Raw genomic sequence first — 55,272 nt, forward strand, 5'->3', positions numbered from 1 at the left:
GCGAGATCGTCGTGGTGCTGGTCCAGCAGTTCCTTGAACTTGAACAGGATGCGCGCGCGGCGCAGCGGCGGGGTGTCGGCCCACGCCGGGAAGGCAGCCTTGGCGGCGGCGACGGCATCGGCCACGTCCTGCGCGGTGCCCAGCGCGACGCGCGCCGAGACTTCGCCGGTGGCGGGATTGAACACATCCGCCTGGCGCTGGCCGCCGGCGCGGCGCACGGTGCCGCCGATGAAATGATGGACTTCGGCCAGTTGCCGGTTTTCTGCGATGCTCACTTGGGGTTTCCTTCGATGGCCGCGGCGCGCAACACGGCGCGCCCCGGTGTGCAATCAGGGAGGCCGGGCCCGCGGGCCCGGCGGCAATGGGATGCGGCGCGGGCCGCTTGCTCGATGTCCCTTACTTGATGTCCTGCAGCGCCTTCTTCACCGTATCGAACAGCTCGCCGATCTGCGCTTCCGAGATGATCAGCGGCGGCGAGAACGCCAGGATGTCGCCGGTGTAGCGCACCAGCACGCCCAGCTCCAGGCACTTGAGGAAGGCCTCGTAGGCGCGCGCGCCCGGCTGGCCCGGACGCGATTCCAGCTCGATGCCGGCCACCAGCCCGTAATTGCGGATGTCCTTCACGTGCGGCGCGCCGCGCACGCCGTGCGCCGCGGCTTCAAATACCGGCGCCAGTTCGGCGGCGCGGCCGAAGAGGTTCTCGCGCTGGTACAGGTCGAGCGTGGCGATCGTCGCCGCCGCGGCAACCGGATGGCCCGAGTAGGTATAGCCGTGCAGCAGCTCGATCGTGCCCGGCGCGGCCGAATTGACCACGGCGTCATGCACTTCGCGGCGCACGGCGACGGCGCCCATCGGCACCGCGGCGTTGTTGATCGCCTTGGCCATGGTGATCAGGTCCGGCGTCACGTTGAAACGCTCGGCCGCGGTGGCCGCGCCAAGGCGGCCGAAGGCGGTGATGACCTCGTCGAAGATCAGCAGGATGCCGTGGCGGCTGGTGATCTCGCGCAGCTTTTCCAGGTAGCCGACCGGCGGCACCAGCACGCCGGCTGAGCCCGCCAGCGGCTCGACGATCACCGCGGCGACGTTGGCCGGGTCATGCAGCGCCAGGATGCGCTCGAGCTCGTCGGCCAGGTGCGCGCCCCATTGCGGCTGGCCCTTGGAGAAAGCGGCCTCGGCGAGGTTGAACGTGGCCGGCAGGTGGTCGGTGCCCGGCATCAGGTTGGCCGAGAAGGCCTTGCGGTTCGGGCCGATGCCGCCCACCGCCATGCCGCCGAAGCCGACGCCGTGGTAGCCGCGCTCGCGGCCGATAAAGCGCGTGCGCTGGCCTTCGCCGCGCGCGCGGTGGTAGGCCAGCGCGATCTTCAGCGCGGTGTCGACCGACTCCGAGCCCGAGTTGGTGAAGAAGATGCGGTCCAGCCCCTGCGGCATGATCGCCGCCACCTTGGTGGCGGCCTCGAACGACAACGGATGGCCCATCTGGAACGGCGGCGCATAGTCCAGCGTGGCCGCCTGGCGCGCCACCGCCTCGGCGATTTCCTTGCGGCAGTGGCCGGCCGCCACGCACCACAGGCCGGCGCAACCGTCCAGGATCTGGCGGCCATCGTGGGTGGTGTAGTACATGCCGCTGGCCGACGCCAGCAGGCGCGGCGCCGCCTTGTACTGGCGGTTGGCGGTGAAGGGCATCCACAGCGCATCGAGATCGGGAATCACGGTCTTGGCGGCGTCCATACGTTCTCCTGGGGGAATCGGGTCGGTGGGCGGCGCCGCGCTGGGGGCAGCGGCGGCGATGAAGGCCACTCTACCGGCGGCGGCTGGCCGACAAAATATACAGTCCGGACAACCGCGCCTTACCGTACAGTTTGACCACACCAAACCGTACAGGCAAGCGGCCCGTTGGTGTTGCTCCGGGGCGCTTGGCCGCGCCCCGCCCCCTGCCGCCGCAGGGCATGCCACGCTGCACTGCGGCAATTTTCGCGGGACGGGACGCCATCGGCCGCGAGCGTGCCGCCAGCCGCTAAACTGTACAGGTCCACGCCCGTCCGAGTGCCCGATGCTGACCCTGAACCTGACCCGCAGCCGCCGCGACGGCGACACCCTGACCGAGCAGATCGTCGCCGGCATCGCCGCGCTGGTGGAGCAGCGCGCGCTGCGCGCCGGGGCGGCGCTGCCGTCGGTGCGGCGCTTCGCCCAGCACCACCATGTCAGCACCTTCACCGTGGCCGAGGCCTACGGGCGGCTGACCGCGCTCGGCTACCTGGCCGCGCGGCCCGGCTCGGGCTACACCGTGGCGCACCGCCACGCCCCGGCCGGCAATGCGCGCGCGCCGCAATGGGAGGCGCCGGGACTGAACGCGGCCTGGCTGCTGCAGGACGTCTTTGCCGACCATTCGGTGCCGATCAAGGCCGGCGCCGGCTGGCTGCCGGGCGACTGGCTCAACGAGGAAGGCCTGCACCAGGCCATGCGCGCCTCGGCCCGCGTGCCGGCGGCGCAGCTGTCGGGCTACGGCCATCCGTACGGTTTTGCGCCGCTGCGCGAGCACATTGCCGCGGGCCTGGGCCAGTACGGCATCCCGCTGCAGGCGCAGCAGGTGGTGCTGACCCAGGGCGCGACGCAGGCGCTCGACCTGGTGGTGCGCACGCTGCTGCGCGCCGGCGATACCGTGCTGGTGGAATCGCCCTGCTACTGCAACCTGCTGCAGATCCTGCGGCTGGCCGGGCTGCGCGTGGTCGGCGTGCCGCGCACGGCGGCGGGGCTGGACACCGACGCGCTCGAGGATGCGCTGCGTGCCCACGCCCCGCGCGCGCTGTTCATCAACACGGTGCTGCAGAACCCGACCGGCGCCAGCCTGACCAGCATGAACGCCTTCCGCGTGCTGCAGCTGGCCGAGCAGCACCGGCTGCTGGTGGTCGAGGACGATATCTACCGCGAGCTGGCCCCGGCCGGCTCGCCGATGCTGGCGGCCATGGACGGGCTGTCGCAGGTGGTCTATGTCAACGGCTTTTCCAAGACCATCACGCCGTCGCTGCGGGTCGGCTACCTGGCCGCCAGCCCGGACCTGGCCAAGGCCTTCGCGCGCACCAAGATGGCGGTCGGCCTGACCTCATCGGAGGTGACGGAGCGGCTGGTCTATTCGGTGCTGACCAGCGGCCACTACGGCCGCCATGTGGCGGCATTGTCCGAGCGGCTGCGCGCGCAGCAGGACCGCGTCACGGAAAAGATGGAAGCGCACGGGCTCGAGGTGCTGCTGCGCCCGGAAGGAGGGATGTTCGCATGGGCGCGCCTGAACGAGGCGGTGCAGGCGCGCTGGCTGGCCAGCCGGCGCGGCGGCCCGCTGCTCGGCAACCGGCTTGCCACGATGGCGCTGGAGCATGGCATCTGGCTGGCGCCCGGATCGTATTTCGAGCCGGACGAAACCGACTCGCCCTGGATCCGCTTCAACGTGGCCACCGGCGATGCGCCGCAGTTGTGGCAGTTCTTTGACAGCCTGGCGCAGGCGCGGCAGGCGGCTTGAGGCAGAGGGAGGCGGCCTGGCCGGCGCTCAGCTCCAGAGACGCTCGACCAGCCAGCCCGCGGTGGCGCAAACGCCTACCCAGGCGGCAAGACAGGTGGCAATAAAGCGATAGCTCATCTCGGTACGGTCAACAAAGATATGACGGGGACGTGAATTTTTCGCTGCATCATACATCCATTCACGAATGTATGTAAGCGAAAGAAAAGATTCCTTACGACTCTCGCGGCAATCTTGTTGTGTATAAGGCACACACTCGCAATACCTGCGCGCCCGTTCCTGACCGCACCCAAACCCGCCCCTGATGGCGTCGGGGATGCCGCGGCACGCGCACGGGTCTCTGCTACCCTTGGGCCTGCCCGGCTCCGTGCCCGACGATTCACCAAGTCTTCAAGCGCAACGCACGTATTTCCCATGCACACCCAAGACCTTTCCGCCTGGACCCACAGCCACGCCTTCGACGCCGGCAACCGCGCCGCCGAGCGCGGCACGCGCCTGGTCATGGTGATCACCGCCATCACCATGGTGGCCGAGATCGCCGCCGGGCTCTGGTTCAACTCGATGGCACTGCTGGCCGATGGCTGGCACATGAGCTCGCACGCGCTGGCGATCGGCCTGTCCGCCTTCGCCTATGCCGCCGCGCGGCGCTACGCCGGCGACTGGCGCTTTGCCTTCGGCACCTGGAAGATCGAAGTGCTGGCGGGCTTTGCCAGCGCGGTGTTCCTGCTGGGCATTGCCGCGCTGATGGCGGCGGGATCGGTCGAGCGGCTGTTCACGCCGCAGGCCATCCACTATCGCGAGGCGATGGGCGTGACCGCGCTGGGGCTGCTGGTCAACCTCGGCTGCGCGCTGATCCTGGGCGGCCATGCGCATGGCCACGACCACGGCCATGACCATGGTCACCATCACGGCCACGACCACGGCCACCACCACCATGACCTCAACCTGCGCGCCGCCTATGTGCACGTGCTGGCCGATGCCGCCACCTCAGTGCTGGCGATCGTCGCGCTCGCCGGTGGCTGGTGGCTGGGCTGGAACTGGCTGGACCCGGTAATGGGACTGGTGGGCGCGGTGCTGGTCGGCCGCTGGGCCATCGGCCTGCTGCGCCAGAGCGGTACGGTGCTGCTGGACCGCGAGATGGACCATCCGGTGGTCGACGAGGTGCGCGAGGTGCTGGCCGGGCTGGATCACGGCGACGAAAGCACCCGCGTGTCCGACCTGCATGTGTGGCGCGTGGGCCGGCAGCACTTTGCCTGCATCGTCTGCCTGGTTACGCATGATGCCGCACTGACGCCGCAGCGCGTGCGCGAGGCGCTGTCGGTGCACGAGGAACTGGTGCACGTGACGGTGGAGATCAGCCGCTGCGACGGCGATCACTGAGACGACCACTGGGACGACCACCGAGGCGAGCGCAGCGGCCCGCCATCGGCTTGCGCGCGATCAGCTCAGCTCGCACCACATGCATAGCGGCGGCGTCTCCGCGGCGCGGTGGAATTCGCTCGATGCCATGACCTCGGGCGGCAGCTTCGCCGCCGGCACCAGCGTAAAGCCATAGCGCGCGAAGTAGCTGGGACAGCTGGAGGCCAGCAGCACCGCCCGTTGCGCGCCGTTGGCGCGGGCACGCATCAGCGCGGCACGCACCACGTGGGTGGCTACGCCCTGGTCGCGGTGTTCGGGCAGCACGGCCACGGAACGGATCACCACGGTGTCGCCGCAGCGCTCGCCGGCGGCGCAGCCGATGATCTGCGCGCCCAGGATGGCAACGTGGAAATGCTCGAGCAGGCGCGGCACGCCGTCCACCGACAGCCCGCACCGTTCCAGCACCTCTCCCACGGCGGGAGCGTCCGTCGGCACGGCCACGCGGATGCGCAGGTCTTTCATCATCTGGAGCCTCTGATTGTCACACTGCCTCGCGAAGGGAAACGCCATGGAAGCCCGTACATGGCGGTGCCGCCAACTGGCGGCACGGGTTGCATGCAGGCCGGCGGGCCTGTCGGGCAACATTACCTGATTCGCTGCTGTTGATCCATTGGGGATAAACGGGTGTCCGGAACCGATGCGGCATACCGGTCAGGGCGCGCGCGGCACAGCACGCCGCAGTCATGGCGCACGTCGATGACAGGCGCGTAACAAAAGGAAAGCGGAGAGCTCGCGCGCGAAGGCGCAGGCGCGCCGGGCGCAATGCGCCCGAGCAGGAAGATGGAGGCGGGGATCCGGAATCGAACCGTCGTACACGGCTTTGCAGGCCGTTGCATAACCACTCTGCCACCCCGCCGCTGACATCGCGCCGGAACGGCGCGACGTGCTGCGGGCCGCAGTGTAGCGGGAAATGGAAATCTTTGCAGGAGACCGCGCGGTGCGCCGGCTCAGCCCTCGATCTCGCCCATGGCGGACTGGATGTAGTTCTGCAAGCCGACCTTGCGCACCAGCTCCAGCTGCGCTTCGAGCCAGTCGATATGTTCCTCGGTGTCCTCGAGGATATCGACCACCAGCTGGCGCGAGACATAATCGCCGACCGACTCGAAATACTTGATCGCGTCCTTGCAGCTGGCCTGCGACACCTGCTCCAGCTTCAGGTCGCAGCCGAGCATCTCTTCGGTGTTCTCGCCGACCAGCAGCTTGTCGAGGTCCTGCAGGTTGGGCAAGCCGTCGAGCAGCAGGATGCGCTCGATCAGCTTGTCGGCGTGCTTCATTTCCTCGATCGATTCCTCGTACTCATGCTTGCCCAGCGCGCGCAGCCCCCAGTGCCGGTACATGCGGGCATGCAGGAAGTACTGGTTGATGGCGGTCAGCTCATGCCGCAGCTGTGCGTTCAGCAACTGGATTACCTTCTTGTCGGTCTTCATGGCATTCCCCCAATGCCCCCTGCAACGGGGACACACGATGTCGCGATGGCACGACCACAGCAACGCCACGGCGAATCAGCCGCCGTGACTTCATGGTAGTCCCGCACAAGCGGACATCAAGCAATGCGGGCCCGCGCAGCGGCGTTCTTGCCGCACGGATTCTTTATTTTCCCGCCTGCTTGCGGATGCGAATGCCAATGGTTTTTATTCGGTTTTCATAAGCGCCCTGCACGACATCGTCACAAAAAAAAGCGGGCGCCGCGGTGTTTGCCGCGGCGCCCGCCATGGGCGTTGCCATCGTTGAATTTCAGTCCAGCTTCGCGCCCGAATCCGCCACCAGCGTCTTCAGCACCGGCCAGTCGCGCGCATAGAGCGCCTGCGCCTCGGCCGGCGAGCTGCCGACGGTGCGCAGCCCCAGCGTGACCATGCGCTCCTGCATCTCGGGAGTCTGCAGGATGGCGCGCACCTCGCTCTCGAGCCGGGCCAGGATCGGTGCCGGCACGCCTACCGGCGCCACCAGGCCGATCCAGCCGACGGTCTTGAAGGCGCTGTCCTGCATGCCGGCCTCGGCGAAGGTGGGCATGTCGGGTAGCGCGCTGCTGCGCTGCGTGCCGGTCACCGCCAGCGCCTTGAGCTTGCCGCTCTGGATGTAGGGCTTGGCGGTGAGGATGCTGGCGAAGCCAAACTGCACCTGCCCGCCGAGCAGGTCCTGCAGCATCGGCGCCTCGCCCTTGTAGGGCACGTGCGTGGCCTCGCCGTGCACCAGCTTGCTGTAGTAGGCGCCGCTCAGGTGCGACAGCGAGCCCACGCCCCACGAGGCATAGCTCAGCTTGCCCGGCCGGCTGCGCGCGTATTCGCCCAGCTCGCGCACGGTGCGCGCCGGCACCGAGGGGTGGGTCACCAGCACCAGTTGCGCATCGGCCAGCACGCTGATCATGCTCAGGTCCTTGCGCGGATCGTAGGGCAGTTTCTGGAACAGGAACTGGTTGGTCAGCACTGACTGCGTCAGCGTCATCAGCAGCGTGTAGCCATCGGGCGTGGCCTTGGCCACGGCGTCGGTGCCGATGATGCCGGAAGCGCCGGCCTTGTTGTCGACGACCACCGGCTGCCCCAGCCGCTTGCTCAGCTTTTCGCCCATGGCGCGGGCAATGGTGTCGGTACCGCCGCCGGCCACATAGGGCACGACGATGCGGATCGGCTTGGCGGGATAGGCCTGGGCCGCGGCCGGCAGGGCCACGCCGAGCGAAAGCCCGGCGACCAGGCCGCCAGTGGCCAGCGTCAGCCATGCGCGTCGGTTCATGTTGTCTCCAGATCGGTTTTGATTTTGGAGAACAACCTTAGTGGGCTTGAGAACTTACGTCCAATGCAATATTTTTCAGTTTTTGATGCGTTAATGGTTAATTCATGGGCTTGAGGCAGCTGCATCACTTCGTCACCCTGGTCGAGCAAGGCAGCTTCGCGCGCGCCGCCGCCGCGCTGCATCTGTCGCAGCCGGCGCTGACGCGCAGCATCCAGGCGCTCGAATCTGATCTGGGCACGCTGATCGACCGCAGCTACGGCAAGGTGCGGCCCACCGCCGCGGGCATGCTGGCGCTGGCGCGCGCGCGCCGCATGCTGCGCGAGCAGCGCGAACTGCGGCGCGACCTGCAACTGCTCGAGGACGTGGAAGTCGGCTCAATCCGCGCCGGCTTCGGGCCGTTTGCGGCCTCGTTCCTGCTGGACCCGGTGCTGGAGGCGCTGGTGCGCCGCTATCCGCGGCTGCGCATCGACCTCGAGACCGCCGACACGCCCGCGATGCGGCGCTCGCTCGAAGCCGAGCAGCTCGATGTCTTTGTCGGCGAAAGCCGCAGCCTGGCGGAACTGGCACACCTGCAGATCGACCGGCTGCCGGCACTGGAAACGGCATTCTTCGTGCGCAGCGGCCATCCGCTGACCCGGCAGCGCCAGGTCACCCTGGCCGATCTGCGCGCCTATCCAGTGGCCGGTACCCGGTTGCCGCCGCATATCGTGCGCTATTTCCGCCAGGCCTTGCACGAGGCCAGCGGCGCCAGCGGCCCGCTGCCGGAGGATGAGCCCGGGCTGATGAGCGTCACCTGCAACGACATGCATGCGTTGCGCGCGCTACTGCTGGCGGTCGATGCCGTGGCGCTGGTGCCGGTGGCGATGATGGCCGAGGCGTGCGCGCAGCGCCTGGCCGTGGCCCTGCCGATGCACCCGCCCACCGCGTTGAAGGCGCAGTACGGCATCGTCACGCTGGCCGGGCGCACCCCGTCGCCGGCCATGCGCGTGTTCGCGGCGCTGGTGCATGAAGCGGTGGCGCAGACCGGCGCCTAGATCGGGCCGGTGCGGGCCGGTGCGGGCCGGTGCGGGCCGGAGAGGCCGGCGCCATAGGCCCGGCGTGATGCGGCTCAGCCCGCAGCCACCGCGGGCAGGCGCGCGGTCAGGCGCTGGCGCGAGCTTTGCCTGGTGTGGTGGCCTGTTACAGGCGGGGGCCAGCGGAGACGGCCCTTCAGATGCCGATCATTCCGCTTGCGCCAGGGCTGCCGCGACAGCGTGCTTCAAGTACGCAAGCAAACGCGGATGGAGCCAGGTACCGACACGCAGTTCCGCTTCGTAATCTTCCGCCTGCCGCATTGCCGCCATCGCGGCATCGCTCCCCGCCAGTTCCCTTCGCATCGACAGCCAGGCTTGCGCCAGGCCTTGTACCGCACTGTGCCCGGGCGCATTGCCGGCGGCGAGATGCGACTCGAGTTCGCCGAGCAGCGCCGGCCAGCGTCGCATGACCCGCGCATAGCGGCGACGCAGGTGCCGATAGTCACTGGGTGCCAGGTACTTCCGGTAGATCGACAACCGGTATTCGGAAAACGCCTGCAGGATGTACTCGCCCAGCGCCGGCGTGACGCCGGTGTGGGGCAATGCAGGGCCTTGTTCCGCAAACAGGTGGTCCAGGCGCACGAACATCGCAGCGCGCGAGCGCGTGTCCTTTTCCACCTGCGCGAACCAGTGGCGCGCCGCGGTGCGAGCCCTGGCGCCATGCGCGGGCTGGTTCTGCTCGAACAGCGCGCGCATGGTATCGATACGAAGCTGCCAGCTTGCGGCCAGCTTGCCGCCGCTGCCCAGCAAAGGCAGCGCCCGCGCTTCGTCGCCCAGGTATCTCCGATAGACCGAGATGGCTTCGAGCGTGCGCAGGCATGCGGCTTCGGACGGCTCGCCGTCCAGAGCCAGCGCCTCCTGGATCCGCAACAGCTCGCCGCGCAGCTGCATCTGCCGGCTGATCTCCGCGTCCACGCGGGTCAGTTGCGCGGCAAGCAGGGAAGCCGTGGTCAATGTTCCCGCATCCAGAACCTGTCGGATTTCCTCGAGCGGGATATCGAGTTGCCTGAGCGACAGGATCTGCTGCAGGCGATGGAGGTCGTTCTGGCCGTAAAGCCGGTATCCCGATTCCGAGCGAACCGAAGGCTTGAGCAAGCCAAGCCGGTCGTAGTGGTGCAAGGTGCGTACGGTGAGCCCCGCACGCTTTGCGAGTTCGCCAACTTTTAGCCGCACAACGGTCTGTCCTGAAGAAATCAATCGATGCGGGGCATCATCCTACCGTAGCGCGGTACAGGCGCAACCCGCCGCCCACGGTCTGCAAGCCGTCGCGCCGGCGCGCAAAGTAGCGGACATTGAGTGCGTCGGCGGACAGGCATTCCACTTCGCTAAACCCGCGCTCGCTCAGCGTCGTCCGCAGCGTGTCGGGATCGAAATCGCTCAGCCATGGTTCTCCGGAAGCGGCGAACGACTGCGCTGCGATCTCGTCCATCCACCGTTCGACCGGCGACAGCGAAGCGCGCGGCACGCGCGCATCGAACACGATTTCACTGCCCGACGCATGCGCTGCGACCGCTTCGATGACGCGCATGGCCGCGGCTGCGTCCAGATAAGGCAACACCCCCAGGCAGCTGAAGAAGGTCGCTGCGTCGGGGCGGATGCCGTGGCATGCCAGCAACTCGGGCAGGCGGGTGGCGGCCAGGTCGGCCGCGACGAACGCGACATGGGACGGCAGCGCAATGCCGCTTTCGCGGAGGCGGTCCAGCTTCCAGCGCTGGGCTTCGCCGCGGTCGATTTCCACGCATTGCGTGTCAGTCGGAATCCGCAGCGACAAGGTGTCCAGCCCCGCGCCAAGGATCACCACTTGGCGCACCCCTGCGCTCAGGCCAGCCCTCAGGCGATCCTCCGCAAAGCGGCTGCGGGCGACAACCGCTGCGCGCAGCGTGCGCATCATGGGCGCGTTGCAGGGAAAGGGGTCGGCAATGGTCTGGCGGGCCAAGCTACTGCCAAGCACATCGAAGACGAACGGGTCTTCCAGCAAGGTTGGCGTATCGAGCAGCTGGTGTGCCGCACGGGCCAGGGCCATGGTCAGCGCGGACCGGCTGGGCGGCGTGCCGCCGGGGGCGGGATGGTCGAGCATGTTGGCTTCCGGTTGTGGAGAAAGCATTGATGCTCGACCCTGCCGCTACGTCAGGGTCAAACGATTTTTGCCAGCGGCACGGACGGGTTCCTGAGGGAGCCGACGGGCAAAAGAAAAGCGCCTGAATGGCGCTTTCCCTGTTGTTCCGGCATGGCAATGTCCGGCGCGGAACACCGTCCGCAGCCAGTCCCTTGCCCAGCGTCGGCTGCCTTACTCCACCGTCACGGACTTTGCCAGGTTGCGCGGCTTGTCCACGTCAGTGCCGCGCGCGCAGGCGGTGTGGTACGCCAGCAGCTGCAGCGGCACCACATGCAGGATCGGGGAGAGGTCGCCATAGTGCTCCGGCATGCGGATCACCTGGATGCCGTCGGACGACTGGATCTGCGTGTCGCTGTCGGCAAACACGTACAGGCGGCCGCCGCGCGCGCGCACTTCCTGGATGTTGGACTTGAGCTTTTCCAGCAGCGCGTCGTTGGGGGCGACGGTGACCACCGGCATGGCTTCGGTGACCAGCGCCAGCGGGCCGTGCTTGAGCTCGCCGGCCGGGTAGGCCTCGGCGTGGATATACGAGATTTCCTTGAGCTTGAGCGCACCCTCCAGCGCGATCGGGTAATGCAGTCCGCGGCCGAGGAACAGCGCGTTCTCGCGGCGGGCGAAATCCTCGGACCAGGCGATGATCTGGGGCTCCAGCGCCAGCACGCCGTGCAGCGCGGCCGGCAGGTGGCGCAGGTTGGTCAGCGCCCTGGCTTCGGCCTCCTCGGTCAGCAGGCCGCGGGTCTTGGCCAGCGACAGCGTCAGCATGTAGAGCGCGGCCAGTTGCGTGGTGAAGGCCTTGGTCGAGGCCACGCCGATCTCGGTGCCGGCGCGGGTCAGGAAGCGCAGCTCGGTCTCGCGCACCATCGCGCTGGTGGCGACGTTGCAGACCGCCAGCGTATGGACGTGGCCGAGCGCGCGCGCATGGCGCAGCGCGGCCATGGTGTCGGCGGTTTCGCCCGATTGCGAGATCACCACCACCAGCGCGCGCGGATTGGGCACGGTGTCGCGGTAGCGGTATTCGCTGGCGACCTCGACCTGGGTCGGGATCTTGGCGATGCTCTCGAGCCAGTACTTCGCGGTGCAGCCGGAATAGTAGCTCGTGCCGCAGGCCAGGATCAGCACGCTGTCGATGCCGGCGAAGACCTCGGCGGCCTTGTCGCCGAACAGGTCCGGCGACAGGCCTTCGACGCCCTCGAGGGTGTCGCCCAGCGCGCGCGGCTGCTCGAAGATTTCCTTCTGCATGAAGTGGCGGTACGGGCCCAGGTCTACCGAGGCGGCGTGGGCTTCGACCAGGCGCGCTTCGCGCTCGACCGGGTGGTCGCTGGCGTCGTGGATGGTCACGCCGTCCAGCGTGATCTCGACCACATCGCCCTCTTCCAGGTAGATGATGCGGTTGGCGGTTCCGGCCACCGCCAGCGCGTCGGACGCCAGGAAGGATTCGTTCTCGCCCAGCGCCACCACCAGCGGCGAGCCGGCGCGGGCGCCGACCACGCGGCCGGGCTGGTCCTTGGCGAATACCGCGATGGCGTAGGCGCCGTGCAGGCGCTTGGTGACCGCGCGCACCGAGGCGAACAGGTCGCCGCGGGTGGCGCTGCTGGGATAGCTGTAGGCCTGGTGGATCAGGTGGGCGACCACCTCGGTATCGGTCTGCGACTCGAAGCCGTAGCCGACCGCGCGCAGCTCTTCGCGCAGCGGCTCGTAGTTCTCGATGATGCCGTTGTGCACCAGCGCGATGGTCTCGCCCGACAGGTGCGGGTGGGCGTTGACGGTGTCGGGCTTGCCGTGCGTGGCCCAGCGCGTATGCGCCACGCCGGTGAAGCCGGACAGGCCGGACGCCTGCGTCTGCGCGTCGAGGTCGGCGACGCGCGACACGGTGCGCGCGCGCTCGACCGCATCGTCGCGCACGACGGCGACGCCGCACGAGTCATAGCCGCGATACTCCAGGCGGCGCAGCCCTTCGATCAGGACCGGAACGATGTTGCGCGTGGAAACCGCGCCGACGATGCCACACATGCTGAACCCCCGTTTGCTGGCGCCTGCCCTCTGGCCACTGGCGCCGGTATGAATCCTGTGGCGCCGCCTGGTGCAAGCGGCCCCTGGTGCTTACTGCTTCGGCTGCTTGACCGGACGCTGCCAGGCGTCGATGGTCAGCTGCTTGGCCCGCGACAGCGTCAGCTTGTCGGCCGGGGCCTCCTTGGTGAGCGTGGTGCCGGCGCCCAGCGTGGCGCCGCGGCGCACCGTCACCGGCGCCACCAGCTGCGTGTCGGAGCCGATGAAGACATCGTCCTCGATCACGGTGCGGTGCTTGTTCACCCCGTCATAGTTGCAGGTGATGGTACCCGCGCCAATATTGACGCGCGACCCCACCGTGGCGTCGCCCACATAGGCCAGGTGGTTGGCCTTGCTGTGTGCAGCCACCTGTGCATTCTTGACCTCGACGAAGTTGCCGATATGCACGTCCTCGCCCAGCTCGGTGCCGGGACGCAGGCGCGCGTACGGCCCGATGCGGCCCGCGGGCCCGACCTTGGCCTCGTCGACATGGCAGAACGGGTGCAGCTGCGCGCCGGCGCCGACGGTGCTGTTGCGGACCACGCAATGCGCGCCGATGCGCACGCCGTCCTCGAGGTGCACGCGGCCCTCGAACACGCAGCCGACGTCGATGGTGACATCGCGCCCGCAGGTGAGCTCGCCGCGCACGTCGATGCGGGCCGGGTCCAGCAGCGTCACGCCGGCTTCGAGCAGGCGCCGGGCCAGGTTGCCCTGGTGGATGCGCTCGACCTCGGCCAGTTGCAGCTTGCTGTTGACGCCCAGCGTCTCCCAGACCGCGGCAGGCTGTGCCGAAACGGTTTCGACGCCGTCGGCGACGGCGCGCTCGACGGTGTCGGTCAGGTAGTACTCGCCCTGGGCATTGTCGTTGCGCAGCGTCGACAGCCACTTGCGCAGGTGGCCGGTCGGGCACACGATGATGCCGGTGTTGATTTCGCGGATGGCCTTCTCGGCTTCGGTCGCGTCCTTTTGCTCGACAATGCGGACGATGCTGCCCGCCGCGTCGCGCACGATGCGGCCGTAGCCGGTCGGGTCGGGCATTTCCACGGTGAGCACGCCAAAGCGCTGCGCGCCGGCCTCGGCCACCAGTGCCTGCAGCGTCGCCGCGCTGGTGAGCGGCACGTCACCGTAGAGAACCAACGTAGGCTGGTTGTCGTCCAACAAGGGAAGTGCCTGCATCACCGCATGGCCCGTGCCCAGTTGCTGGGACTGCTCGGCGAAGGCGACATCGTCAGCGGCCACCGCCTCGCGCACGCGCGCGGCGCCGTGGCCGACCACGACCACCAGCCGCGACGGCGACAGCGCACGGGCCGTATCCAGGACATGCGCGAGCATGGGCCGCCCGGCTACCGGGTGCAGCACCTTGGGCAAATCGGAATACATCCGCTTGCCCATGCCCGCGGCGAGAATGACGATATTCACAAGGAGACCCCTAAGTGAGTGTGTCCGAAAATATTCTGGAAAACGCCGGCCGGATATTGGGCCCGGTGTTTGGCAAGGGGCGCCGCCGGGGCTGGCAAAAGCTTGCCGCCAGGCCTGCGCCTCTTCCCGCAAACCCTTGCCAGGACTCGGCTGGCGGGCAGCGAGCGAGCCCGGTTCCAATGCGCGGCGATTTTAACATGGCGCTTTCTGCCCAACCGGCCGAGGTTTCGGAATTTCACAATTGCTGGGCCCGGCGCATTTTGGTGATTCTGGGCGCCGCGGCCCTGTGCGCGTGCAGCGCCATGAAGCTCGGTTACCAACAGGGCGACCGCCTGGCGTACTGGTGGATCGACAATTATGTCGACGTCACCGCGGCCCAGGAGCCGCTGACGCGCGAGGCGATCGCGCGCTTCTTTGCCTGGCACCGCAAGGCGCAGCTACCGGAAATCGCCAACCTGCTGCAGGAGGCCAAGGCCGACGTGCGCCAGCCGGTCACGCCGGCGATGGTCGCGCACTTCCAGGACGCCTCGCAGGAACTGGCGCGCCGCTCCTTCGAGCAGGCCATGCCCGACATGGCCGACCTGCTGCTGACGCTGACGCCCGACCAGATCGCGCGCATGGAAAAGAAGTTTGCCGAGGGCAACGCCAAGTACCGCAAGAAATTCCTCAACGCGGACCCGGCCGAGCGCGAGGAAGCGCGCTTCGACAAGGTGATGGAGTACGCCCGCCTGGTCTACGGCGGCTTCTCTCCCGAGCAGGAGAAGGCGATCCGCGTCAAGGTCGGTCCGGTGGTGCAGAATGCCGAGGCACGCTATGCCGAGCGCGTCGCGCGCCAGCAGGAATGGATCAAGATGGTGCGCTTCGTGCAGGCCACGCAGCCGCCCAAGGCGCAGGTGATCGACCTGCTGCGCCGCTTCCGCGAATACTGGCAGAACCCGCCCGCCCGGCACGCCGCCAGCCACGAAGCCGGCAACAACGCCGGCATCGCGCTCACGGTGGCGATCGCCAACCTGACCACGCCGCAACAGAAGGCACACGCGCAGGATCGCTTCCAGAAGTGGATCGACGATACCCATGCGCTGATGCGCGAGAAGGCAAGTCCGCCGGTGCAGTCGGCGGCAACGAACTGACGCCGCCCCGTCCCGGCGCAAAAAAACGCCCGCGCAAGCGGGCGTTTTGCCGTCCGGGTGCCGCGGGACTTACTGCGTGCCGGCCGGCTCCGCCGCGGGCGCGCGCTCGAAGCGCACGAACTCCATGCGGTTTTCGTCCAGGCTGCCGGCAAACGTCAGCGGCTGCTGCTGGAACGTGGTTTCACCGAACAGCGAGGCCTCGTCGACCTTGGCCAGGCCGGTCGCCAGGCCGGTGAACGGGAACAGCTCGGTATCCGCCAGGTGCGACGGCACCACGTTGCGCAGCGCCGCGAAGATATTGTCGATGCGGCCCGGGTTCTGCCGCTCCCACTCCTGCAGCATCTCGCTGACCTTCTTGCGCTGCAGGTTTTCCTGCGAGCCGCACAGGTTGCACGGGATGATCGGGAATTCCATCGCGCGCGCGTACGACGCGATGTCCTTCTCCGAGCAGTACGCCAGCGGGCGGATCACGATGTGCGCGCCGTCGTCGGTGGCCAGCTTGGGCGGCATCGCCTTCATCTTGCCGCCGAAGAACATGTTCAGGAAGAAGGTGTTGACGATGTCGTCGCGGTGGTGGCCCAGCGCGATCTTGTTGGCGCCCAGCTCCTTGGCGGTGCGGTAGATCACCCCGCGGCGCAGGCGCGAGCACAGCGAGCAGGTGGTCTTGCCCTCGGGCACCTTCTCCTTGACGATCGAGTAGGTGTCAGCCTCGACGATCACATATTCGACGCCGACCGACTTCAGGTACTCGGGCAGGATGTGTTCCGGGAAGCCGGGCTGCTTCTGGTCCAGGTTCATCGCAATCAGCTTGAACCGGATCGGCGCGCGCTTCTGCAGCGCCATCAGGACCGACAGCATGGTGTACGAGTCCTTGCCGCCACTCATGCAGACCAGCACGGTATCGCCGTCCTCGATCATGCCGAAGTCGCCGATGGCCTTGCCGGTTTGCGATTGCAGCCTCGTCTCGAGGCGATAGAAGTTGTTTGAGTGGCTCATGGAGCATCCTGTTGCGTGGCGCCCGCCGGATGGAATGGCCGGCGCGGCGCGAAGGGGCAACATTTTACTTTAGGCGCCCGCGCGCTGCAGCGGGCGCCGGCAGGACCGCTCAGGCCTGCTTGATATGGAAGACCTCGACCCCGACCGAATCGCAATCCGGGTACACATCGGGCTTCTCGGTCGATACGCGCACCGCGCGCACCTTGGGATGCTTCAGCATGGCGCGCGCGACGTCGTCGCACAGCGTTTCCTGCAGGTGCACGTGGCCCTGCGCCATGCGCGCCGCGACGGTGTTGCGCATGAAGTCGTAGTCGACCACTTCGTCGAGCTTGTCGGCCTGCGGCGTGCATTCCTCCAGCGGCACGAACAGGTCGATATTGATCAGCACGCGCTGCTCGCCCTTCTTCTCGAATTCGTGCACGCCGATATTGATCTGCACTTCGTAATTGCGCAGGAACATGCGTCGGCAGTCCTGCAGGCTGGGGTGGGAAAGGGCGGCGAGCATGGTCATGGGCGGAAAACGAAAGGGGCAGTGTAAGACAGGGTTGCCGCGCCGGTCAGGCGCGGCCGATGATGCAGGTCATTCGGTCAGGAACATCACGTCGCGCGCCAGCGGCATCAGGTGCTGGCCGCCGTCGACGTACAGCGTGGTGCCGGTCACGGCGCGCGCGCGCGCCAGGTAGGCCACCGCCTGGGCGATGTCCTCGGGCGTGGAAGACTGGCCCAGCGGCGTCACGCGATGCGCGCGGCGGAAGCTCTGCTCCGACTGCTCGCCCGACACCAGCGTGATGCCGGGGGCCACGCCCACCACGCGCAGGCGCGGCGCCAGCGCCTGCGCCAGCTGCACCGTGGCGGTCTGCAGCGCAGCCTTGGAGAGCGTGTACGACAGGAAATCCGGGTTCAGGTTGTCGAGCTTCTGGTCGAGCAGGTTGATCACCACGCCGCGCGGCTCGGCGGCCTTGTTCGCGCCCTCCGCGCCCGCGGCCGCGGCCAGCGCCTTGTGCAGTTCCCGCGCCAGCAGCAGCGGCGCGGCCACGTTGGTGCGCATATGCGTATCCAGCGACGCATACGAGAAGCTGGTCGCCACGTCGTACTGGAACAGCGAGGCATTGTTGACCAGGCAGGTCGGCACGCCCAGCGCGGCGGTGCAGTCGGCCACCAGCCGGCTGGTGGCGGCCTCGTCGGCCAGGTCGGCGCGCAGCACCGCGGCGCGGCGGCCGAGCGCGCGGAGCTGCGTGGCGAGGGCTTCGGCCTCGTCGACCGAGCGATGGCAGTGCACGGCCACGTCCCAGCCCTGCGCCGCGAGTTCCAGCGCGATGGCGCGGCCCAGGCGGCGCGCGCCGCCGGTCACGAGGGCCACGCCGCGGGCCACGGCAGGCTGGGCACCGGTCTCGCCGGCGGGGATCTTGGATGCGGGCATTGCTACAATCGCAGGATGCAGAAAGCCGCTAGTTTACCCCTTCCCCCCGCCGACGCGCAGGCCGCTTCCGATACCCTTACGGCCCGTATTGGCGAATCGATCGATGCCGCCGGCGGCTGGATCGGCTTCGACCGCTACATGGCGCTGGCGCTGTACGCGCCCGGCCTGGGCTATTACAGCGGCGGCTCGGCCAAGTTCGGGCGCGATGCCCGCGACGGCAGCGACTTCATCACCGCCCCCGAGCTCAGCCCGTTCTTCGCCCGCACGCTGGCGCGCCAGTTCGCGCCGTTGCTGGCGCAGGGAATGCCGCGCCTGCTGGAATTCGGCGCCGGCACCGGCCGGCTGGCGGCGGACCTGCTGCTGGGGCTGGAACAGGAAGGCCAGTTGCCCGACACCTACGCCATCGTCGAACTGTCGGGCGAGCTGCGCGCGCGCCAGCAGGACACGCTGGCCCGGCGCGCGCCGCACCTGGCGGAGCGCGTCACCTGGCTCGATACGCTGCCGGCCGCCTTCGACGGCGTGATCGTCGGCAATGAAGTGCTGGATGCGATGCCGGTGCAGCTGTATGCGCGCCGCGACGGCGGCTGGCACGAGCGCGGCGTGGCGCGGGCCGCGCCGCAGGCCGATGGCGGCGCGCACGCGTTCCGCTTCGAGGACCGCCCGCTGGCCGATGCCGACGTGCCCGCGGCGCTGCGCACCATCCCCGGCGACCACGACCTCGTCACCGAAACCCATGCCGAGGCCGAGGGCTTCACGCGCGCGGTCGGCGCCATGCTGGCGCGCGGCGCGGCCTTCTTCATCGACTACGGCTTCCCCGGCAGCGAGTACTACCACCCGCAGCGCGCCGGCGGCACGCTGATGTGCCACTACCGCCATCATGCGCACCCGGACCCGTTCCTGTATCCCGGGCTGCAGGACATCACCGCGCATGTGAACTTCAGCGGCATCGCGCACGCCGCGGCCGATTCGGGGCTGACCGTGGCGGGCTTTGCCTCGCAGGCGCGCTTCCTGATGAACGCCGGCATCACCGACCTGCTGATGGCGCTGGACCCGTCCGACGCGCGCGCCTTCCTGCCGCAGGCCAACGCGGTGCAGAAGCTGCTGTCCGAGGCCGAGATGGGCGAACTGTTCAAGGTGATCGCGCTCACGCGCGGGCTCGACGACACCGAGCCGCTGGCCGGTTTTGCCCGCGGCGACCGCTGCCACGCCTTGTAACGGCACCGGAGCCGCCATGCTGCGCTGGACCCTGACCATCTTCCTGAGCGTGATCATCCTGTCCGCTGCACTGCCGTGGCTGCAGAAGGTCGGGCTGGGCCGGCTGCCCGGCGACGTGCGCTTCCGCGTGTTCGGGCGCGAGTTCGTGCTGCCGTTCGCGTCGACGATCCTGATCTCGCTGATTGCGCTGGTGATCGGCAAGCTGCTGTAGGACCTTCGGCCGCCTGCCAGGACCGGCTCACTCGCCCGGCTGCGCCCCGAGCCGCTGCGCCACCGCGGCGACCCGCGCGGCATGGACCCGGTCCTTGATCTGCGCCACGTCATCCGCGCAGGCGCGCGCGATCGCCCCCGCATCGACCGACGCCGCGGCCTCGCGCGCCGCCAGCAGGCGCGCGGCCTGCGGGTAGGCGTTGTGCTCCAAACCCTTGCGCCCGCGCTTGTCGGCCTCGCAGGCCTGCAGCGCCTGGGCGAAGCGCGCGGGCTTGCGCAGCGCGTCGCAGCGCTCCAGCAGCCGCACTACGGCGGCGGCGCTGAACTCCAGCGAGCGGTGGATGTTGCCGTGCTCGCGCGCCACCACTACCGCCAGGTCGCGGCACTCGTTGGGCACGCGCAAGCGCGCGCAGACCTCTTCCAGCAGCCTGACGCTGCGCAGCTCGTGGCCAATATGGCGCGGCAGCACGTCCGCGGGCGTGGTGCCCTTGCCCAGGTCATGCACCAGCGCGGCAAAGCGCACCGGCAGCGGCGCGTCCAGCGCGGCGGCGCAGTCGATCACCATCATCACGTGCACGCCGGTATCGACCTCGGGGTGGAAGTCGGCGCGCTGCGGCACGCCCCACAGCCGCTCCAGCTCGGGCAGCAGCCGCGCCAGCGCACCGCATTCGCGCAGCACCTCGAACATGCGCGACGGCCGTGCCTCCATCAGCCCGCGCGCCAGCTCCTGCCACACGCGCTCGGGCACCAGCGCGTCGACCTCGCCCGCGGCGACCATCTCGCGCATCAGGCGCATGGTTTCGGCGGCGACGTTGAAGTCGTGGAAGCGCGCGGCGAAGCGCGCCAGCCGCAGGATGCGCACCGGGTCTTCGGCAAAGGCGTCGGAGACATGGCGGAACAGGCGCGCGGCCAGGTCGCGCTGGCCGCCGTGCGGATCGATCACGGGCCCGGTCAGGTTGCCGTCGGCATCCACCGCGCGCGCCATCGCGTTGATGGTCAGGTCGCGCCGGACCAGGTCGTCTTCCAGCGTGACGTCGGGCTCGCAGTAGAAGGCAAAGCCCTTGTAGCCCATCGCGGTCTTGCGCTCGGTACGCGCCAGCGCGTACTCCTCCTGCGTGCGCGGATGCAGGAACACCGGGAAATCCTTGCCGACCGGGCGGTAGCCGGCGGCTTCCATCTCGGCCGGGGTCGCGCCGACGACCACGTAGTCGCGGTCCTGGCTGGGCTTGCCCAGCAGTTCGTCGCGGATCGCGCCGCCCACGGCATACACCTGCATGGTTATGGCCTTTTCATGCGCCGGCACGGGGCAGCCGCCCGGTGCCGGCGTTCTGGCTAGTGGTTGACGATGATCGCATCGGCCCGGTCCGGGGCCAGGCGGTACGGCTCGTCGTCGGCCAGGAAGTCGCGTTCCTCGCGCGCGCCGGCAATCCATTGCTGCATCGCCGGCAGCCCCAGCACGAAATCGGCATAGGCCTTGGCGTCTTCGCGGTCGTCCGGCAGGTGGATGCCGTAGGTGGCGAAGCGGCTTACCACCGGCGCAAAGAACGCGTCGGCGACGGTGAAGGTGCCGAACAGGAACGGCCCGCGCGCCGCATGTTGCTTGCGCAGCCCGTCCCAGATCGCGGCGATGCGCTCGACCTCGCGCTGCACCGCGACGTTCCAGCCGCGCCCGGGCAGCACCGCGGTCACGTTCATCGGCAACTGGCTGCGGACGTTGCCGAAGCCCGAGTGCATCTCGGCGCAGACCGCGCGCGCAACCGCGCGCTCGGCGGGGTCGGCCGGCCACAGCTGCTTGTCGGGGAAGCGCTCGGCCACGTATTCGGAGATCGCCAGCGAATCCCACACGGTGACATCGCCGTCGACCAGCACCGGCACCTTGCCCGCGGGCGAGTAGCGGGCGATCTCGGCGGCGAAGCTGCCGGTGAACAGGCGCACCTGCACTTCCTCGAAATCAATGCCGGCCTGGCGCAGCAGCAGCCAGGGGCGCAGCGACCAGGAGGAATAGTTCTTGTTGCCGATGACGAGCTTCATCGTGAGGTCCTTGGGGGAGGAAACGGAGGGAGAGACGGCACGGACGCGGGCCGCGATCCATGCGCCGCGGCCCGCGGCACGGCGAGGCCGCAGAGCGCCGGACCAGTCATTTTGCCAGCCTGGCCGCCCGCGTCAAAGTGAATTGCGCTCGCAACCGATATGAAATCCGGTCACATAGGCCGCGCCGCCCGGTGGCGCCTCAGCGGTGCACGCTGGCGCGCATGTGGGTCAGCGCGGCATCGCGGTTGCGTCCCGACAGCGCGTCGGTCATGACGGCCTCCAGGTGCACGGGATGCAGGTTCAGCTCCGGCGCCAGCGGGCGCTCCAGCACATTGTCGAGCTGCATCGAATCCAGGTTGTCGCGCGACAGCAGCGGTTCGCCCGGCATATGCTCCATGACCGCGGCCTGCACCCGCGCCAGCGCATCGGGCAGCGCGATCACCGGGCGCGGATGGCCCGAGGCGCGCCCGGCAAAGCGCACCAGTTCCTCCAGCGTATAGACCTGCGGCCCGCCCAGCTCATAGCCGTGGCCGATGGTGGCCGGGTTCACCATGGCGTTCAGGTAGGCCTGCACCACGTCCTGCACGAATACCGGCTGGAAGCGCGCATGCGCGCACGCCAGCGGCACCACCGGCGCCAGCTGTTGCATATGGGCGAACAGGTTGAGGAAATGGTCATCGGGGCCGAACACCACCGAAGGCCGGAAGATGGTCCAGTCGAGCCCGCTGGCGCGCACGATGCGCTCGCCGTCGCCCTTGCTGCGCAGGTACATCGACGGCCCCTTGCTGTCGGCGCCGAGCGCGCTCATATGCAACAGCCGGCGCACGCCGGTGGACAGGCATGACGCCACGATCTGCCGCACCAGCTCCACATGCGCGCTGGCAAAGGCTTCGCCGTAGGGCTCGGCACGCTCGCCGTGCAGTACACCTACCAGGTTGACGACGATGCCGTCGACGCCCAGCGAGCCGATCGCGTCGTCGAGCGCGGCATTGTCGGCCAGGCCCAGTTCCACCACCTCGACGCGCGGCAGCAGCAGCAGGTGCTGCGCATGCTCGACATTGCGCGTGCCGACCACGATGCGCTCAGGGGCGATGGGGGAATCGGGATTGGCGCCGGGTTCCAGCGGCGCGCCCGAGGCCGAGGCGGCGCCGGCCAGGCGCGAGACGAGATGGCTGCCGATAAAGCCGGCGCCACCGATGACGAGGACGTTGCTGGTCTGCATGTTGCCTCCGTGCCAGGAAAGAAGCACGCCGCGGCACCCGCCAGCCCGGGCCCGCGGCACTATGCCGGCAGGCCCGTCTTGCCCGCCCCATGCCGGAGCAGGCGGACCAGAACAGACGACTTCAGGGCAGGCTGGTGGTGGTCACCGCCGACGGCGCGACCGTGCCCAGGCGCGACTTCAGCGACTGCGGCCGGCCACTCATCAATGCAGCATAGTACGTAGCGTTGGAAAGCACATTCTTCACATAGCCGCGCGTTTCATTGAACGGGATGGTCTCTGCAAAGATCGCGCCTTCCACCGGCCGCGCCAGCGTGCTGCGCCAGGCCTTGGGCCGGCCCGGGCCGGCGTTGTACGCGGCCGAGGCGAGCGTCCACGAGCTGTCCAGGTCGGTCAGCACCATGTTCAGGTAATTGGTGCCGAGCTGGATGTTGATGGTGGGATCGCCCATCATCGACGGCGAAAAGTCGCTCATGCCGATCTTGCGCGCCACGTATTTTGCTGTCGCGGGCATCACCTGCATCAGCCCATGCGCCCCCGCCGACGAGCGCGCATTCATGATGAAGCGCGACTCCTGGCGGATCAGGCCGTACACCCATGCCATGTCGAGGCCGACCTCGTCGGTGGCGCGCTGCATGATGTCGCGGTACGGCATCAGGAAGCGCAACGCGAAGTCATGCTCGTTGCGGGTGCGGTCGGCCGAGTTGACGGTGCGGTCGAGCAGCTCGAGGCGGCGCGCATATTCGGCCGCGGCCAGCAGCTCGCGGTCGCTCATGTTGCGCAGCTCCCAGTTCCACTCGCGGTTGCCCTCGAAGCGCAGGTTCATGGCGTAGAACTTCTGCGCGCGCTGAAAACCGGGGCGCGCGCGCATTGCCATGGCCTCGGCGTCGCTGACGGTGGTGCGCGGCGGCAGCGTGATGCGGTTGCCCAGTTCCTCGCTGGCCAGCTGGCCGTAGAAATTGAACTGGCCGGCAATCTGCTGGAAGTTCTGCTGGGCCTCGGTGTCGCGGCCGTCGACCTTGAGCGCGCGGCCGTACCAGTAGGTCCAGGCCGGGTCCTTGGCGCGCAGCTCCGGGCGCATCAGCTCGACCGCCTGGCGCACCTGCTTCCAGTCGCCCTGGCGCAGCGCGGCGCGCACGCGCCATTCCTGGGTGTCGTCGGACAGCCACTGGTTGCCGCCCAGGTCCATCTGGCGGCGGTAGTAGCCGGCCGCCTCGGGCAGCAGCTTCTTGGCGGCGAACTGGCCGACCACACCCCACGCCGCGCCCTGCTCGTCGCGCGACAGCGTGCCCTGGGCCGTGGCCAGGTAGGCCGCCGCCTGCGACGGGTCGGAGCGCGCCATCTTGACGATGGTGGCCAGGGTGTCGCCGTCGGCGCGCGCCTCAGGTCGCGCATCAGGCAACAGCGCGGCGATCTTGCCGGCCAGCGTGACGTAGTTCTGCTCCAGCGCCAGGCGCGCCTGGAAGGCCACGTCGCTGCGCTGGATCTGCTGGCTCTGGACCAGGTAGCCGATCAGGTCGACGCAGCCTTCGCCGTAGTACCTGGGATCGCTCAGCACGGCGCGCGCGTCGGCCGCGACGTTCTGGCCCTTGAGCGCGCGCGACAGCAACGCATAGCACTCGACCTGGGTATCGTCCTTGAGCGCGAACTGCGGGTATTCGACATCGAAGTTGGCCCAGTCGCGCTTCTTGCCCAGCACCAGCAGCCAGTCATTGCGCATGCGGTCGGCAATCGCGTCGCCCTTGTAGCGCTGCAGGAACACGCGCACCTGGTCGTCCGGCGCATCGATACGGGCCAGGCCGCTGGCGTCGAACAACTGCGGCTTGATGCGGAAGTACTCGACATAGGACGGCACCGGGTAGTCCACCAGCGTGGCCGAGATCGCGTAAGCGCGTTCCACGTCGTTCTTGCGCGCGGCTTCGCGCAGCGCGGTGAAGGCCTCGTCGGGATCGCTGGGGATCACCGTCGACGGCGCGCGCGTGACCGCCTGCGGGCGCTTCTGCGCGTGGACGGGCGTGACAAGCAATGCACATGCGAGCGCGATCCAGGCGGCCCGCCCTGCACGCTGCAGATATACTCCCTTCAGCATTCTTCTTCCTTGTCGATGACGGCGGCGCCCGCGCCTGCACCGTGTGCCGAAAACCGCGGCGCCGCCGTCCGTGTTGGTTCGGACGAGGGCATTATCCCACGCCATGTCTTCCACTCCTGCGACTAGCTCCATCCCTGCCGGCGACCGCCGCGCGCTGCGCGCGCAGCTGCTGGCGCAGCGCGCCGCGCTGCCCGCGCGCACCGCCGCCGATGCCCGCATCGCCGCCGCGCTGTCCGAACTGCTGGCGGGCCTGGCGGTGCGCTGCCTGGGCTTCTACTGGCCGATCCAGCAAGAGTTCGACGCGCGCGCCGCGGTGGCGCAGTGGCTCGCCGCCGTGCCCGGCCGCCATGCCGCGCTGCCCTCGGTCAGCCGGCCCGGCACGCCGCTGGATTTCCACCTGTGGACGCCGGATACGCCCATGGCCACCGGCCACTACGGCATCCCGGTGCCCGACGGCACCGAGGCCGCCATGCCGGATGCGCTGATCATTCCCTGTGTCGGTTTCAGCCCGGACAAGTTCCGCCTGGGCTACGGCGGTGGCTTCTACGACCGCACCCTGGCGGCGATGGCGCAGCGGCCGGTGGCCATCGGCGTCGGCTACGATGCCTGCCGCATTTCTCTGCAGGCGCAGCCGCACGACATCGCCATGGACTGGATCGTGACGGAGTCGGGCGCGTTCTAGCCCGGAGCGGTCCCGGCGCCCTGCACCAGCTCATCGACCAGCGCGCGCATGCAGCGCCAGTGCGAGCCCTCCCAGAACACCCGCCGGCAGCGGTCACAGGTGACGAAGCTGCGATGCCGCGCGAGCACGCCGTCCGGCACGCGCCCGGCCGCGCCGGCGGGATCCAGCGCGTGCAACGGCGCATTGCAGTCCAGGCACAACGAAAACGGCCGGGCGCTGCGCGCCAGGTCCAGCCGCGCAAAGATCTCGCGCACCTGCTGGCGCGACTTGAGCGCGCGCACATAGCAGCCGTGCGTGATGCCGCGCCGCTTGAGCAGCTCGCGGTCGCGCGTCAGCACGATGCGGCCCTCGTCGACCGCGATGCGCTCGATCTCGCTGTCTTCGAAATGGTTGTCGTAGAGCGTGTCGAAGCCGGTCATGCGCAGCAGATGCGCCAGCCCGCCCAGGTGGGCGTCGGCAACAAAGCGCATCACGCGCAGCGGCTGCTCGCGTACCCGCAGCAGTGGGGACACGTCGATGCGTTCGAACTTGGGATAGACCGAGACCCGGTCGCCCTCGCACAGCTGCCGGTCGAATCCGCATGACTCGCCGTTGACCAGGATCAGCTCGACCTCGGTATGCGGCACGCCCAGCGCCTCGATCATGTGCTTGACGGTCGCGGCGCGCGCGCACGCGCAGGACAGGTCGCGCCGGCGCTGGTCCGGCGCGAGGAAGTCGTTCAGTTCCTCGTAGAAGCGGAAGGTGGCGGTGACCATGGGGCGAGTATGGCACCGATTCGGCGTGGCTTGCGCGCTGGCACAGCGCTCAGCCCGCATTCCCCAGCCGCAGCGCCGCCTCCACCGCGAGCTTTGCCCACGGCGTCATCGCCGCTGGCGATTCCAGTGCGGCGGGCGGCAGGCTGAGGTAGTGGCGCATGGTGACCTCGCGCCTGGCGGACTGGTAGCGGAAGGGCTCGCTGCCCTCGGCGTCGAACTTGCAGCGCGTGGTGTCATCCGCTTTCAGGTAGCAGGTACCGCCCGACACCAGCGCGAACATCAGCCCGTCATAGAAGAGGCCGTGGCCACCAAACATCCGCCTGGCCGTCACCGGCCCGATGCGCGCCGCCAGCGGCCCCATCAGCTCGAGCAAATGTTCGATGAAGGGATCGGGGCGGCGTGTGGCCATCAGCGCGGTCCCGGCGCTTACAGCTTCAGCCGTTGCCAGATCGCCTTGGTCGCGCCGGCCGCGTTGAGCGTATAGAAATGCAGCCCCGGCACGCCCGCGGCCAGCAGCCGCTCGCACAGCGCCGTGACCACGTCCAGGCCGAAGGCGCGGATCGATTCGCGGTCGTCGCCGAAGCTCTCCAGGCGCTTGGCCACCCAGCGCGGCACTTCGGCGCCGCACATCTCGGAGAAGCGCATCAGCTGCGAGTAGTTGGTGATCGGCATGATGCCCGGCACGATCGGCACCTCGACGCCGAGCGCGCGCACATCGTCGACAAAGCGGAAGTACGCGTCGGCGTTGTAGAAGTACTGCGTGATCGCCGAGTCGGCCCCGGCCCTGACCTTGCGCACGAAGTTGTCGAGGTCATGGCGCGGCGACTTCGCCTGCGGGTGGTACTCCGGGTATGCCGCGACTTCGATATTGAACCAGTCGCCGGTCTCGGCGCGGATGAACTCGACCAGTTCGTTGGCGTAGCGGAACTCGCCGATCTCGCCCATGCCCGACGGCATGTCGCCGCGCAGCGCGACGATATGGCGGATGCCACCTTCGCGGTACTGCTGCAGGATCGCGCGGATGCTCTCGCGCGACGAACCCACGCATGACAGGTGCGGCGCGGCCTCGATGCCTTCGCGCTGGATTTCCAGCACGGCGTCGAGCGTGCCCTGCTGCGTGGTGCCACCGGCGCCGAACGTCACCGAGATGTACTTGGGCTTGAGCGGTGCCAGCTGCGCACGCGTGTTGCGCAGCTTCTCCGTGCCCTCCGCCGTCTTGGGCGGGAAGAATTCAAAGCTGAAGTAGCGGTCTTGCATGATGGTGGCGCGCCGCGTTGTCACGGCGCGCGAATAGGGTCAGTCGTCGCGGTTGCCCAGCAGCAGGCTGGCCAGCAGCCACGAGATCACGCTGTACAGGATGGAGCCCAGCAAGGCCGCCCAGAAGCCGCCGACGGTAAAGCCCGACAGCAGGTTGCCGACGAACAGGAACAGCAGCGCGTTGATGACGAAGATAAACAGCCCCAGCGTCAGCAGCGTAACCGGCAGCGTCAGGATCACCAGGAGCGGACGGATCAGCGTATTGACCAGGCCCAGCACCAGCGCCGCCAGCATCGCCGAGCCGAAGCTCTTGATGTGGATCGACGGGATGATGTACGGCAAGACGAACAGCGCGACGGCGTTGATGATCCAGACGACCAGTAATCTCATGACGGTTCCTTGGTTGGCTTCCCTGCGGGATGGCTCCCCTCCCCCGCAAGCGGGAGAGGGCGTGGCTACCTCACTGCGCGCATCAATAGCGGTAGTGATCCGCCTTGTACGGGCCTTCCTTCTTCACGCCGATGTAAGCGGCCTGCTGCTCGGTCAGCTCGGTCAGCTGCGCGTTCAGCTTGCGCAGCTGCAGGCGCGCGACCTTCTCGTCCAGGTGCTTGGGCAGCGTGTAGACGCCGACCGGGTACTTGCCGCTGTCGCGCTCCTGCCAGAGCTCGATCTGCGCGATGGTCTGGTTGGCGAACGAGCTGCTCATCACGTACGACGGGTGGCCGGTGGCGCAGCCAAGGTTCACCAGGCGGCCCTTGGCCAGGATGATCAGCTTCTTGCCGTCGGGGAACTTGACGTGGTCGACCTGCGGCTTGATCTCGTCCCACTCGTACTTCTCGATCGAGGCGATGTCGATCTCGTTGTCGAAGTGGCCGATGTTGCAGACGATGGCCTGGTCCTTCATCCGGGCCATGTGGTCATGGGTGATGACATGGTAGTTGCCGGTGCAGGTGACGAAGATATCGCCATGCTCGGCGGCGTAGTCCATGGTGACCACGCGGTAGCCTTCCATCGCGGCCTGCAGCGCGCAGATCGGATCGATCTCGGTCACCCACACCTGCGCCGACAGCGCGCGCAGCGCCTGCGCGCTGCCCTTGCCCACGTCGCCGTAGCCGGCGACCACGGCGATCTTGCCGGCGATCATCACGTCGGTGGCGCGCTTGATGCCGTCGACCAGCGATTCGCGGCAGCCGTACAGGTTGTCGAACTTGCTCTTGGTGACCGAGTCGTTGACGTTGATCGCGGGGAAGCGCAGCTCACCCTTCTGCGCCATCTGGTACAGGCGGTGCACGCCGGTGGTGGTTTCCTCGGTCACGCCGCGGATGGCTTCCAGGTTGCGGCTGTACCAGCTGGGGTCGCGGGCAAGCTTTTCCTTGATCGCGGCGAACAGGTAGGCTTCTTCCTCGCTGCCCGGGTTGGCGATCAGCGAAGCGTCCTTCTCGGCCTTGGCGCCCAGGTGCAGCAGCAGCGTGGCGTCGCCGCCGTCGTCGAGGATCATGTTGGGGGTGCCGCCGTCGGCCCAGTCGAAGATGCGGTGCGTGAAGTCCCAGTATTCCTTCAGCGATTCGCCCTTGAACGCAAACACCGGCGTGCCGCCCGCGGCGATCGCGGCGGCGGCGTGGTCCTGCGTCGAGAAGATGTTGCACGAGGCCCAGCGCACGTCGGCGCCCAGCGCCTTGAGCGTCTCGATCAGCACGGCGGTCTGGATCGTCATGTGCAGCGAGCCGGCGATGCGCGCGCCCTTGAGCGGCTGCGCGGCGGCGAACTCGTCGCGGATCGCCATCAGGCCGGGCATCTCGGTCTCGGCAATGGCGATTTCCTTGCGGCCCCAGCCTGCCAGGTTGATGTCGGCGACGAGGTAGTCGTGCTTCAGGTCGGTCACAGCGTTCATGTTTCACTCCCGGTGAAGAGTGGCACGCAGGTGACGAGTACGGGAATCTGGCGGCCGTGCATGGCGCTCGGGCTCATGCGAAGCACGCGGATAGGTCGACTCGCCTCCGTGCGAAACCACGGATCAGCGAGCGCCGTTGAAGACAGTCCGAGCCTGGCGGATGGCAGGGGCGACTGTGCCGCCGGCCGCGCGATGTGCCTCGCGGGGCCTCCATCCGTTGCAACGCTCCTCGGAGTGGCGGTATTGTAGCGTGCCCGGACGCCTTGCGCACCGGCACCCTCCGATTCCTGCACAGATGATTCCAACGCCACCCCGCACCCTGACCATCGCCGGCTCCGACTCCGGCGGCGGCGCCGGCATCCAGGCCGACCTGAAGACCTTTTCCGCGCTGGGCTGCTTCGGCATGAGCGCCATCACCGCGATCACCGCGCAGAACACGCTGGGCGTGAGCGGCGTGCATGCGATCCCGGCCGACATGGTGGCCGCGCAGATCGACGCGGTCGCGGGCGACATCGGCGTGGACGCGGCCAAGACCGGCATGCTGGGCACCGCCGCCATCGTCGAGGCCGTGGCCGCGGCGGCGGACCGGCACGGCCTGCGCAAGCTGGTGGTGGACCCGGTGATGATCTCGACCTCGGGCGCGACGCTGTCCGACGACGCCACCACGCAGGCCATGGTGGGGCTGCTGTTCCCGCGCGCGCTGCTGGTCACGCCCAACCTGCCCGAGGCCTCCTACCTGCTGGGCCGCAGGATCGCGCGCCGCGCCGACATGGAACAGGCCGCCGCCGACCTGATCGCGCTGGGCTGCCCGGCCGTGCTGCTCAAGGGCGGCCACCTGGAAGACGATGGCGCGGCGGGCTTCGCCGGCGGGCTGGACGACATGCTGATGCTGAAGGACGGCACCGTGCGCGTGTTCACGCACCCGCGTGTCGAGACCCGCAACCTGCACGGCACCGGCTGCACGCTGGCGGCGGCGATCGCGTCGCAGCTGGCGCGCGGCGAGGCGCTGGAAGCGGCCGTCGGGACCGCGCTGGACTATGTGGCGCAGGCCATCGCGGCCGGCGCAGGTTTGCGGCTGGGCGGCGGCAACGGCCCGCTGAACCACGCTTTCGCGCCGCGCGCGCTGGGCTGAGCGGCGCGCGCGCCGCCCGGGCTGCCCGGTTGGCGCTCAACTGCCGCTCAATTGGTGCTCAGTTGCCGCCGCTGGACAACGGCACCAGCTTGAACGCGGCGCGCGCCACGCACACCACGTTGCCGTCGGCATCCTTCACTTCGCCCTCGCAGAACGCAATGCGCGCGCCGCGGCGCAGGCAGCGCGCTTCCAGCATCAGTTCGCCGCGCGCGGCGGCGAGGAAATGGGTCGACATGTCGATGGTGATCACGCCGGTTTCCGTCGGCGCGTGCGAGCGCGCGGCGCCGCTCAGCGTGAAGTCCAGCGTCGCCATCAGCGTGCCGCCATGCACGTCGCCGCGGCTGTTCACCAGCTGTGGATGCGCCGGCAGGCGCGTGCGGCAGTAGCCCTCTTCGATCAGCTCCGGCTGCAGCCCGAAATAACGCATCAGCGGCACGTCGATGCCGAAATAGGGCTTTTCAGGCGTGCCGGGGGCGGCGGGGATGATTTCGGGGAGCTGGGTCGACATGGTGGGCGCGGCTGGGTGGAATGGCGGGGACTGCTGCCCGACATCATAGCGGCGGGGCCCGGTCCGCTTCCCGCGGCTGGGCGAATGTCGCACAAATCTTGGCGCGGGCGTGCGGCCCGCCACTCACAGCGTTTGCCGCATGGCCACGCGCTGCCGCAATCCTGCGGCGCGCTGTGCCGCCAGCGCCTCCGACAGCAACGGGCAAAGCTCGCTGTCCTCCAGCCGCCGGAACCCCATTGAGGCATAGAACGGCGCATTCCAGGGCAAATGCGCGAAGGTGGTCAGGCTCAGCGTTCGCAGTCCGCCCGCCCGCGCCCAGCCCTGCACGGTCCCGACCAGCGCGCGCCCGATCCCGCGCCGGCCATGGTCCGGATGCACGTCCATCTCGTCGAGATAGCCGCATGCGCCTTTGCGGCTGGCCAGCGCGAATCCCGCGACTTCACCGCCGTGTTCGGCCACCCACAGGCGCCCTTCGCGCTGCGCCGCGGCCAGTGCCGCCTCCGGCGTGCTGACCAGGCGCAGCAGCGCCGGCAGGTCGCCTTCCGGAAACAGCGCGGCGGCGGCCAGCTCGATGTCGGGCAGACGCGGCAGGTCGTCCGCGGCCGCCAGGCGAATGCGCGGGGCGGCCACGGCGCCCTCAGCCGGCCGGGAACAGGCTGACCAGGCGGGCCACCGCGGCCGGCACGTCGTCGGCCTCGGTGACAGCGCGCACCACGGCGGCGCTGCCGACGCCCACGGCGAGCACTTCGCGCATATTCGACGCATTGACGCCGCCGATGCCGACCAGCGACGGGATCACCGGCTGCATCAGCTTCGCATACGCACGGAAGCGGCCCATGCCTTGCGGCTGGGTCGGCATCACCTTGGTGGTGGTCGGGAAGATCGCGCCCAGCGCCAGGTAGCTGGGGCGGATCGCGGCCACGCGCAGCATCTCGGCGTAGCCGTGCGTGGACACGCCCAGCCGCAGCCCCGATGCGCGGATCGCGTCGAGGTCGGCATCGTCCAGGTCTTCCTGGCCCAGGTGGATGCCGTAGATGCCGCTGTGCGCGCCATGGGCGGCGTGATGGTCGAGCGCCGCCCGCCAGTGGTCGTTGATGAACAGGCGCGACGACGAGCCCTGCATGGCCCTGGCCGCGCGCGCAATCTCGGCGCGCACCGCGGCAGCGTCGCCGGACTTGAAGCGCAGCTGCAGCGTCGGCACGTTCAGCGGCGCCAGGCGTTCGATCCACTCGGCGCTCGGCACCACCACGTACAGGCCCAGCGCGGGGCACGGCGCGAACGGCGCCGCGGTGTGCTCGGGCGCCACCAGCGCGGCGTGGCGCACGTGCGGGAAGCGCGCGAAGTCGGACGGCCAGTCGGCCGAACCCGGCGCCCAGGCGCGCGCCAGGCACAGCGCATCGTGAGCCGGGAAATGCAGCGACAGGCAGGCCAGCAGCACCGCGACGAAGGCGGGAGAATGCGGCTGCCCGGTATCCGCGGCGACCGAGAACACCCAGGTGCCCATCGGCGAGCGCACGGTGTCGATCCACTGGCCGCCCTCCCGGTCGGTCTCGATCAGCGTGGCACCGGCGGCGGCAACGCGCGCGATGGTGTCGGCATCGGCTTCACCGTCGGACAGCAGCACGTCGTGGGCGCCTGGCTGCGCCGGGCCGTCTTGCAGGCGCCAGGCCTGCCACGGCTTGTCGTCGATGCCGAAGGTGTCGCCATAGTGTTCCAGCACCGCCTGGCGCAGCGGGCCGTCGCTGGGGGCGTGCACGGCGCGGCGGGTCATGCGCGCTGCTCCGTGTCGTCGGCGTGCCAGAACGGCATGCCCACCACCGGGGTGCTGGCCTGCGCGACCTCGCGCTCGGGCATCGGCCCGGCCAGGTAAGCGGTGCGGCCCGCGGCCACGGCCTGGGCGAAGGCGCGCGCCATGTCGACCGGGTAGGCGGCCTGCGCCACCGCGGTGTTGAGCAGCACGCCGTCGTAGCCCCACTCCAGCACCTGCGCCGCATGCGACGGCAGGCCCAGGCCGGCATCGACGATCAGCGGCGTGTCGGGCAGGCGCTCGCGCAGCACGCGCATCGCGTGCGGGTTGACCGCGCCGCGGCCGGTGCCGATCGGCGCGGCCCATGGCATCAGCGCCTGGCAGCCGACGTCGAGCAGGCGGCGGCACAGCACCAGGTCCTCGGTGCAGTACGGCAGCACCTTGAAGCCCTCCTTGATCAGGGTCTCGGCCACGGCCGGCAGGTTCAGCGTGTCGGGCTGCAGGGTGTAGTCGTCGCCGATCAGTTCGAGCTTGATCCACGGCGTCTCGAACACCTCGCGCGCCATCATCGCGGTGGTGATGACTTCCTGCGCAGTGAAGCAGCCGGCGGTGTTGGGCAGCACCGGCACGTTCAGCGCCTTGAGCATCTGCCAGAACGCCTGGCCGCCCTCGCCATCGCCGACCGCGCCCTGGCGGCGCAGCGCAACGGTGATCATGGCCGGCGCGGAGGCCTGCACGGCCGCTTCCAGCGTGGCCGGCGAGGGATAGCGCGCGGTGCCCAGCAGCAGGCGCGAGCCGAACGACTCGCCATACAGCACGAACGGGTCGCGCAGGGTTGCGGAAGGTTCGAAGGTCATGGGTCAGCCTCCCGTCACGGGTTGCACGAGGTCGATGCGGTCGCCGGCCGCAAGAGGGGTGTTGGCGTGCGCGGCGCGCGGCACGAACTGGCCGTTGACCGCCGCGGCAAAGGGGGGCGCGATCTGCGCCGCGCTCACCGCGTCCGCCAGCGTGGCGGATTCGGCAAGGGCAAGCGGTCGGCCGTTGAGCAGGATATCCATGTCAGTCTTGCATTAATGCAGCGTTCCGGAGCGCGGCCCGATGGTGGGCGCCGGCGCTTCCGTCACCGCCTCGATCATACCGGGCCAGCGCAGCGCGGCCGGCACGGCATGCGCGGCGGGATCGCCCTTGAGCAGCGCGCCCACCACCGCGCACGCGGCCTCGGTCACCGCCGGGGCGATCAGGAAGCCGTGGCGGTACAGGCCGTTCACGCGCACCACGCGCGCGCGCTGGTCCACGCGGATCGCCGGCAGGTGGTCGGGGCGGGTCGGGCGGCGCTGCACGTTCAGCTCCAGCACGCGCGCCTCGCCGAAGGAAGGGTGCAGCGAATGCGCGGCCGACAGCAGCTCCAGCGCGGAACGCACGCTCATCGGCGAATCGTCCTCGCTTTCCAGCTCGGTCGCGCCGATCACATACAGGTCGTTGGGCTTGGGCGCGATATAGATCGGGTAGCGCGGATGCAGCAGGCGCACCGGACGGTGCAGCCTGACGTCGGGCGCATGCACGCGCACCACTTCGCCGCGCAGGCCACGCAGGCCGGGCTGGCTGCCGCCGGGCTGCGCCGGCCACGCGTTGCGCGCACCGAGGCCGCGGCAGTCCAGCACCACGTCGGCGTGGATGCCAAGCTGGGGCAGCGAGCCGGCATCGACCTCGCCCGCCTCCCACACGCAATGCACGCCTTCGCTGACCGCGCACGACAGCAGCGCACGCAGCGCGCCGCGGTTGTCGAGCTGGCCTTCGCCGGCCAGCAGCAGTCCCTGCGGAAAGCGGCCCGCCAGCGCCGGCTCGACCTCGCCCACGCCCTTGCCGTCGAGCGCGCGCAGCCGCTGCGCCACCAGTTCCGGCGGCGCCACCGCGCGCACGCGGCTGGTGAACAGCGACATCTCGGCGCGGTCGCGCGCATGCCAGACCACCAGCGTGCCGTCCTCCTGGAAGAAGACCGGTTCCGCCAGCTCGGCCAGCCAGGCGCGCCACAGGTCGACGCTGGCGATGCCGAGGTCGACGATGCGGCGCTCGGCGATGGCCGACTCGGCCAGCGGCGCCAGCATGGCCGCGGCCACGTAGGCGGCCGAGCCCGCGCCGTCCGGGCCGGCCCGCTCCACCAGCGCCACGCGGGCGCCGCTGCGGACCAGCAACCAGGCGGCCAGGCGGCCGGCAAGGCCGGCCCCGAGGATGGCGACGTCAAACGACTGCACTGCTGTCATGAGGGTGTTGTGCCGGGCGCGCCGTGCGGCCGCGTCCGGCCTCCTTGTTATCGGTGCCGCCGCGCGGGGCGCTGCGCGGCGGCGGATCTTGCGCGGGCATGGCTTGCGAGGCCATGCCCGTCCTGCCGTGACTTCGGCAGGTTTTCAGCTACTGCCTTAGGAGTAGATCTTGCTGCCCTTCTTCAGGAACTCGATCGACTTTTCTTCCATGCCCTGCTGCGCTTCCTTGGGCAGCGAGGCGGCGTAGTCGCGCACTTCCTGCGTGATCTTCATCGAGCAGAACTTCGGCCCGCACATCGAGCAGAAGTGGGCGATCTTGGCACCCTCGGCCGGCAGCGTGGCGTCGTGGTACGAACGCGCGCGTTCCGGGTCGAGGCCCAGGTTGAACTGGTCTTCCCAGCGGAACTCGAAGCGCGCCTTCGACAGCGCGTTGTCGCGCAGCTGCGCGCCGGGCCAGCCCTTGGCCAGGTCGGCGGCGTGGGCAGCGATCTTGTAGGTGATGATGCCCTCGCGCACGTCTTCCTTGTCCGGCAGGCCCAGGTGCTCCTTGGGCGTGACGTAGCACAGCATGGCGGTGCCCATCCAGCCGATATTGGCCGCGCCGATGCCGCTGGTGATGTGGTCGTAGCCAGGGGCGATGTCGGTCACCAGCGGTCCCAGGGTGTAGAACGGCGCCTCGTAGCAATGCTTGAGTTCTTCGTCCATGTTGGCCTGGATGCGCTGCAGCGGCACGTGGCCCGGGCCTTCGATCATCACCTGCACGTCGTGCTTCCACGCCTTGGCGGTCAGCTCGCCCAGCGTGCGCAGCTCGCCGAACTGGGCCTCGTCGTTGGAGTCGGCGATGCAGCCCGGACGCAGGCCGTCGCCGAGGCTGAACGACACGTCATAGGCCTTCATGATCTCGCAGATCTCGTCGAAGTGCGTGTACAGGAAGTTTTCCTTGTGGTGCGCCAGGCACCACTTGGCCATGATCGAACCGCCGCGCGAGACGATGCCGGTGACGCGGTCGGCGGTCAGCGGCACGTAGCGCAGCAGCACGCCGGCGTGGATGGTGAAGTAGTCCACGCCCTGCTCGGCCTGCTCGATCAGCGTGTCGCGGAACATCTCCCAGGTCAGGTCCTCGGCGATGCCGCCGGTCTTGTCCAGCGCCTGGTAGATCGGCACCGTGCCGATCGGCACCGGCGAGTTGCGCAGGATCCATTCACGGGTTTCGTGGATGTGCTTGCCGGTGGACAGGTCCATGATGGTGTCGGCGCCCCAGCGGATCGACCACACCATCTTTTCCACTTCCTCGGCCAGCGACGAGGTCACCGCCGAGTTGCCCAGGTTGCCGTTGATCTTGACGCGGAAATTGCGCCCGATCGCCATCGGCTCCAGCTCGGTGTGGTTGATGTTGGCGGGGATGATGGCGCGGCCCGAGGCGATTTCCTGGCGCACGAATTCCGGCGTGATGTCTTCCGGACGCAGCGGCAGGCCGGCGCCCAGCGCGTTGCCGGGGTGCTGGCGCAGCAGCGCCTTGTATTCGGGCTTGTCGTACAGCGCCTGCAGGTTCAGCGACTCGCGCAGCGCCACGTATTCCATTTCCGGCGTGATGATGCCCTTGCGCGCATAGTGCATCTGCGACACGTTGGCACCGGCCTTGGCGCGGCGCGGGTTGGTCAGCTGGGCGAAGCGCAGGTGCGCGGTGGCGGGGTCGTTGGCGCGGTCGCGGCCGTATTCCGACGACAGGCCGGGCAGCACTTCGGTGTCGCCGCGTTCTTCGATCCACTTGGCGCGCACGGCCGGCAGGCCGGCCTTCAGGTCGATATGCACGTCCGGGTCGCTGTACGGGCCCGAGGTGTCGTAGACCGGGATCGGCGGGTTGGGCATGTCGCCCTTCTCCGTGCGCGTGGACGTCTGCAGGATCGTGCGCAGCGGCACGCGGATATCCGGGCGGCTGCCGGTCAGGTAGGTCTTGCTGGAAGCCGGGTAGGCGAATTTCTGGTCGAGATCGCTTTCGAGCGATTCGAAGGATGCAGCGGGGGCAGTACGGGCCATGGGTGTCGTCCTCTCTCTCTTGCGGGGTGGACGAAACCAGGAGCCCTGTGAGCGCCGCCTGGGCTTGTGGCCGGAGGAGCGAGTCCCGGAGGGACTAGAGGCTTGGTCTTGCTGAAACTTCCCACGCCGGTACTAACCGGATCGGGTTCGAAGGGACTCTCTCAGCCGCACGGCCCATCCGCACGGCACCCCTGTTTCATCCAACGGGTTGAATTTAAGCACAGAGCCCCGGTGGGCGCCAGTGCCAGTTCGCCACCACGAGTGGTGCCACAGCTGTGCAAAAAGGTATCGAATCGCGCATGCTGCATCGCAAAAACCCGCCGCAAGCGGACGAACAGGCACTCCTACGCGCGCGGCGTGATCTACCATGCAAGCAAACGGCAAGTCCCGACCCAGGAGACACCATGACCGACGCCGCCACCCACCGCGTCTTCAACCAGGTGCCGGATCTCGCGCACTACAACCTGTTCGACAGCGATCCCACGGTGCGGGCCGCGCTGGAGCGCCTCGGCGGCGGCTGGCATGCCGACGCGCTGCGGCAGTTCGGCGCGCGGCTGGGCGAGCCGGAGGTGCAGCAATGGGCAGCGGATGCCAATCGCCATGCGCCGGAGCTGCACACCCACAGCCGCACTGGCGAACGCATCGACATGGTCGAGTTCCACCCCGGCTGGCACGCGCTGCTGGGGCTGTTGCGCAGCCAGCAGCTGCAGGCCCTGCCCTTCGCGCAACCGCGTGCCGGCGCCTGGGCGGCGCGCACGGCGGGGTACTTCCTGCAGGCGCAGGTGGAATCGGGCTCGCTGTGCCCGCCCACCATGACCTTCGCCAGCATCCCGGTGCTGCGCAAGGAAGCCACGCTGTTCCCCGAGCTGGAACCGCGCCTGTATGCAACCGAGCATGACGCGCGCGACCTGCCATGGCGCGACAAGACCGCGATCATGATCGGCATGGGCATGACCGAGAAGCAAGGGGGCTCAGACGTGCGCGCCAACACCACCGTGGCGCGCCCCGTGCGCGGCGAGGGCCGCGGCGCGGAATACGCGCTGACCGGCCATAAGTGGTTCTTCTCCGCGCCGATGTGCGATGCGCACCTGGTGGTGGCGCGCATGGGCGCCGAAGACGGTCCGCTGTCGTGCTTCTTCGTGCCGCGCTTTCGCGACGATGGCAGCCGCAACGCGGTGCAGATCCAGCGGCTCAAGGACAAGCTCGGCAACCGCTCCAATGCCAGCAGCGAAGTCGAGTTCCGCGACGCCACCGGCATCCTGATCGGCGAGGAAGGACGCGGCATCCCGACCATCATCGAGATGGCCACCAGCACGCGGCTGGACTGCGTGATCGGCAGCGCCGCGATCCTGCGCGCGGCCTTCGTGCAGGCGCTGCACCACACGCGCCACCGCAGCGCCTTCGGCCGCCTGCTGGCCGACCAGCCGCTGATGCGCAACGTGCTGGCGGACCTGGCGCTGGAATCCGAAGCCGCCACGCTGCTGATGATGGAACTGGGCCACGCCTTCGCGCAGGCCGAGGGCGACAACCCCGACCCGCTCGCCGCCGCATGGAAACGCGTGGTCACGCCCGCGGCCAAGTTCTGGGTGTGCAAGCGCACGCTCGAGGCCACCGGCGAAGCGATGGAAGTCTGGGGCGGCAACGGCTATGTCGAGGAGGGCCCGATGGCGCGGCTGTACCGCGAGGCGCCGGTCAATTCGATCTGGGAAGGCTCGGGCAACATCATGTGCCTGGACGTGCTGCGCGCGCTCCAGCGCAATCCGGACGATGCCGCACGGCTGCTGCAGGACCTGTCGCGCCGCGCCGGCGGCCACCCGGCGGTGCGCGCCGAACTGGCCTCGCTGCAGGCCATGCTGCGCGAGAACGCCGACCAGCTCGAAGCCAGTGCGCGCCGCTTTGCCCAGGGCCTGGTGCTGACCGCGCAGGCGGCACTGATGCTGGCGCATGCCGACCCCGCGCACGCGGAGCTGTTCGTCGCCAGCCGGCTCGGGCGCCAGCACGGGCGTGTATTCGGCACGCTCGACGCGGATGCCGGCGCGCTCGGGCGGGTGGCGTCGCGCGGCTTCGAGGGCTAGGCCTCCATCGACTCCAGCACCCGCAGCATCACCCGCGGCGCATAGCGGATCAGGTCATGCGCGCGCTCGCCGATCATGATCGCGGGCGCATTGATGTTGCCACCGACCAGCGTCGGCATTACCGACGCATCGACCACGCGCAGGCCTTCCACGCCGCGCACGCGCAGTTGCGGATCGACCACCGCCATCGCATCCATGCCCATGCGGCAGGTGCCGACCGGTTGGTAGATGGTGTCGGCGCGCTCGCGGACCAGCTCGCGCACGGCGGCATCGTCGCTGCCATCGGCGCGCAGGCCGGCCGTATAAAGTTCGCGCCCGCCGAAGCAGGCCAGCTGCGGCTGCGCCAGGATGCCGCGCACGATGCGCACCCCGGCCACCATGTCGTCGAGGTCGCGCGTGTCGCTGAGGTACTTCGGGTCGATCAGCGGGGCGCGCCGGATATCGGCCGCGGCCAGGCGGACCTCGCCGCGGCTGCGCGGGCGCAGCAGGCAGACGTGGCAGGAATAGCCATGGCCGAGATTCAGCCTGCGCATATGGTCATCGGCCAGGCCGACCACGAAATGCAGCTGCAGGTCGGGCTCGGGCAGCGCCGGGTGGCTGCGCAGAAAGCCACCGGCCTCGGCGAAGTTGCTCGACATCATGCCGGCGCGCTCGCGCCGGTAGCGCAGCATTTCGGACAGCAGCCGCACAAGGCCGCCGAACGATACGCCGAACAGTTCGGGCACGGCGGTGCGCTTGTGCAGCACCACGTCGAGATGGTCCTGCAGGTTGGCGCCCACGCCCGGCAAGTCATGGACCACGTCGATGCCGTGCTCGCGCAGGTGCGCGGCGGGTCCGACCCCCGAAACCATCAGCAGCTGCGGCGAGCCGAACGTGCCCGCGCACACGATCACGTCGCGACGCGCGCGCAGCAGCTGCTGGCGGCCGTCACGCTGCACCAGCACCCCGGCAGCGTGGCGGCCTTCGAAGACGATGCGCAGGGCCTGCGTGTCGGTCAGCACGCGCAGCCGCGCCCGGCCGCCGTTGCAGGCGCGGTCGCGCGCGTTGCCGCCGTGCAGGTAGGCACGCGCGGCATTCCAGCGCTCGCCCGCGTGCTGCGTGACCTGGTACCAGCCGATGCCCTCCTGTTCTTCGCCGTTGAAATCGTCGTTGCGCGGATAGCCGGCCTGCTGCGCGGCCTCGATAAAGCGCTCGGCGAACGGATTGGGCGTGCGCAGGTCGCTGACATGCAGCGGTCCGTTGCCGCCGTGCAGCGGATCGTCGTCACTGCCGGCCAGGCGCTCGTTGCATTCGGCGCGGCGGAAGTACGGCAGCACGTCGTCCCAGGACCAGCCATCGCAGCCGGCATCGGCCCAGGCATCGTAGTCGGCGGGCCGCCCGCGCGTATAGATCATGGCATTGATCGACGAGCAGCCGCCCAGCCCGCGCCCGCGCGGCTGGTAGCCGCGGCGGCCGTTCAGGCCCGGCTGCGGCACGGTGTGGAAGCCGTAGTTGCGCGCCCCGGCGCGCGGCAGCAGCGCGGCCAGCCCGGCGGGTGTGCGCACCAGCACATGGTGGTCGTGGTGCCCGGCCTCGACCAGCGCGATGGTGTCGTCGCCGCTGTCGGCCAGGCGCCCCGCCAGCGCACAGCCCGCCGAGCCCGCGCCGACGATGACGTAGTCATAGGTGGTTTCCATCTGTCTCCCCGCGGTTCCGCAGGCGGCGCGCATGCGTGAGCCGGGCCGCGCCGGCGCGCGCCCTGTCCGTCCAGCGGATGGCAAGCCGTGAGATTCAGTGTAGGCGCTGGCTCAGCGGTTGAAAAAGGGAGGCGGCGACGAAACGCGCGGCGCGCCGGACGGGCGTTTGAATTGGCCTTTTGGTAAGAGGCTTCGATTGTGTTGGCTGGCGCGCTGCCTTATCGTGCGCGATGGTGCGCCAATGTGCGCGGAAATCCAGGAGCGCAGCCATGCGAGAAGTCCCCGACCTGTCGTCCGTCTTCGGTGCGATGCATGCCGCCTCGCGGCGCGACCAGTTGCCCGCCTGGACCGTGCGCGCCGATCGCCTGCAGCGCCTGCGGCGCCTGGTGACCGAAAACCAGGCCGAAATTGCTGCGGCGATCCATGCGGATTTCACCAACCGTGCGCGCCAGGAAACCGCGCTGCTTGAGGTGTTCCCCAGCCTCGCCGGCATCGACGATGCGCTGCGCCACGGCAGGCGCTGGATGCGCGTGCGGCGCGCCCCCACCGGGTTCTGGTTCCGCCCGGGACGCTCGCGCCTGGTTCCGCAGCCGCTCGGCGTGGTGGGCATCGTGGTGCCCTGGAACTACCCGCTATACCTGACCATCGGGCCGCTCGCCGGCGCGCTGGCGGCAGGCAATCGCGCCATGGTCAAGCTGTCGGAATACACGCCGCGCTTTGCGGCATTGTTCGCGCAACTGGTGCCGCAGCACTTCGCCCCGGACGAGATCGTGGTGATCAACGGCGATGCCGAAGTGGCCAGCGCCTTTACCGCGCTGCCGTTCGACCACCTGCTGTTCACGGGTTCGACCGCGGTCGGCCACCATGTGATGCGCGCGGCGGCTGCCAACCTGACCCCGGTGACGCTGGAGCTGGGCGGCAAGTCGCCGGCCATCGTCGGTGCCGGGGCCGACCTCGAGCGCGCGGTGGAGCGCATCCTGGTGGGCAAGCTGATGAACGCGGGGCAGACCTGCATCGCGCCGGATTATGTGCTGGTGCCGGAGGACCTGCGCGGCCAACTGGTGGACGCGGCGCGCCGCTGCGTGGGCCGGCTCTATCCCGACCTGGCGCGCAACCCCGACTACACCAGCATCATCAGCCCGCGGCATTTCGCGCGGCTGGCAGGGCTGGTCGACGAGGCCGCCGCGCAAGGTGCAACCGTGGTGCCGCTGTCGGAGGCGCAGCCGGATGCGCAGGCGCGGCGCCTGCCCCCGGTGCTGCTGCTGGATGTGCCGGCAGGCGTGACCGCGATGCGCGAGGAAATCTTCGGGCCGGTGCTGCCGGTGGTGACCTACCGCACCCTCGACGAGGCGGTGGACTACATCAACGCGCGCCCGCGCCCGCTGGCGCTGTACGTGTTCGAGCGCGACCGCGGCGCCATCAACCATGTGATGAAGCAGACCGTCGCCGGCGGCGTTACCGTCAACGACACCCTGTTCCATATCGCCCAGGACGGCCTGCCGTTCGGCGGCGTCGGCGCCAGTGGCATGGGCGCGTATCACGGGCAGGCGGGCTTCGATACCTTCTCTAAGGTGAAGCCGGTGTTCCACCAGGCCAGCCTGAACGGCGCCGGCCTGCTCAAGCCGCCTTACGGCAAGACCTTCGACACCATGCTGCGCCTGCTGCTGCGTTGAGCTTCGGCCGGCGCAGGCCGCTCACGACACCAGCATCGGCCGCCCGAGCATGCGCGACAGCACTGCCTCGGGCGAATGGGTGTGGTCCGAAATTGCCTGCGGCGCCAGGTAGATGGTCTGCTCCATCATCGCGCGCCCGCGCATGGCGGCGTGCAGCAGCTGGTCGCTGAAGACGATCCAGGTCGCACCGGGCGGGAAGTGGAATTCCTGCTGAGGCACGTTGGCCTGGTAGTCCAGGTCGGCCTTGGCCAGATCATGCAGCTGCAGCATGCGGTGGTCGTATTCCGAGCGGCGGCGCTTGGTGATATGCAGCAGCTTCATCAACGCGGCCTGCCCCGGCCACATGCCGTGGGTCCTGGGCACGAACTTCTGCGCGAAGTCGCCAAACGGCTCGCCCACCCGCCACACGCGCGGCGCAGCCGGGTCGATATTGTGGAACACGCGCAACAGGCGCTTGCCCAGCATCGGGTTGGACGGAAACGAGTCCACATGCAGGCGGGTATCGTCCTTGCGCCAGCTGACCGGGCGCCCGGCGATCTCGCTGGGCCGCAGCGAGGTGCCGGCGCGCGTCATGTGGGGGATGTATTCCGGGAACAGCGTGCGGATCAGCAACTCGCTGCTGTCGGCGTAGCGGCGGATCAGCGTGTAGAGGTCGGACAGGTCCTGCGGGCTGCCTTGCGCGCCGCGCACCGCGGTGTCGTCGGCGCGCAGGTTGATGTTCTTGGACTTGCCGTCGGAATAGCGGCTGTCGAGGAAGCGTTCTTCGCCCGGCTGGAAGTGGAATTTCAGCTTGGGGAAGTAGAGTACCGCGCCCTGCTCCAGCTCGCGGCGCAGCGTGGCGCGTTCCTCGGGGGTGACCTGGGGAGCCCAGTCGGCGTAGGGCTGCGGGCGGATCAGGTCGAGGGTGCCTTCGGATGCGGAGCGGGTCGGCGTCGGCGTGGCAGTGGCAACGGCTGGTGCAGCGGGCATGGAGGTCCTCTGGGGATGGGCCCCGGAAAGGAATTTTTTGTGGTCGGGGGGATTTTACTACTGGGGAATGGGATGGCGTTTGGGGTGCAGTTCTGACTTTCACGCGTGGTCGCTGTTGGTGACATGCTGTCGGCTTTTGAACCGCCTGGTTCCGCCCTCCTGGGCGGGTCACTTTTTGGCCAAGCGCCAAAAAGTAACCAAAAAGCGCGTCGCCTAAGCGGCTGGCTAAGGCGGCGTTGGTGGTTGCAACCGTGGTGACTTGCGGTCAGGCGGTTGGTGGTTCCACCCTGCTGACGCTACCTGGAGGTGCCTGGCGTTCAAGGTCGGATGGACGAACCCGACTTTAGGTCGGTGGCAGCCTGCTAACGGCGTTATTGGTGGGACGCCTTCGGCTGCGCTGCGCGCGCTCCCAATCTCAGGTCTACGGCACTGGCACGGAGTGCGTCGCTGCGCTCGCACGCGCTGTCGCGGCGCGTACACGGAAGCAACGCGAATCGTGCGCACGTACCGAAAGCGCCAAGCGAGCGCAGCGAAGCGCTCCGTGCCAAGACCCACGCCCCGCGATACTGACGGCGCAGCAGCCGTAGGCGTTCCTACGACAAGGCCCGCAGCAGGCGGCCACCAAGCGCTCTGGGCTCGTTCAAACACCCCTCCAACGCCCCTGCCACCGTCGCGCACCACCGCGGCAGGCAGTCCAGCTATGTGAGGAAGCAAAGCCCCGTACGAAAACCCCCAGGCACACTACGATAAGACATGCCGCCCGCAGGGCAGTAAACGCGCTTTTTGGTTACTTTTTGGCGCTCGGCCAAAAAGTGACCCGCCCAGGAGGGCGGAACCACACGGTTCAAAAGCCAACAGCATGTCACCAACAGCAACGGCGACGGCGCCACAAAAAAACAACCCCACCAACCCTCCCGAGCCAGTGGGGCATACCGAAGCCAAAAGCGCCAAAACCAGCGCCCGAACCCCGGAATTATCCTCTTACAACCCCGCCGCAGCCCGCAACGCAGCCGCCTTGTCCGTCGCTTCCCAAGAGAACTCCGGCTCTTCACGCCCGAAGTGCCCATAAGCAGCCGTCTTCTCATAGATCGGCCGCAGCAGGTCCAGCATCTGCACGATGCCCTTCGGCCGCAGGTCGAAATGCTCCTGCACCAGCTCCGCGATCTTGGCGTCCGGAATCTTGCCGGTGCCTTCGGTATAGACCGTCACATTGATCGGCCGCGCCACGCCGATGGCGTAGCTGACCTGCACCTGGCACTGGCGCGCCAGGCCCGAGGCCACCACGTTCTTGGCCACGTAGCGCGCCGCGTAGGCAGCCGAGCGGTCGACCTTGGACGGGTCCTTGCCCGAGAACGCGCCGCCGCCGTGCGGCGAGGCGCCGCCGTAGGTGTCGACGATGATCTTGCGCCCGGTCAGGCCGCAGTCGCCCTGCGGTCCGCCGATCACGAAGCGCCCGGTCGGGTTCACCAGGTACTTGGTTTCCTTGAGCATCTCCGCCGGCAGCACCGGCTTGATGATCTCCTCGATCACGGCCTCGCGGATCTGCGCCTGGGTGATGTCCGGGGCATGCTGGGTCGACAGCACCACGGTGTCCACGCTGTGCGGCTTGCCGTCGACATAGCGCACCGTGACCTGCGACTTGGCGTCAGGGCGCAGCCAGGGCAGGCGGCCGTCGCGGCGCAGCTGCGACTGGCGCTCGACCAGGCGGTGCGCGTAGTAGATCGGGAACGGCATCAGTTCCGGGGTCTCGTCGCAGGCGTAGCCGAACATCAGGCCCTGGTCGCCGGCACCCTGGTTCAGGTAGTCGTCGGAGGCGCGGTCGACGCCCTGGGCGATGTCGGGCGACTGCTTGTCATAGGCCACCAGTACCGCGCAGCCCTTGTAGTCGATGCCGTAATCGGTGTTGTCGTACCCGATGCGCTTGATGGTGTCGCGCGCGATCTGGATGTAGTCGACGTTGGCGGTCGTGGTGATTTCCCCGGCCAGCACCACCAGACCGGTGTTGCAAAGCGTCTCAGCTGCCACACGCGCATACTTGTCCTGCGCCAGGATGGCGTCGAGGACGGCGTCGGAAATCTGGTCGGCGACCTTGTCGGGATGGCCTTCGGAGACGGATTCCGAAGTAAAAAGGAAGTCGTTTGCCACGAACTTATTCTCCAGGTTGGCTATTGCGTGCCAGCCTGTTCGGTTCATGGCGGCGACGCTTTAGCGGTATTTCAGGCAGCCCGGTTAGAGCCGCATCGCCCCGCAAGTTGTCAGTTAACTCGGCGATACACGCTATTATACGCGCCTGCAGGCGTCGTTGCAGCGCCACAGGCGTGCGGTACGACACCTTGCCGGCATGCCGGACCAACGCCTGCCTGCCCGCCTGATCCCGGCACAGACCCGGCGGCGGACTTGCCTGGACCCTTTTTCCGCGCCTGATGACTTTTTTATTCTGGCTGATCTCCCGTTTTCCGCTGCGGCTGCTGCAGGCCGCGGGCGGCACGCTGGGCCTGCTGATCGCACGTCTGCCAGGCCGCTATGGCCAGCGCCTGCGGGAGAACTTCCGGCTAGCCTTCCCCGACGCCACCGAAGCGATGATCGACGAGGCCGCCCGTTCGGCCGGGCGCATGATCATCGAGATGCCTTATTTCTGGAGCCGCTCCCGGATCGGCGCGAAGCTGTACGGCTTCGATGACTACCTGTGGCCCGAACTCGCCACCCTGCAGGCGCGCGGCAAAGGCCTCATCATCCTGACCCCGCACCTGGGCTGCTTCGAGGTGCTGCCGCAATCCCACGCGCTGCATCGCCCGGTGACGGCGCTGTTCAAGCCGCCGCACCAGCCGTGGCTGCGCGACTGGATCGAGAAGATGCGCACCCGCCCCAACATGCACATGGCGCCGGCCACGCCGCGCGGCGTACGCATGCTGGTGAAGGCGCTCAAGCGCGGCCAGGCGGTGGGCATCCTGCCCGACCAGGTGCCCAGCGGCGGCGAAGGCAACTGGGCGCCGTTCTTCGGCAAGCCCGCCTACACCATGGCGCTGGTGCACCGGCTGCAGCAACTGACCGGCGCGCCGGTGGTGGCGATCTTCGCCGAGCGGCTGCCGCGCGGCGCCGGCTACCGTGGCCACCTGCGCGTGATCGAAGACGGCGGCATGCTGCCGGACGACCCCGCCGCCGCCGCCGCGGTCATCAACCGCACCATCGAAGAACTGGTGGCCCTGTGCCCGACGCAATACCTGTGGGGCTACAACCGCTACAAGCAACCCGCCGGAGCGGGCACCCCTGGCACCCCGGACACGCCGGCTACCGAGGGCACGGATTCCGAGCCGGCGACTGATCGATCGACTTCATGAGCCGTGTGTTCACGTGGCTCGGCATTGGCCTGCTGACCGTGCTGGGCAAACTGCCCTATCCCTTCGTCGCGCGCTTCGGCGAGGCGCTGGGCAGCCTGCTGTACCGGATCCCGAGCGAGCGGCGCAAGGTGGTGCAGGCCAACCTGCGCCTGTGCTTTCCGGACCGGACCGAGGCCGAGATCGACGCGCTCTCGCGCCAGAGCTTCCGCCTGCTGTTCCGCAGCTTTGCCGAGCGCGGCATCTTCTGGACCGGCAGCGAGGCGCAGATGCGCCGCTGGGTGCAGATCGACGACCAGGCCGGGCTGGTCGGACTCGACGGCACGCCGCACATCCTCGTGACAATGCACCTGGCGGGCGTGGAAGCCGGCGCGATCCGGCTCACCATCCACCTGCGCGAGCATGTCGGCCGCTCCGGCGCATCGCTCTATACCAGGCAGAAGAACGCCCTGTTCGACGGCTTCCTCAAGCAGGCGCGCGGGCGCTTCGGCGCCAACATGATCTCGCGCAACGACAGCGCGCGCGACATCCTGCGCTGCCTCAAGAAGGGCGAGGCGCTGCAGCTGATCGCCGACATGGACTTCGGCGAGCGCGATTCCGAGTTCGTGCCGTTCTTCGGCGTGCAGGCGCTGACGCTGACCTCGGTCTCGCGGCTGGCGCGCCTGACCGGCGCCAGGGTGGTGCCGATCTACACCGAGATGCTGCCCGACTACCAGGGCTACGTGCTGCGCGTGCTGCCGGCGTGGGAGGACTACCCGGGCGCCAGCGTGACCGACGACACGCGCCGCATGAACGCCTTCTTCGAGGACTGCATCCGCCCGCGCGTGCCTGAGTACTATTGGGTCCACAAGCGCTTCAAGCACCGCCTGCCAGGCGAGCCCGAGATCTACTGAGCGCGCCGGCACGTCCGGCGCCGCGCCGCTACAATCCCCACCATGAAACTCAAGTTCACCAAGATGCATGGCGCGGGCAACGACTTTGTCGTGCTCGACGGCATCCACCAGCACATCGACCTGACCCCGGCGCAGTGGCGCGCGCTGGCCAGCCGGCATTTCGGCGTGGGCGCGGACCAGATCCTGATCGTCGAGAAGCCGACGCGCCCGGACGTCGATTTCCGCTACCGCATCGTCAATGCCGATGGCAGCGAGGTCGAGCACTGCGGCAATGGCGCGCGCTGCTTCGTGCGCTTTGTCACCGAGCAGGGCATGACCGACAAGCGTTCGGTGCGCGTCGAGGTGATGAACGGCGTGATCACGCTGACGCTGCAGGACGATGGCCAGGTCACGGTCGACATGGGCGCGCCCGAGCTGGAGCCGGCGCGCGTGCCGTTCCTCGCCCAGGGCCTGCCCACGCATGCCGAGGGCGCCGACACGCTGTACGGCCTCGAGGTCAACGGCCGCACCGAATGGATCTCGGCGGTGTCGATGGGCAACCCGCACGCGGTGCAGGTGGTGGACGACGTCGAGAACTTCCCGGTACTGCAGGACGGCCCGGTGATCGAGCACCACCCGGCCTTCCCGAACCGCGTCAACGCCGGCTTCATGCAGGTGGTTGACCGCCACGCCATCCGCCTGCGCGTCTACGAGCGCGGCGCCGGCGAGACCCTGGCCTGCGGCACCGGCGCCTGCGCGGCGGTGGTGGCCGGGATCCGGCGCGGCCTGCTGGATTCGCCGGTGCGGGTCCACACCCATGGCGGCGAGCTGACCATTGCCTGGGGCGGCGGCGCGGAACCGGTGCGCATGACCGGCCCGGCCACCACCGTGTTCGAAGGCAGCATTGACCTGACGGCCCTGCCGGCCTGACCATAGGGGCTGCGCGCCCCCTTTGCCCATCCCGCGTTGCAGCGCAGTCCCGGGGCGCCCGATTCCCTGATCCCGCAGATCATCGCGAATGGAGCGCCCATGCCGCTGGACGATTTCCGCATCACCTCGGGCAAGCAATTCCGCCTTGCCGACTTCGACCCGGGCAGCAAGCCGCTGTCATGCGGCAAGAAAGAAGAAGACCTGGCCCGCATCATCGAGCTGAGCAACGCGCTCGACGCGCAGCAGGACATCTTCTATGCCGAGCACCGCCGCAAGCTGCTGGTGGTGCTGCAAGGCATGGATACCAGCGGCAAGGACGGCACCGTGCGGGGCGTGTTCCGCAGCTTCGATCCGCTGGGCATCCGCGTGGTGGGCTTCAAGGCGCCGTCACCCGAGGAGCTGGCGCGCGATTTCCTGTGGCGCATCCACCTGCAGGTGCCGAAGTCGGGCGAGATCGTGGTGTTCAACCGCAGCCACTACGAAGACGTGCTGGTCTCGCGCGTGCACCACTGGATCGACGCCGCCGAATGCGAACGGCGCTACCGCCAGATCCGCGAATTCGAGTCGATGCTGACCGAGACCGGCACCACCATCATCAAGTGCTTCCTGCATATTTCGCGCGACGAGCAGAAGTCACGGCTCGAGGCACGGCTGGCGGACCCGGAGAAGCACTGGAAGTTCGATACCCAGGACCTTGCCGAGCGCAAGCACTGGAAGGCCTACATGGACGCCTACGAGGCCGCGATCATGGCCACCAGCACGCCCGAGTGCCCCTGGTACGTGGTGCCGGCCGATTCCAAGACGCACCGCAACCTGATGGTGGCCGAGATCATGACCAAAGTCTTCGAGGACCTGAAGCCGGCTTATCCGCCGGCGCGTCCGGAACTGGCCAGCATCAAGGTCGACTGAGCCGGCGCGCGCCGGCCGGGCTCAGCCGCCGTTGCCGCGATGCACGTCGTGCGTGACGAAGGGCTGCTCGCGGCTGGGCATGGCCAGCCATTGCGGATGGCGCAGCGTCTGGCGGATATCCTCCAGCCCGCTGGTCCAGTGCTCATGCATGGTCAGCGGGCCGAACTGGTAGTCCTTGGCCAGGTTCTCGAACGACTTGTCGCGGTAGATCAGCTGGATCACGTTGCGGCGCGCATCGCACGACTGCTCGGCCGCGCGGCGGTACCAGTCGTTGTCGCGCCTGGATTGCGGCACCAGCGCCATCACCTCGTTGAGCATGCGGCGCAGGTTCTGCTGCTCGCGCATATAGTCGGTGATGGCCCGGGTGCGGCTGGAATACTGGATGTCCTTCTGGCGCTCGGCCACATCGATCAGGTCGTGCGGCAGCTTGCCGCGCGCGCTCCACAGGTCGACCTGGAAGATCAGCGCGTCGCGCCGCGGCTGCGCGGTCAGCACCTCGGCCAGCGGCGTATTCGAGACCAGCCCCCCGTCCCAGTAGTATTCGCCATCGATCTCCACCGCCGGAAACCCCGGCGGCAGCGCCCCCGAGGCCATGAAATGCTCGGGGCAGAGCTTGTCGCGGGTATTGTCGAAGTAGGCGAAGTTGCCGGTGCGCACGTTGACCGCGCCCACCGAGACCCGCATCAGGTCAGGGCGATGGTTGATCAGGTCGAAGTCGGCAAAGCGCTCCAGCGTGGCCTTCAGCGGCTTGGTGTCGTAGAAGCTGGCATGGGTCGGGTCCGAGTAGCGCGACATCAGCGCCGGCCAGCTGCGCGGCTGGAAGAAGCCGCGCTGGCCCTCCAGCATGGCGCGCGCCGCGTGCAGGCCGTCGAACCAGATCCGCATCGGCTCGGGCCAGCTGGCCGCTTCGTCGGCAAACCAGGTGTAGGACAGGCTGGGCAGCCACGGCTGCGCGCAGATGTGCTCCCAGAACGCCCGCAGCTGCTCCACCCGGCGCTGCGGCGGATTGCCGGCGATGATGGCCGCGTTCAACGCACCGATCGAAATGCCGGCGACCCAGTTGGGGAAGATGCCGCCGTCGGCGAGGCCCTGGTACACGCCGGCCTGGTAGGCACCCAATGCCCCGCCGCCCTGCAGCACGAGCGCGCGCACGGCGTAGGCCTCGTGCGCGGGCCGGTCGGGGGCCTTGGCGGCCTGGCGCACCGGCTTGCGCGGCCGCACCTGGGCGCCGCGCTCGGCCAGCGATTCGCCGTTGGCGGCGGACTCCGCCGTTGGGGACGGCGTTGCCGCCTGCCGCACTGCCCGTTCCTGCCGCTCCTTTGCCGCCACGCCGCGCTCCCTCCCAGTCAGAAAGTCAGCCGTGTGCCTACCGGCCAAGCCTCGGGCGCTGCCTGCCAGCGCCCGATCTCTACAACGGTTTCAGACGCCGTAGCGCTGACGATAGGCCGCCACCGCCTCGCGCGAGGCGCCCAGGGCCGGGTCCTGCGAGGCATCGAGATAGGCCAGCAGGTCCTTCAGGCTGGCGATGGCGATCACCGGGATGCCGAATTCGCGCTGCACGTCCTGCACCGCCGAATGGGTGCCGACCTGCTCGGCAGTGCCGCTCTTTTCCATGCGGTCCAGCGCGATCAGCACCGCGGCGGGCTCGGCGCCGGCCGCGCGGATCAGGTTCACCGACTCACGTACCGAGGTGCCGGCGGAGATCACGTCGTCGACGATCACCACCTTGCCCTGCAGCTTCGCCCCGACCAGCGTGCCGCCCTCGCCATGGTCCTTGGCTTCCTTGCGGTTGTAGGCGAAGCCGACATCACGTCCCATGCCGGCCAGCGCCACCGCCGTCGCCGACGCCAGGGTGATGCCCTTGTACGCCGGCCCGAACAGCACGTCGAACTGCACGCCCGAGGCCAGCAGGGTTTTCGCATAGAATTGCGCCACCTGGCCCAGCATGCCGCCCTGGTTGAACAGGCCGGCATTGAAGAAGTAAGGCGACTTGCGCCCGGCCTTGGTGACGAACTCGCCGAACGACAGCACGCCCGCGTCGAGCGCAAAGCGAATAAAGGTCTGGCTGAGGTCATTGCCAGCGTTATCTGCACTAAGGGCGGCCGGGTTCTGCTGCGTCATCATTTCTCTCTGAATTCAAAATTTCCCCGAATGTTACGGATTATCAGCGCCAACCTCAACGGCATCCGCTCCGCGTCGAAGAAGGGCTTTTTCGACTGGATGGGCAAGCAGGACGCAGACATGGTCTGCGTGCAGGAACTGAAGGCGCAGGCCGCCGACATGACGGAAGCGTTCCTGGCGCCACATGGCTACCACGGCTTCTTCCATTACGCCGAGAAGAAGGGCTACAGCGGTGTCGGGCTCTACACGCGCCACAAGCCCGAGCGGGTCCTCACCGGTTTCGGCAATGCCGAATTCGATAGCGAGGGCCGCTATGTGGAAGTGCAGTATCCGCACCTGGCGGTGATTTCGGTGTACGTGCCTTCCGGCTCGAGCGGCGAGGAACGCCAGCTGGCCAAGTTCCGCTTCATGGAAGCGTTCCTGCCGCATTTGCTGCAGCTGAAGGCGAGCGGGCGCGAGATCGTGCTGTGCGGCGACGTCAACATCGCGCACAAGGAAATCGACATCAAGAACTGGAAGGGCAACCTGAAGAATTCAGGGTTCCTGCCGGAAGAGCGCGCCTGGATCGGCGAGCTGTTCGACGTGCACGGCTATGTCGACGTGTTCCGCAAGCTGGATCCGCGTCCGGACCAGTACACATGGTGGAGCAACCGCGGCCAGGCCTATGCCAAGAACGTGGGGTGGCGCATCGACTACCACCTCGCCACGCCGAAGATCGCCGACACCGCGCAGCTGTGCTCGATCTACAAGGACGAGAAGTTCAGCGACCACGCGCCGCTGTCGATCGACTATAACTTTCCGCTCTGACAGCGGGCTCAGGCCGCCCGGATTTCCGCGAGGAGCTCCGGGTGATGGTCGAGCAGCTTCAGGAGCTTGATGAGGGCCAGCGGAGGTTTGGTCTTGCCGGTTTCGTAGCGGGAGAAGCCGTTGACACCACCGCCAAATATCTCTCCTGCCTCGCGCTGGTCCAGGCGCAGTTTCTTGCGCACGCTGACGATATAGGCCGGATCGACGAATGCCGCGTTGACCTCTCGGTTGAATGCGTTCATCCGCTTCATTACGCGGTCACTCTCCTCGAAGTCAGTCAGGTATTCTCCACACGCCGAGCAGAATTCGCCGCGGACCTGCTCAATCACGGTGGTTTCACCGCGATAGGTGTGTGGAACATCCCGGACACCAGCCACCAGCTCGGCACCGCCGCAGGTCGGACATCTCATTGTGCAACTCCGTTCATCGTGCCTTGAACGTCACGACCAGCAGGCCTGCGCTCACGGTCAGCTTGAGGTAGACCCAGCCATACCGCGTCAGGGGACGGTACACGTCCTGCCAGACAGTATGGTCTGCATGGGTGGTCATGCTCTTGTAGAAGTCGGACGGCTTTAACGCCTCGATTGCGTCAAGCAACCCGGCCATGTCGAACCCGAGCGCCGCGGCCCCATCGCGCGCAGATCGTGTCAGCGTGACTTGTCTGGCCGCCACTAGCTCGCGGACCCGCCACAGCGGGTAATGCGCCGTCCCCTTCTCCATGTAAACTAACCTAGTAGGTTAAATCCCGCAAGCCGCGAACTGTGCCAAAGCGCGGGACTCCAATCGGTACAAACCCCTGCGACAGGCACCCATCCCCGCTACAATGCGGGTTCGCCCCTGCGCCTGGCAGGAGAGGTTTCGCATTCCCGCATTTCAAAGAGCGAGTCAGCCATGGTTTTCAAAGTGTTCGTCGATGGTCAGGAAGGCACCACCGGTCTCCGGCTGCTTGACTATCTTTCCGGTCGTGCCGACGTGGAACTGCTGCGCATTGCCGAAGACAAGCGCAAGGACCCGGCCGAACGAGCACGCTTCCTGAACGCCGCCGACGTCGCCTTCCTGTGCCTGCCCGACGTGGCCTCGCGCGAGGCGGTGTCGCTGGTGACCAACCCCAACACCTGCGTGATCGACGCCAGCACGGCGTTCCGCACCGCCGACAACTGGGCCTACGGCCTGCCCGAACTGGCGCGCGGCCAGCGCGACAAGATCCGCGCCAGCAAGCGCATCGCGGTGCCGGGTTGCCATGCCAGCGCCTTCGTGCTGGCGGTGCGTCCGCTGGTGGATGCCGGCGTGCTGCCGGCCGACTACCCGCTGTCGGCGTTCTCGCTGACCGGCTACAGCGGCGGCGGCAAATCGATGATTGCCGAGTTCGAAGCCGGCGGTAACCCGAAGCTGGATAGCCCGCGCCCGTACGCACTGGGCCTGGAGCACAAGCACCTGCCGGAAATGCGCGTGCAGGCTGGCCTCACGCAGGCGCCGATCTTCAACCCCATCGTCGGCAATTTCCTGAAGGGCCTGGCGGTGACGGTGCCCGTGTTCGCCGAGCGCCTGGCGCGCAAGGTCAGCCCCGAGCAGATCGTCGAGATCTATCGCCAGCACTACGAAGGCGAGCAGTTCGTGCGCGTGATGCCGTACAACAGCGCCGACAATCTCGACGGCGGTTTCTTCGATGTGCAGGCCAACAACGATACCAACCGCGTCGACCTGTTCGTGTTCGGCAACGCCGAGCGCCTGAACCTGGTGGCGCGCCTGGACAACCTGGGCAAGGGCGCGGCCGGCGCGGCGGTGCAATGCATGAACGTGCATGTGGGCGCCGACGAGGCCAGCGGACTGCGCGCCTGAAGCCTGCCGTTCCCGCACGTCAAAAAAGCCGGCACTGCCGGCTTTTTTGTTGGACCTCGCGGCCGCCGCTTACACGCGCTGCAGCGCGCGCAGCGCGTCGACCAGCCCGGCCCCCTGGAAGGCGCGCTCGCGCCCCAGGTCGGTGGCGGCGGCGCACAGGATGGTCTTGACGGTCTCGGGCTGGCCCATCAGTTCATTGTTGCGCGACAGCAGCAGTGCCGCGACGCCGGACACATGGGGCGCCGCCATGCTGGTGCCGTCCATCGATGCCAGCGTGCCGCCGGGCACGGTCGAGGTGATCTTCTCCCCCGGCGCGACCAGGTCGGGCTTGATGCGGCCATCGCCGGTAGGGCCGTGGCTGGAAAAGTAGGAGATGCCGAAGCGGTAGGGATCGGTGCGGTGGGTCGCGCCCACCGTGATCACGGCGCGCGCATTGCCGGGATCGGTGATGGTCTGGCCACGGAAGCCGGCGCCCATGTGTTCGGCGGCGAAGGCCTCGTCGTAGCCGTAGTTGCCCGCCGCCGCCACCACGATCACGCCGCTGGCCACCAGGCGGTCGCACTCGACGCACACCGGCGTGCTGCCGCAGGCGTAGCTGCGTACGTCGTGGCGCAGCGCCACGCTCAGGTTGATGCCGTGCACCGACTGCCGGTCGCGGCTCTGGTTGAGCCAGCGCACGTACTGCAGCGCGCCCAGGATGCCGAACTCGTCGCCCCTGCCCTGCGCGTCGAAAATGCGCAGGTCGAGCAGTTCGATGCGCGGGCAGATGCCGCTGACCTCGCCGGCCTCCGCCAGCTCGGGCGGCAGCGGCATCGGGTCCGGCCGCACCAGGTAGGCCGACGACGGCCAGCCGGCGCCGATGATGCCGGCCACATGCGTGCCGTGGCTGCCGCCGGGCGCCACATACTGCGCCGGGTCATCGTGGCTGATTTCGAGCAGGGGCTCGATCACCGACCAGTCGATGATGCGGCCATGGGCCAGGTCCTCGGCAATCGCGGCGACACGCTGCCGCAGCTCGGCCTCGCCGGGGCCGCGCTTGCCCTTGGGCATGGGTGGCAGGCGGCCACTGGTGATCGCCGACAGGCGCGTGAAGTCCAGGGTCCTGACCACGCGCGACAGGCGCGGCGCGATCAGCCCGTCGCGCACCGGCAGCGGCCCGTCCAGCTTTAGCGGATCGA

The 55,272-nt window shown here is 68.5% G+C and carries 53 protein-coding genes, 1 tRNA gene and 2 riboswitches (1 of these 56 only partly in view); of the genes, 16 read left to right on the forward strand and 38 right to left on the reverse strand.

Annotated features, from left to right (window positions below; all coding sequences use genetic code 11):
* Window positions 1-275 (reverse strand): aldehyde dehydrogenase family protein (locus GA0116996_RS26530; RefSeq protein WP_141693773.1); only part of this gene is annotated, 275 nt, incomplete at its 3' end.
* A gap of 121 nt (window positions 276-396) precedes the next feature.
* Window positions 397-1,728, reverse strand: a complete 1,332-nt coding sequence (gene aptA, locus GA0116996_RS26535) for an omega-aminotransferase AptA (protein WP_092317673.1) — start codon at window positions 1,726-1,728, stop codon at window positions 397-399.
* 322 nt (window positions 1,729-2,050) lie between these two features.
* On the opposite strand from aptA, the gene GA0116996_RS26540 reads away from it, so the two are divergent.
* Together GA0116996_RS26540 and dmeF are read left to right on the forward strand one after the other, a co-directional pair.
* Window positions 2,051-3,511, forward strand: a complete 1,461-nt coding sequence (locus GA0116996_RS26540; protein WP_092317676.1) for an aminotransferase-like domain-containing protein — start codon at window positions 2,051-2,053, stop codon at window positions 3,509-3,511.
* Between the two features lie 411 nt (window positions 3,512-3,922).
* Window positions 3,923-4,888: a CDF family Co(II)/Ni(II) efflux transporter DmeF gene (dmeF, locus tag GA0116996_RS26545; protein ID WP_092317679.1), complete on the forward strand. Its 966-nt coding sequence runs from the start codon at window positions 3,923-3,925 to the stop codon at window positions 4,886-4,888.
* Window positions 4,889-4,948: 60 nt separating this feature from the next.
* Here dmeF and GA0116996_RS26550 read toward each other — a convergent pair whose 3' ends face one another.
* The 5 genes from GA0116996_RS26550 to GA0116996_RS26565 form a co-directional block, all read right to left on the reverse strand.
* Window positions 4,949-5,392, reverse strand: a complete 444-nt coding sequence (locus GA0116996_RS26550; protein ID WP_092317682.1) for a GNAT family N-acetyltransferase — start codon at window positions 5,390-5,392, stop codon at window positions 4,949-4,951.
* A gap of 316 nt (window positions 5,393-5,708) precedes the next feature.
* A tRNA-Cys gene (locus GA0116996_RS26555) sits at window positions 5,709-5,783 on the reverse strand.
* A 91-nt stretch (window positions 5,784-5,874) separates the two neighbouring features.
* A complete protein-coding gene (gene bfr, locus GA0116996_RS26560) occupies window positions 5,875-6,354 on the reverse strand; it encodes a bacterioferritin (protein WP_092317685.1) in 480 nt (159 codons plus the stop codon).
* Between the two features lie 163 nt (window positions 6,355-6,517).
* Window positions 6,518-6,652 carry a hypothetical protein gene (locus GA0116996_RS28560; RefSeq protein WP_279615833.1) on the reverse strand — a complete coding sequence of 45 codons (135 nt, stop codon included), beginning with the start codon at window positions 6,650-6,652 and terminating at the stop codon, window positions 6,518-6,520.
* Between the two features lie 9 nt (window positions 6,653-6,661).
* Window positions 6,662-7,654, reverse strand: a complete 993-nt coding sequence (locus tag GA0116996_RS26565) for a Bug family tripartite tricarboxylate transporter substrate binding protein (protein ID WP_092317688.1) — start codon at window positions 7,652-7,654, stop codon at window positions 6,662-6,664.
* Between the two features lie 104 nt (window positions 7,655-7,758).
* Here GA0116996_RS26565 and GA0116996_RS26570 point away from each other — a divergent pair, with 104 nt between their 5' ends.
* A complete protein-coding gene (locus GA0116996_RS26570; RefSeq protein ID WP_092317691.1) occupies window positions 7,759-8,688 on the forward strand; it encodes a LysR family transcriptional regulator in 930 nt (309 codons plus the stop codon).
* A 186-nt stretch (window positions 8,689-8,874) separates the two neighbouring features.
* Here the strand turns inward: GA0116996_RS26570 and GA0116996_RS26575 are convergent, their stop codons facing one another.
* The 4 genes from GA0116996_RS26575 to glmU form a co-directional block, all read right to left on the reverse strand.
* On the reverse strand, window positions 8,875-9,846 hold the full coding sequence (locus tag GA0116996_RS26575; protein WP_244160004.1) for a MerR family transcriptional regulator: 972 nt from the start codon (window positions 9,844-9,846) through the stop codon (window positions 8,875-8,877).
* A gap of 91 nt (window positions 9,847-9,937) precedes the next feature.
* On the reverse strand, window positions 9,938-10,804 hold the full coding sequence (locus GA0116996_RS26580) for a class I SAM-dependent methyltransferase (protein WP_092317697.1): 867 nt from the start codon (window positions 10,802-10,804) through the stop codon (window positions 9,938-9,940).
* Between the two features lie 210 nt (window positions 10,805-11,014).
* A complete protein-coding gene (gene glmS, locus GA0116996_RS26585) occupies window positions 11,015-12,853 on the reverse strand; it encodes a glutamine--fructose-6-phosphate transaminase (isomerizing) (RefSeq protein ID WP_092317700.1) in 1,839 nt (612 codons plus the stop codon).
* Window positions 12,854-12,943: 90 nt separating this feature from the next.
* On the reverse strand, window positions 12,944-14,308 hold the full coding sequence (gene glmU / locus GA0116996_RS26590) for a bifunctional UDP-N-acetylglucosamine diphosphorylase/glucosamine-1-phosphate N-acetyltransferase GlmU (RefSeq protein ID WP_092317703.1): 1,365 nt from the start codon (window positions 14,306-14,308) through the stop codon (window positions 12,944-12,946).
* A 302-nt stretch (window positions 14,309-14,610) separates the two neighbouring features.
* Here glmU and GA0116996_RS26595 point away from each other — a divergent pair, with 302 nt between their 5' ends.
* Entirely contained in the window at window positions 14,611-15,438 is an 828-nt protein-coding gene (locus GA0116996_RS26595) for a DUF6279 family lipoprotein (RefSeq protein WP_167355556.1), read from the forward strand.
* A 69-nt stretch (window positions 15,439-15,507) separates the two neighbouring features.
* On the opposite strand, the gene ttcA is transcribed toward GA0116996_RS26595, so the two are convergent.
* From ttcA to GA0116996_RS26610, 3 genes are all read right to left on the reverse strand, one after another.
* A complete protein-coding gene (gene ttcA / locus GA0116996_RS26600; RefSeq protein ID WP_092317709.1) occupies window positions 15,508-16,434 on the reverse strand; it encodes a tRNA 2-thiocytidine(32) synthetase TtcA in 927 nt (308 codons plus the stop codon).
* A 109-nt stretch (window positions 16,435-16,543) separates the two neighbouring features.
* Window positions 16,544-16,945: a dihydroneopterin aldolase gene (locus GA0116996_RS26605; protein ID WP_082818824.1), complete on the reverse strand. Its 402-nt coding sequence runs from the start codon at window positions 16,943-16,945 to the stop codon at window positions 16,544-16,546.
* A 69-nt stretch (window positions 16,946-17,014) separates the two neighbouring features.
* Window positions 17,015-17,854: an SDR family oxidoreductase gene (locus GA0116996_RS26610; RefSeq protein WP_092317712.1), complete on the reverse strand. Its 840-nt coding sequence runs from the start codon at window positions 17,852-17,854 to the stop codon at window positions 17,015-17,017.
* A 15-nt stretch (window positions 17,855-17,869) separates the two neighbouring features.
* Here GA0116996_RS26610 and GA0116996_RS26615 point away from each other — a divergent pair, with 15 nt between their 5' ends.
* Window positions 17,870-19,069: a class I SAM-dependent methyltransferase gene (locus GA0116996_RS26615; RefSeq protein ID WP_092317715.1), complete on the forward strand. Its 1,200-nt coding sequence runs from the start codon at window positions 17,870-17,872 to the stop codon at window positions 19,067-19,069.
* A gap of 16 nt (window positions 19,070-19,085) precedes the next feature.
* Window positions 19,086-19,280 carry a DUF2905 domain-containing protein gene (locus GA0116996_RS26620; protein WP_012351539.1) on the forward strand — a complete coding sequence of 65 codons (195 nt, stop codon included), beginning with the start codon at window positions 19,086-19,088 and terminating at the stop codon, window positions 19,278-19,280.
* A 27-nt stretch (window positions 19,281-19,307) separates the two neighbouring features.
* Here the strand turns inward: GA0116996_RS26620 and GA0116996_RS26625 are convergent, their stop codons facing one another.
* From GA0116996_RS26625 to GA0116996_RS26640, 4 genes are all read right to left on the reverse strand, one after another.
* On the reverse strand, window positions 19,308-20,555 hold the full coding sequence (locus GA0116996_RS26625) for a multifunctional CCA addition/repair protein (RefSeq protein WP_092317718.1): 1,248 nt from the start codon (window positions 20,553-20,555) through the stop codon (window positions 19,308-19,310).
* A gap of 56 nt (window positions 20,556-20,611) precedes the next feature.
* Window positions 20,612-21,310, reverse strand: a complete 699-nt coding sequence (locus GA0116996_RS26630; protein ID WP_092317721.1) for a glutathione S-transferase family protein — start codon at window positions 21,308-21,310, stop codon at window positions 20,612-20,614.
* Window positions 21,311-21,509: 199 nt separating this feature from the next.
* A complete protein-coding gene (locus GA0116996_RS26635) occupies window positions 21,510-22,532 on the reverse strand; it encodes a complex I NDUFA9 subunit family protein (protein WP_092317724.1) in 1,023 nt (340 codons plus the stop codon).
* A 121-nt stretch (window positions 22,533-22,653) separates the two neighbouring features.
* Window positions 22,654-24,618 carry a lytic transglycosylase domain-containing protein gene (locus GA0116996_RS26640; protein WP_092317727.1) on the reverse strand — a complete coding sequence of 655 codons (1,965 nt, stop codon included), beginning with the start codon at window positions 24,616-24,618 and terminating at the stop codon, window positions 22,654-22,656.
* Window positions 24,619-24,721: 103 nt separating this feature from the next.
* Between GA0116996_RS26640 and GA0116996_RS26645 the strand changes: the two genes are divergently transcribed.
* Window positions 24,722-25,300, forward strand: a complete 579-nt coding sequence (locus GA0116996_RS26645) for a 5-formyltetrahydrofolate cyclo-ligase (RefSeq protein WP_092317730.1) — start codon at window positions 24,722-24,724, stop codon at window positions 25,298-25,300.
* On the opposite strand, the gene GA0116996_RS26650 is transcribed toward GA0116996_RS26645, so the two are convergent.
* The 5 genes from GA0116996_RS26650 to ahcY form a co-directional block, all read right to left on the reverse strand.
* A complete protein-coding gene (locus tag GA0116996_RS26650; RefSeq protein WP_092317733.1) occupies window positions 25,297-26,055 on the reverse strand; it encodes a Mut7-C RNAse domain-containing protein in 759 nt (252 codons plus the stop codon). The genes GA0116996_RS26645 and GA0116996_RS26650 overlap by 4 nt on opposite strands.
* 49 nt (window positions 26,056-26,104) lie before the next feature.
* Complete coding sequence (locus GA0116996_RS26655) at window positions 26,105-26,464, reverse strand: TfoX/Sxy family protein (RefSeq protein ID WP_092317736.1); 360 nt, start codon at window positions 26,462-26,464, stop codon at window positions 26,105-26,107.
* Between the two features lie 17 nt (window positions 26,465-26,481).
* Window positions 26,482-27,312 carry a methylenetetrahydrofolate reductase [NAD(P)H] gene (gene metF / locus GA0116996_RS26660; RefSeq protein ID WP_092317739.1) on the reverse strand — a complete coding sequence of 277 codons (831 nt, stop codon included), beginning with the start codon at window positions 27,310-27,312 and terminating at the stop codon, window positions 26,482-26,484.
* Between the two features lie 39 nt (window positions 27,313-27,351).
* Entirely contained in the window at window positions 27,352-27,702 is a 351-nt protein-coding gene (locus tag GA0116996_RS26665) for a phage holin family protein (protein WP_092317742.1), read from the reverse strand.
* Between the two features lie 82 nt (window positions 27,703-27,784).
* Entirely contained in the window at window positions 27,785-29,203 is a 1,419-nt protein-coding gene (gene ahcY, locus GA0116996_RS26670; RefSeq protein ID WP_092317745.1) for an adenosylhomocysteinase, read from the reverse strand.
* Window positions 29,204-29,324: 121 nt separating this feature from the next.
* A riboswitch (S-adenosyl-L-homocysteine riboswitch) is annotated at window positions 29,325-29,440 on the reverse strand.
* Window positions 29,441-29,498: 58 nt separating this feature from the next.
* On the opposite strand from ahcY, the gene thiD reads away from it, so the two are divergent.
* Complete coding sequence (gene thiD / locus GA0116996_RS26675) at window positions 29,499-30,335, forward strand: bifunctional hydroxymethylpyrimidine kinase/phosphomethylpyrimidine kinase (protein WP_208601274.1); 837 nt, start codon at window positions 29,499-29,501, stop codon at window positions 30,333-30,335.
* A 58-nt stretch (window positions 30,336-30,393) separates the two neighbouring features.
* Here thiD and GA0116996_RS26680 read toward each other — a convergent pair whose 3' ends face one another.
* The 7 genes from GA0116996_RS26680 to thiC all read right to left on the reverse strand — a co-directional run bounded on the left by GA0116996_RS26680 (window position 30,394) and on the right by thiC (window position 36,888).
* Window positions 30,394-30,843, reverse strand: coding sequence for a PaaI family thioesterase (locus GA0116996_RS26680; protein ID WP_092317751.1), 450 nt, complete (start codon window positions 30,841-30,843; stop codon window positions 30,394-30,396).
* Window positions 30,844-30,966: 123 nt separating this feature from the next.
* A complete protein-coding gene (locus GA0116996_RS26685) occupies window positions 30,967-31,473 on the reverse strand; it encodes a GNAT family N-acetyltransferase (RefSeq protein ID WP_092317754.1) in 507 nt (168 codons plus the stop codon).
* 7 nt (window positions 31,474-31,480) lie between these two features.
* Window positions 31,481-32,614 carry a thiamine phosphate synthase gene (locus GA0116996_RS26690; protein WP_092317757.1) on the reverse strand — a complete coding sequence of 378 codons (1,134 nt, stop codon included), beginning with the start codon at window positions 32,612-32,614 and terminating at the stop codon, window positions 31,481-31,483.
* Window positions 32,611-33,447, reverse strand: coding sequence for a thiazole synthase (locus GA0116996_RS26695; protein WP_092317760.1), 837 nt, complete (start codon window positions 33,445-33,447; stop codon window positions 32,611-32,613). Before GA0116996_RS26695 ends, GA0116996_RS26690 begins: the two co-directional genes overlap by 4 nt.
* Before the next feature lie 3 nt (window positions 33,448-33,450).
* Window positions 33,451-33,648, reverse strand: a complete 198-nt coding sequence (thiS, locus tag GA0116996_RS26700; RefSeq protein WP_012351522.1) for a sulfur carrier protein ThiS — start codon at window positions 33,646-33,648, stop codon at window positions 33,451-33,453.
* Between the two features lie 12 nt (window positions 33,649-33,660).
* Window positions 33,661-34,851, reverse strand: coding sequence for an FAD-dependent oxidoreductase (locus GA0116996_RS26705; RefSeq protein ID WP_092317763.1), 1,191 nt, complete (start codon window positions 34,849-34,851; stop codon window positions 33,661-33,663).
* A 156-nt stretch (window positions 34,852-35,007) separates the two neighbouring features.
* On the reverse strand, window positions 35,008-36,888 hold the full coding sequence (gene thiC, locus GA0116996_RS26710) for a phosphomethylpyrimidine synthase ThiC (protein WP_092317766.1): 1,881 nt from the start codon (window positions 36,886-36,888) through the stop codon (window positions 35,008-35,010).
* Between the two features lie 101 nt (window positions 36,889-36,989).
* Window positions 36,990-37,091, reverse strand: a riboswitch (TPP riboswitch).
* 201 nt (window positions 37,092-37,292) lie between these two features.
* On the opposite strand from thiC, the gene GA0116996_RS26715 reads away from it, so the two are divergent.
* A complete protein-coding gene (locus GA0116996_RS26715; protein ID WP_092317769.1) occupies window positions 37,293-38,963 on the forward strand; it encodes an acyl-CoA dehydrogenase family protein in 1,671 nt (556 codons plus the stop codon).
* On the opposite strand, the gene GA0116996_RS26720 is transcribed toward GA0116996_RS26715, so the two are convergent.
* A complete protein-coding gene (locus tag GA0116996_RS26720; RefSeq protein ID WP_092317772.1) occupies window positions 38,960-40,639 on the reverse strand; it encodes a GMC family oxidoreductase in 1,680 nt (559 codons plus the stop codon). The two genes, GA0116996_RS26715 and GA0116996_RS26720, sit on opposite strands and share 4 nt — an antisense overlap.
* A 269-nt stretch (window positions 40,640-40,908) precedes the next feature.
* Here GA0116996_RS26720 and GA0116996_RS26725 point away from each other — a divergent pair, with 269 nt between their 5' ends.
* On the forward strand, window positions 40,909-42,312 hold the full coding sequence (locus tag GA0116996_RS26725) for a coniferyl aldehyde dehydrogenase (protein WP_092317775.1): 1,404 nt from the start codon (window positions 40,909-40,911) through the stop codon (window positions 42,310-42,312).
* A gap of 21 nt (window positions 42,313-42,333) precedes the next feature.
* On the opposite strand, the gene kdoO is transcribed toward GA0116996_RS26725, so the two are convergent.
* Together kdoO and metK are read right to left on the reverse strand one after the other, a co-directional pair.
* Window positions 42,334-43,281, reverse strand: coding sequence for a Kdo hydroxylase KdoO (gene kdoO / locus GA0116996_RS26730; RefSeq protein ID WP_092317777.1), 948 nt, complete (start codon window positions 43,279-43,281; stop codon window positions 42,334-42,336).
* Between the two features lie 981 nt (window positions 43,282-44,262).
* Window positions 44,263-45,426, reverse strand: a complete 1,164-nt coding sequence (gene metK, locus GA0116996_RS26740) for a methionine adenosyltransferase (RefSeq protein WP_092317780.1) — start codon at window positions 45,424-45,426, stop codon at window positions 44,263-44,265.
* Between the two features lie 278 nt (window positions 45,427-45,704).
* Here metK and GA0116996_RS26745 point away from each other — a divergent pair, with 278 nt between their 5' ends.
* The 4 genes from GA0116996_RS26745 to GA0116996_RS26760 all read left to right on the forward strand — a co-directional run bounded on the left by GA0116996_RS26745 (window position 45,705) and on the right by GA0116996_RS26760 (window position 49,327).
* Entirely contained in the window at window positions 45,705-46,619 is a 915-nt protein-coding gene (locus GA0116996_RS26745; protein ID WP_092317783.1) for a lysophospholipid acyltransferase family protein, read from the forward strand.
* Window positions 46,616-47,509, forward strand: a complete 894-nt coding sequence (locus GA0116996_RS26750; RefSeq protein WP_092317786.1) for a lipid A biosynthesis lauroyl acyltransferase — start codon at window positions 46,616-46,618, stop codon at window positions 47,507-47,509. Before GA0116996_RS26745 ends, GA0116996_RS26750 begins: the two co-directional genes overlap by 4 nt.
* 42 nt (window positions 47,510-47,551) lie before the next feature.
* On the forward strand, window positions 47,552-48,418 hold the full coding sequence (dapF, locus tag GA0116996_RS26755) for a diaminopimelate epimerase (RefSeq protein WP_092317789.1): 867 nt from the start codon (window positions 47,552-47,554) through the stop codon (window positions 48,416-48,418).
* 99 nt (window positions 48,419-48,517) lie between these two features.
* Window positions 48,518-49,327, forward strand: coding sequence for a polyphosphate kinase 2 family protein (locus tag GA0116996_RS26760; RefSeq protein WP_092317792.1), 810 nt, complete (start codon window positions 48,518-48,520; stop codon window positions 49,325-49,327).
* A gap of 21 nt (window positions 49,328-49,348) precedes the next feature.
* Here GA0116996_RS26760 and GA0116996_RS26765 read toward each other — a convergent pair whose 3' ends face one another.
* On the reverse strand, window positions 49,349-50,656 hold the full coding sequence (locus GA0116996_RS26765) for a patatin-like phospholipase family protein (RefSeq protein WP_092317795.1): 1,308 nt from the start codon (window positions 50,654-50,656) through the stop codon (window positions 49,349-49,351).
* Between the two features lie 90 nt (window positions 50,657-50,746).
* Window positions 50,747-51,451 carry an orotate phosphoribosyltransferase gene (gene pyrE, locus GA0116996_RS26770; RefSeq protein WP_092317798.1) on the reverse strand — a complete coding sequence of 235 codons (705 nt, stop codon included), beginning with the start codon at window positions 51,449-51,451 and terminating at the stop codon, window positions 50,747-50,749.
* Between the two features lie 27 nt (window positions 51,452-51,478).
* Between pyrE and GA0116996_RS26775 the strand changes: the two genes are divergently transcribed.
* The gene (locus tag GA0116996_RS26775) at window positions 51,479-52,255 is read left to right on the forward strand and encodes an exodeoxyribonuclease III (protein WP_092317801.1); all 777 of its coding nucleotides are present in this window, start codon (window positions 51,479-51,481) and stop codon (window positions 52,253-52,255) included.
* An 8-nt stretch (window positions 52,256-52,263) separates the two neighbouring features.
* Here GA0116996_RS26775 and GA0116996_RS26780 read toward each other — a convergent pair whose 3' ends face one another.
* Both GA0116996_RS26780 and GA0116996_RS26785 read right to left on the reverse strand, forming a co-directional pair.
* Window positions 52,264-52,665, reverse strand: a complete 402-nt coding sequence (locus tag GA0116996_RS26780) for a type II TA system antitoxin MqsA family protein (protein ID WP_092317804.1) — start codon at window positions 52,663-52,665, stop codon at window positions 52,264-52,266.
* A gap of 13 nt (window positions 52,666-52,678) precedes the next feature.
* On the reverse strand, window positions 52,679-52,975 hold the full coding sequence (locus tag GA0116996_RS26785; RefSeq protein ID WP_092317807.1) for a type II toxin-antitoxin system MqsR family toxin: 297 nt from the start codon (window positions 52,973-52,975) through the stop codon (window positions 52,679-52,681).
* A gap of 171 nt (window positions 52,976-53,146) precedes the next feature.
* On the opposite strand from GA0116996_RS26785, the gene argC reads away from it, so the two are divergent.
* A complete protein-coding gene (gene argC / locus GA0116996_RS26790; protein ID WP_092317810.1) occupies window positions 53,147-54,094 on the forward strand; it encodes an N-acetyl-gamma-glutamyl-phosphate reductase in 948 nt (315 codons plus the stop codon).
* Window positions 54,095-54,163: 69 nt separating this feature from the next.
* Here argC and GA0116996_RS26795 read toward each other — a convergent pair whose 3' ends face one another.
* Window positions 54,164-55,272, reverse strand: the 3' portion of a protein-coding gene (locus tag GA0116996_RS26795; RefSeq protein WP_092317813.1) for a S8 family peptidase. It continues 958 nt past the right edge of the window; 1,109 of the gene's 2,067 nt are visible here — the last part of the coding sequence; its start codon lies off the right edge, out of view — the gene reads right to left on this strand; it ends in the stop codon at window positions 54,164-54,166.

The organism is Cupriavidus alkaliphilus (genome assembly GCF_900094595.1).
Lineage (GTDB): Bacteria > Pseudomonadota > Gammaproteobacteria > Burkholderiales > Burkholderiaceae > Cupriavidus > Cupriavidus alkaliphilus.

Bases quoted from the DNA above. Each gene is read 5' to 3' on its own strand.
- aptA (WP_092317673.1), bottom strand. From the start codon at position 1,728: ATGGACGCCGCCAAGACCGTGATTCCCGATCTCGATGCGCTGTGGATG.
- GA0116996_RS26540 (WP_092317676.1), top strand. From the start codon at position 2,051: ATGCTGACCCTGAACCTGACCCGCAGCCGCCGCGACGGCGACACCCTG.
- dmeF (WP_092317679.1), top strand. From the start codon at position 3,923: ATGCACACCCAAGACCTTTCCGCCTGGACCCACAGCCACGCCTTCGAC.
- GA0116996_RS26550 (WP_092317682.1), bottom strand. From the start codon at position 5,392: ATGATGAAAGACCTGCGCATCCGCGTGGCCGTGCCGACGGACGCTCCC.
- bfr (WP_092317685.1), bottom strand. From the start codon at position 6,354: ATGAAGACCGACAAGAAGGTAATCCAGTTGCTGAACGCACAGCTGCGG.
- GA0116996_RS28560 (WP_279615833.1), bottom strand. From the start codon at position 6,652: ATGGCAACGCCCATGGCGGGCGCCGCGGCAAACACCGCGGCGCCCGCT.
- GA0116996_RS26565 (WP_092317688.1), bottom strand. From the start codon at position 7,654: ATGAACCGACGCGCATGGCTGACGCTGGCCACTGGCGGCCTGGTCGCC.
- GA0116996_RS26570 (WP_092317691.1), top strand. From the start codon at position 7,759: ATGGGCTTGAGGCAGCTGCATCACTTCGTCACCCTGGTCGAGCAAGGC.
- GA0116996_RS26580 (WP_092317697.1), bottom strand. From the start codon at position 10,804: ATGCTCGACCATCCCGCCCCCGGCGGCACGCCGCCCAGCCGGTCCGCG.
- glmS (WP_092317700.1), bottom strand. From the start codon at position 12,853: ATGTGTGGCATCGTCGGCGCGGTTTCCACGCGCAACATCGTTCCGGTC.
- GA0116996_RS26595 (WP_167355556.1), top strand. From the start codon at position 14,611: ATGAAGCTCGGTTACCAACAGGGCGACCGCCTGGCGTACTGGTGGATC.
- ttcA (WP_092317709.1), bottom strand. From the start codon at position 16,434: ATGAGCCACTCAAACAACTTCTATCGCCTCGAGACGAGGCTGCAATCG.
- GA0116996_RS26605 (WP_082818824.1), bottom strand. From the start codon at position 16,945: ATGACCATGCTCGCCGCCCTTTCCCACCCCAGCCTGCAGGACTGCCGA.
- GA0116996_RS26610 (WP_092317712.1), bottom strand. From the start codon at position 17,854: ATGCCCGCATCCAAGATCCCCGCCGGCGAGACCGGTGCCCAGCCTGCC.
- GA0116996_RS26615 (WP_092317715.1), top strand. From the start codon at position 17,870: ATGCAGAAAGCCGCTAGTTTACCCCTTCCCCCCGCCGACGCGCAGGCC.
- GA0116996_RS26620 (WP_012351539.1), top strand. From the start codon at position 19,086: ATGCTGCGCTGGACCCTGACCATCTTCCTGAGCGTGATCATCCTGTCC.
- GA0116996_RS26625 (WP_092317718.1), bottom strand. From the start codon at position 20,555: ATGCAGGTGTATGCCGTGGGCGGCGCGATCCGCGACGAACTGCTGGGC.
- GA0116996_RS26630 (WP_092317721.1), bottom strand. From the start codon at position 21,310: ATGAAGCTCGTCATCGGCAACAAGAACTATTCCTCCTGGTCGCTGCGC.
- GA0116996_RS26635 (WP_092317724.1), bottom strand. From the start codon at position 22,532: ATGCAGACCAGCAACGTCCTCGTCATCGGTGGCGCCGGCTTTATCGGC.
- GA0116996_RS26640 (WP_092317727.1), bottom strand. From the start codon at position 24,618: ATGCTGAAGGGAGTATATCTGCAGCGTGCAGGGCGGGCCGCCTGGATC.
- GA0116996_RS26645 (WP_092317730.1), top strand. From the start codon at position 24,722: ATGTCTTCCACTCCTGCGACTAGCTCCATCCCTGCCGGCGACCGCCGC.
- GA0116996_RS26650 (WP_092317733.1), bottom strand. From the start codon at position 26,055: ATGGTCACCGCCACCTTCCGCTTCTACGAGGAACTGAACGACTTCCTC.
- GA0116996_RS26655 (WP_092317736.1), bottom strand. From the start codon at position 26,464: ATGGCCACACGCCGCCCCGATCCCTTCATCGAACATTTGCTCGAGCTG.
- metF (WP_092317739.1), bottom strand. From the start codon at position 27,312: ATGCAAGACCGCTACTTCAGCTTTGAATTCTTCCCGCCCAAGACGGCG.
- GA0116996_RS26665 (WP_092317742.1), bottom strand. From the start codon at position 27,702: ATGAGATTACTGGTCGTCTGGATCATCAACGCCGTCGCGCTGTTCGTC.
- ahcY (WP_092317745.1), bottom strand. From the start codon at position 29,203: ATGAACGCTGTGACCGACCTGAAGCACGACTACCTCGTCGCCGACATC.
- thiD (WP_208601274.1), top strand. From the start codon at position 29,499: ATGATTCCAACGCCACCCCGCACCCTGACCATCGCCGGCTCCGACTCC.
- GA0116996_RS26680 (WP_092317751.1), bottom strand. From the start codon at position 30,843: ATGTCGACCCAGCTCCCCGAAATCATCCCCGCCGCCCCCGGCACGCCT.
- GA0116996_RS26690 (WP_092317757.1), bottom strand. From the start codon at position 32,614: ATGACCCGCCGCGCCGTGCACGCCCCCAGCGACGGCCCGCTGCGCCAG.
- GA0116996_RS26695 (WP_092317760.1), bottom strand. From the start codon at position 33,447: ATGACCTTCGAACCTTCCGCAACCCTGCGCGACCCGTTCGTGCTGTAT.
- thiS (WP_012351522.1), bottom strand. From the start codon at position 33,648: ATGGATATCCTGCTCAACGGCCGACCGCTTGCCCTTGCCGAATCCGCC.
- GA0116996_RS26705 (WP_092317763.1), bottom strand. From the start codon at position 34,851: ATGACAGCAGTGCAGTCGTTTGACGTCGCCATCCTCGGGGCCGGCCTT.
- thiC (WP_092317766.1), bottom strand. From the start codon at position 36,888: ATGGCCCGTACTGCCCCCGCTGCATCCTTCGAATCGCTCGAAAGCGAT.
- GA0116996_RS26715 (WP_092317769.1), top strand. From the start codon at position 37,293: ATGACCGACGCCGCCACCCACCGCGTCTTCAACCAGGTGCCGGATCTC.
- GA0116996_RS26720 (WP_092317772.1), bottom strand. From the start codon at position 40,639: ATGGAAACCACCTATGACTACGTCATCGTCGGCGCGGGCTCGGCGGGC.
- GA0116996_RS26725 (WP_092317775.1), top strand. From the start codon at position 40,909: ATGCGAGAAGTCCCCGACCTGTCGTCCGTCTTCGGTGCGATGCATGCC.
- kdoO (WP_092317777.1), bottom strand. From the start codon at position 43,281: ATGCCCGCTGCACCAGCCGTTGCCACTGCCACGCCGACGCCGACCCGC.
- GA0116996_RS26745 (WP_092317783.1), top strand. From the start codon at position 45,705: ATGACTTTTTTATTCTGGCTGATCTCCCGTTTTCCGCTGCGGCTGCTG.
- GA0116996_RS26750 (WP_092317786.1), top strand. From the start codon at position 46,616: ATGAGCCGTGTGTTCACGTGGCTCGGCATTGGCCTGCTGACCGTGCTG.
- dapF (WP_092317789.1), top strand. From the start codon at position 47,552: ATGAAACTCAAGTTCACCAAGATGCATGGCGCGGGCAACGACTTTGTC.
- GA0116996_RS26760 (WP_092317792.1), top strand. From the start codon at position 48,518: ATGCCGCTGGACGATTTCCGCATCACCTCGGGCAAGCAATTCCGCCTT.
- pyrE (WP_092317798.1), bottom strand. From the start codon at position 51,451: ATGATGACGCAGCAGAACCCGGCCGCCCTTAGTGCAGATAACGCTGGC.
- GA0116996_RS26775 (WP_092317801.1), top strand. From the start codon at position 51,479: ATGTTACGGATTATCAGCGCCAACCTCAACGGCATCCGCTCCGCGTCG.
- GA0116996_RS26780 (WP_092317804.1), bottom strand. From the start codon at position 52,665: ATGAGATGTCCGACCTGCGGCGGTGCCGAGCTGGTGGCTGGTGTCCGG.
- GA0116996_RS26785 (WP_092317807.1), bottom strand. From the start codon at position 52,975: ATGGAGAAGGGGACGGCGCATTACCCGCTGTGGCGGGTCCGCGAGCTA.
- argC (WP_092317810.1), top strand. From the start codon at position 53,147: ATGGTTTTCAAAGTGTTCGTCGATGGTCAGGAAGGCACCACCGGTCTC.